At 56.9% G+C, this 57,671-nt stretch carries 49 protein-coding genes and 1 tRNA gene (1 of these 50 running past the window's edge); 25 read left to right on the forward strand and 25 right to left on the reverse strand.

The window, feature by feature from the left end; translation table 11 throughout:
- On the forward strand, positions 1-52 hold the final stretch of the coding sequence (locus EI77_RS08115; protein ID WP_166647120.1) for a DUF1592 domain-containing protein. It extends 2,675 nt beyond the left edge of the window; only the last 52 of its 2,727 coding nucleotides appear in the window; its start codon lies beyond the left edge, outside the window; its stop codon occupies positions 50-52.
- A 77-nt stretch (positions 53-129) separates the two neighbouring features.
- Entirely contained in the window at positions 130-897 is a 768-nt protein-coding gene (locus EI77_RS08120; protein ID WP_133794514.1) for a hypothetical protein, read from the forward strand.
- An 11-nt stretch (positions 898-908) separates the two neighbouring features.
- Here the strand turns inward: EI77_RS08120 and menD are convergent, their stop codons facing one another.
- Both menD and EI77_RS08130 read right to left on the reverse strand, forming a co-directional pair.
- The gene (gene menD / locus EI77_RS08125; protein WP_133794516.1) at positions 909-2,450 is read right to left on the reverse strand and encodes a 2-succinyl-5-enolpyruvyl-6-hydroxy-3-cyclohexene-1-carboxylic-acid synthase; all 1,542 of its coding nucleotides are present in this window, start codon (positions 2,448-2,450) and stop codon (positions 909-911) included.
- 22 nt (positions 2,451-2,472) lie between these two features.
- Complete coding sequence (locus EI77_RS08130; RefSeq protein WP_166647121.1) at positions 2,473-3,492, reverse strand: chorismate-binding protein; 1,020 nt, start codon at positions 3,490-3,492, stop codon at positions 2,473-2,475.
- Between the two features lie 88 nt (positions 3,493-3,580).
- Here EI77_RS08130 and EI77_RS08135 point away from each other — a divergent pair, with 88 nt between their 5' ends.
- Both EI77_RS08135 and EI77_RS08140 read left to right on the forward strand, forming a co-directional pair.
- The gene (locus tag EI77_RS08135) at positions 3,581-4,207 is read left to right on the forward strand and encodes a hypothetical protein (protein WP_133794520.1); all 627 of its coding nucleotides are present in this window, start codon (positions 3,581-3,583) and stop codon (positions 4,205-4,207) included.
- Complete coding sequence (locus EI77_RS08140) at positions 4,207-4,953, forward strand: TlyA family RNA methyltransferase (RefSeq protein ID WP_133794522.1); 747 nt, start codon at positions 4,207-4,209, stop codon at positions 4,951-4,953. Before EI77_RS08135 ends, EI77_RS08140 begins: the two co-directional genes overlap by 1 nt.
- Here the strand turns inward: EI77_RS08140 and EI77_RS08145 are convergent.
- The gene (locus tag EI77_RS08145; protein WP_133794524.1) at positions 4,942-5,376 is read right to left on the reverse strand and encodes a hypothetical protein; all 435 of its coding nucleotides are present in this window, start codon (positions 5,374-5,376) and stop codon (positions 4,942-4,944) included. The genes EI77_RS08140 and EI77_RS08145 overlap by 12 nt on opposite strands.
- A 323-nt stretch (positions 5,377-5,699) precedes the next feature.
- Between EI77_RS08145 and EI77_RS08150 the strand changes: the two genes are divergently transcribed.
- Both EI77_RS08150 and queD read left to right on the forward strand, forming a co-directional pair.
- Positions 5,700-7,703: a sulfatase gene (locus EI77_RS08150; protein WP_133794526.1), complete on the forward strand. Its 2,004-nt coding sequence runs from the start codon at positions 5,700-5,702 to the stop codon at positions 7,701-7,703.
- Between the two features lie 41 nt (positions 7,704-7,744).
- Positions 7,745-8,110 (forward strand): 6-carboxytetrahydropterin synthase QueD, encoded by a 366-nt coding sequence (gene queD / locus EI77_RS08155; RefSeq protein ID WP_133794528.1) that lies wholly within the window; start codon positions 7,745-7,747, stop codon positions 8,108-8,110.
- A 438-nt stretch (positions 8,111-8,548) separates the two neighbouring features.
- Here the strand turns inward: queD and EI77_RS08160 are convergent, their stop codons facing one another.
- Both EI77_RS08160 and EI77_RS08165 read right to left on the reverse strand, forming a co-directional pair.
- The gene (locus EI77_RS08160) at positions 8,549-9,037 is read right to left on the reverse strand and encodes a hypothetical protein (protein ID WP_133794530.1); all 489 of its coding nucleotides are present in this window, start codon (positions 9,035-9,037) and stop codon (positions 8,549-8,551) included.
- A gap of 147 nt (positions 9,038-9,184) precedes the next feature.
- Positions 9,185-9,958: a ParA family protein gene (locus EI77_RS08165; protein ID WP_133794532.1), complete on the reverse strand. Its 774-nt coding sequence runs from the start codon at positions 9,956-9,958 to the stop codon at positions 9,185-9,187.
- Positions 9,959-10,012: 54 nt separating this feature from the next.
- Between EI77_RS08165 and EI77_RS08170 the strand changes: the two genes are divergently transcribed.
- On the forward strand, positions 10,013-13,147 hold the full coding sequence (locus tag EI77_RS08170; RefSeq protein WP_133794534.1) for a DEAD/DEAH box helicase: 3,135 nt from the start codon (positions 10,013-10,015) through the stop codon (positions 13,145-13,147).
- A gap of 97 nt (positions 13,148-13,244) precedes the next feature.
- Here the strand turns inward: EI77_RS08170 and EI77_RS08175 are convergent, their stop codons facing one another.
- Positions 13,245-15,332 carry an alpha/beta hydrolase family protein gene (locus EI77_RS08175; RefSeq protein ID WP_133794536.1) on the reverse strand — a complete coding sequence of 696 codons (2,088 nt, stop codon included), beginning with the start codon at positions 15,330-15,332 and terminating at the stop codon, positions 13,245-13,247.
- 74 nt (positions 15,333-15,406) lie between these two features.
- Positions 15,407-16,225, reverse strand: coding sequence for an AraC family transcriptional regulator (locus EI77_RS08180; RefSeq protein WP_133794537.1), 819 nt, complete (start codon positions 16,223-16,225; stop codon positions 15,407-15,409).
- 101 nt (positions 16,226-16,326) lie between these two features.
- On the opposite strand from EI77_RS08180, the gene EI77_RS08185 reads away from it, so the two are divergent.
- Positions 16,327-17,289, forward strand: a complete 963-nt coding sequence (locus tag EI77_RS08185; protein WP_133794539.1) for a 3-hydroxy-5-phosphonooxypentane-2,4-dione thiolase — start codon at positions 16,327-16,329, stop codon at positions 17,287-17,289.
- 12 nt (positions 17,290-17,301) lie between these two features.
- Positions 17,302-17,931, forward strand: coding sequence for a dihydroxyacetone kinase subunit DhaL (dhaL, locus tag EI77_RS08190; RefSeq protein WP_133794541.1), 630 nt, complete (start codon positions 17,302-17,304; stop codon positions 17,929-17,931).
- Positions 17,932-18,015: 84 nt separating this feature from the next.
- Here the strand turns inward: dhaL and EI77_RS08195 are convergent, their stop codons facing one another.
- A complete protein-coding gene (locus EI77_RS08195) occupies positions 18,016-18,861 on the reverse strand; it encodes an SAM-dependent methyltransferase (RefSeq protein WP_133794543.1) in 846 nt (281 codons plus the stop codon).
- A gap of 506 nt (positions 18,862-19,367) precedes the next feature.
- Positions 19,368-20,219: an MBL fold metallo-hydrolase gene (locus EI77_RS08200; RefSeq protein ID WP_133794545.1), complete on the reverse strand. Its 852-nt coding sequence runs from the start codon at positions 20,217-20,219 to the stop codon at positions 19,368-19,370.
- Positions 20,220-20,469: 250 nt separating this feature from the next.
- On the opposite strand from EI77_RS08200, the gene typA reads away from it, so the two are divergent.
- Entirely contained in the window at positions 20,470-22,314 is a 1,845-nt protein-coding gene (gene typA / locus EI77_RS08205) for a translational GTPase TypA (RefSeq protein WP_133794547.1), read from the forward strand.
- A gap of 79 nt (positions 22,315-22,393) precedes the next feature.
- Positions 22,394-23,521, forward strand: coding sequence for a sugar ABC transporter permease (locus tag EI77_RS08210; RefSeq protein ID WP_133794549.1), 1,128 nt, complete (start codon positions 22,394-22,396; stop codon positions 23,519-23,521).
- Here EI77_RS08210 and EI77_RS08215 read toward each other — a convergent pair.
- A complete protein-coding gene (locus EI77_RS08215) occupies positions 23,515-23,886 on the reverse strand; it encodes a group I truncated hemoglobin (protein WP_166647122.1) in 372 nt (123 codons plus the stop codon). The genes EI77_RS08210 and EI77_RS08215 overlap by 7 nt on opposite strands.
- A 217-nt stretch (positions 23,887-24,103) precedes the next feature.
- Between EI77_RS08215 and EI77_RS08220 the strand changes: the two genes are divergently transcribed.
- The 7 genes from EI77_RS08220 to EI77_RS08250 all read left to right on the forward strand — a co-directional run bounded on the left by EI77_RS08220 (position 24,104) and on the right by EI77_RS08250 (position 33,571).
- Entirely contained in the window at positions 24,104-25,252 is a 1,149-nt protein-coding gene (locus EI77_RS08220) for a c-type cytochrome domain-containing protein (RefSeq protein ID WP_133794553.1), read from the forward strand.
- 47 nt (positions 25,253-25,299) lie between these two features.
- Positions 25,300-27,579, forward strand: coding sequence for a c-type cytochrome domain-containing protein (locus EI77_RS08225; protein WP_133794555.1), 2,280 nt, complete (start codon positions 25,300-25,302; stop codon positions 27,577-27,579).
- Between the two features lie 194 nt (positions 27,580-27,773).
- A complete protein-coding gene (locus EI77_RS08230; RefSeq protein WP_133794557.1) occupies positions 27,774-28,301 on the forward strand; it encodes a hypothetical protein in 528 nt (175 codons plus the stop codon).
- Positions 28,302-28,333: 32 nt separating this feature from the next.
- The gene (locus EI77_RS08235) at positions 28,334-29,506 is read left to right on the forward strand and encodes a cytochrome c biogenesis ResB family protein (protein WP_133794559.1); all 1,173 of its coding nucleotides are present in this window, start codon (positions 28,334-28,336) and stop codon (positions 29,504-29,506) included.
- Between the two features lie 13 nt (positions 29,507-29,519).
- Positions 29,520-31,619, forward strand: coding sequence for a cytochrome c biogenesis protein (locus EI77_RS08240; RefSeq protein WP_133794561.1), 2,100 nt, complete (start codon positions 29,520-29,522; stop codon positions 31,617-31,619).
- An 81-nt stretch (positions 31,620-31,700) separates the two neighbouring features.
- Positions 31,701-32,510 carry an MBL fold metallo-hydrolase gene (locus EI77_RS08245; protein ID WP_133794563.1) on the forward strand — a complete coding sequence of 270 codons (810 nt, stop codon included), beginning with the start codon at positions 31,701-31,703 and terminating at the stop codon, positions 32,508-32,510.
- Between the two features lie 194 nt (positions 32,511-32,704).
- Complete coding sequence (locus tag EI77_RS08250; protein ID WP_133794565.1) at positions 32,705-33,571, forward strand: ThuA domain-containing protein; 867 nt, start codon at positions 32,705-32,707, stop codon at positions 33,569-33,571.
- Positions 33,572-33,636: 65 nt separating this feature from the next.
- On the opposite strand, the gene EI77_RS08255 is transcribed toward EI77_RS08250, so the two are convergent.
- Genes EI77_RS08255 through EI77_RS08265 form a run of 3 tightly spaced genes read right to left on the reverse strand, consistent with a single transcriptional unit; the run spans position 33,637 to position 37,098 of the window.
- Entirely contained in the window at positions 33,637-35,226 is a 1,590-nt protein-coding gene (locus EI77_RS08255) for an aldehyde dehydrogenase (NADP(+)) (protein WP_133794567.1), read from the reverse strand.
- Positions 35,227-35,285: 59 nt separating this feature from the next.
- Positions 35,286-36,113 (reverse strand): fumarylacetoacetate hydrolase family protein, encoded by an 828-nt coding sequence (locus tag EI77_RS08260; protein ID WP_133794569.1) that lies wholly within the window; start codon positions 36,111-36,113, stop codon positions 35,286-35,288.
- A 43-nt stretch (positions 36,114-36,156) separates the two neighbouring features.
- Complete coding sequence (locus tag EI77_RS08265; protein ID WP_133794571.1) at positions 36,157-37,098, reverse strand: MerR family transcriptional regulator; 942 nt, start codon at positions 37,096-37,098, stop codon at positions 36,157-36,159.
- 42 nt (positions 37,099-37,140) lie between these two features.
- Between EI77_RS08265 and EI77_RS08270 the strand changes: the two genes are divergently transcribed.
- Positions 37,141-38,628 (forward strand): nucleoside recognition domain-containing protein, encoded by a 1,488-nt coding sequence (locus EI77_RS08270; protein ID WP_133794573.1) that lies wholly within the window; start codon positions 37,141-37,143, stop codon positions 38,626-38,628.
- Between the two features lie 24 nt (positions 38,629-38,652).
- On the opposite strand, the gene EI77_RS08275 is transcribed toward EI77_RS08270, so the two are convergent.
- From EI77_RS08275 to EI77_RS08305, 7 genes are all read right to left on the reverse strand, one after another.
- A complete protein-coding gene (locus tag EI77_RS08275; RefSeq protein WP_133794575.1) occupies positions 38,653-41,421 on the reverse strand; it encodes an ATP-binding protein in 2,769 nt (922 codons plus the stop codon).
- The gene (locus EI77_RS08280; protein WP_133794577.1) at positions 41,418-41,855 is read right to left on the reverse strand and encodes a response regulator; all 438 of its coding nucleotides are present in this window, start codon (positions 41,853-41,855) and stop codon (positions 41,418-41,420) included. Before EI77_RS08280 ends, EI77_RS08275 begins: the two co-directional genes overlap by 4 nt.
- 24 nt (positions 41,856-41,879) lie before the next feature.
- Complete coding sequence (locus EI77_RS08285; protein ID WP_133794579.1) at positions 41,880-44,045, reverse strand: GspE/PulE family protein; 2,166 nt, start codon at positions 44,043-44,045, stop codon at positions 41,880-41,882.
- A 14-nt stretch (positions 44,046-44,059) separates the two neighbouring features.
- Positions 44,060-44,593: a type II secretion system protein gene (locus tag EI77_RS08290; RefSeq protein ID WP_133794581.1), complete on the reverse strand. Its 534-nt coding sequence runs from the start codon at positions 44,591-44,593 to the stop codon at positions 44,060-44,062.
- Between the two features lie 10 nt (positions 44,594-44,603).
- Positions 44,604-45,026, reverse strand: a complete 423-nt coding sequence (locus tag EI77_RS08295; protein WP_166647123.1) for a pilus assembly FimT family protein — start codon at positions 45,024-45,026, stop codon at positions 44,604-44,606.
- 34 nt (positions 45,027-45,060) lie between these two features.
- Positions 45,061-45,630, reverse strand: coding sequence for a type II secretion system protein (locus EI77_RS08300; protein ID WP_133794585.1), 570 nt, complete (start codon positions 45,628-45,630; stop codon positions 45,061-45,063).
- Positions 45,631-45,698: 68 nt separating this feature from the next.
- On the reverse strand, positions 45,699-46,118 hold the full coding sequence (locus EI77_RS08305) for a prepilin-type N-terminal cleavage/methylation domain-containing protein (RefSeq protein WP_133794587.1): 420 nt from the start codon (positions 46,116-46,118) through the stop codon (positions 45,699-45,701).
- Positions 46,119-46,426: 308 nt separating this feature from the next.
- On the opposite strand from EI77_RS08305, the gene EI77_RS08310 reads away from it, so the two are divergent.
- The 6 genes from EI77_RS08310 to EI77_RS08335 all read left to right on the forward strand — a co-directional run bounded on the left by EI77_RS08310 (position 46,427) and on the right by EI77_RS08335 (position 52,366).
- On the forward strand, positions 46,427-47,710 hold the full coding sequence (locus tag EI77_RS08310) for a Gfo/Idh/MocA family protein (protein ID WP_133794589.1): 1,284 nt from the start codon (positions 46,427-46,429) through the stop codon (positions 47,708-47,710).
- Between the two features lie 149 nt (positions 47,711-47,859).
- Positions 47,860-50,046: a TonB-dependent receptor plug domain-containing protein gene (locus EI77_RS08315; protein WP_133794592.1), complete on the forward strand. Its 2,187-nt coding sequence runs from the start codon at positions 47,860-47,862 to the stop codon at positions 50,044-50,046.
- 182 nt (positions 50,047-50,228) lie between these two features.
- Entirely contained in the window at positions 50,229-50,585 is a 357-nt protein-coding gene (locus EI77_RS08320; RefSeq protein WP_133794594.1) for a hypothetical protein, read from the forward strand.
- 20 nt (positions 50,586-50,605) lie between these two features.
- On the forward strand, positions 50,606-51,481 hold the full coding sequence (locus tag EI77_RS08325) for a ferredoxin family protein (protein ID WP_133794596.1): 876 nt from the start codon (positions 50,606-50,608) through the stop codon (positions 51,479-51,481).
- Positions 51,482-51,535: 54 nt separating this feature from the next.
- Positions 51,536-52,177: an SET domain-containing protein gene (locus EI77_RS08330; RefSeq protein ID WP_133794598.1), complete on the forward strand. Its 642-nt coding sequence runs from the start codon at positions 51,536-51,538 to the stop codon at positions 52,175-52,177.
- A 99-nt stretch (positions 52,178-52,276) separates the two neighbouring features.
- Positions 52,277-52,366 (forward strand) — tRNA-Ser (locus EI77_RS08335).
- 206 nt (positions 52,367-52,572) lie between these two features.
- Here the strand turns inward: EI77_RS08335 and EI77_RS08340 are convergent.
- The 5 genes from EI77_RS08340 to EI77_RS08360 all read right to left on the reverse strand — a co-directional run bounded on the left by EI77_RS08340 (position 52,573) and on the right by EI77_RS08360 (position 57,497).
- Positions 52,573-54,366, reverse strand: a complete 1,794-nt coding sequence (locus EI77_RS08340) for a recombinase family protein (protein ID WP_133794600.1) — start codon at positions 54,364-54,366, stop codon at positions 52,573-52,575.
- A complete protein-coding gene (locus EI77_RS08345) occupies positions 54,359-54,808 on the reverse strand; it encodes a DUF2924 domain-containing protein (RefSeq protein WP_133794602.1) in 450 nt (149 codons plus the stop codon). The genes EI77_RS08340 and EI77_RS08345 overlap by 8 nt, the downstream gene beginning before the upstream one ends.
- A gap of 34 nt (positions 54,809-54,842) precedes the next feature.
- Positions 54,843-55,697 carry a hypothetical protein gene (locus EI77_RS08350; protein ID WP_166647124.1) on the reverse strand — a complete coding sequence of 285 codons (855 nt, stop codon included), beginning with the start codon at positions 55,695-55,697 and terminating at the stop codon, positions 54,843-54,845.
- Positions 55,698-55,804: 107 nt separating this feature from the next.
- Positions 55,805-56,233 carry a DUF5681 domain-containing protein gene (locus EI77_RS08355; RefSeq protein WP_133794605.1) on the reverse strand — a complete coding sequence of 143 codons (429 nt, stop codon included), beginning with the start codon at positions 56,231-56,233 and terminating at the stop codon, positions 55,805-55,807.
- A complete protein-coding gene (locus tag EI77_RS08360; protein WP_208300302.1) occupies positions 56,190-57,497 on the reverse strand; it encodes a site-specific DNA-methyltransferase in 1,308 nt (435 codons plus the stop codon). Before EI77_RS08360 ends, EI77_RS08355 begins: the two co-directional genes overlap by 44 nt.
- Between the last annotated feature and the right edge of the window lie 174 nt (positions 57,498-57,671).

Below are 57,671 nucleotides of genomic sequence, written 5' to 3' on the forward strand. Positions count from 1 at the left end.
CATCGAGAGCGTGCCTTTCCAAAAAATGCGTGTCGGTGGTGAGGCGGAGTGACCCATTGCATCGCAGGCCACCCTCCTTTATTCCTTCAGCTCGGCGGGCAGCCTGCTTCCTGAGCTTTCCTCTTTGAAATGTCTGATACTCTTACCTCCCCCTCCCAAGGCCGCTGGATCCGCGCCGCGCTCGTCATTTTCCCCGCAGGTACCATCGTCCTCGGCATCGCTTCCTTCGGCTTTTGGTGGGTCAAAAAAGTAAAGGTGGAGGAGCGTGGTTATAAATACGCCCTCGCCCTCCGTCGCGATCTCAACGAAGCCGGCCTCCAGCGTCACATCGATATCCTGCGCGATGTCATGAGCCAGCCAAATGCCCAAAAAATACCCGCTGTGGCCGCTTACCTGGATTCCAGCATGGGGGCCGAAAACATGGGCTATCAGGTGCGCCGTACCCGCTTTCAACAAGGCGATATCGAGCTGGCCAATGTGGATGTCGAACTCACCGGCAAGCAGCGGCCTCGGGAGATTGTACTCCTCCTCGCCACCTATGGAGACCCAGCGCGGACAGAGGCGGAAGGCCGCTCCATCGCCATGCTCATGTCCCTCGCCCATGCCATCACTGGAGAGGCAGGTACCAGCACCCTTCGCCTAGCCGTTGTCCCCTTCGGATTTGATCCAGATTCAATGGATCGTTTCATCACCGTCGCCCGCAGCCGGGACGAGCGTTTTATGCAGGTCCTCGTTGCAGGCGGAGTGTCAGAAGACACGCTGGCTGCTCTGAAAAAAGCCTTCCGTGTGGAGGAAACCGGCACCCTTATCACCTCCTTGCCAGAGACGCCGGACACTGCCTCTACCCTCGCAGCCGCGCAGGCTCTGAAGGCCCGTCTTTTGAAAGCTGTGGAGTAAGCCTACTCACCTCACTTCATCATCGCATAAAACGCATCCGTCTGCTCTGCATCCGGCACCACCTCGATCAGCAGCGGCCCATCCGGCAGATCCTTGAGTTCGTCCGAATGCGCGATTTTTAGATAGGCCAGCCCCCACATCTCCGCCCATGGGGCAAAGGTTACCCGGTGCCGGTTTTCGATCACATGCTTGGCCTGCCTGGACAGATGCTTGAGCGAAGCCACCCGTGAGAAAATCTTCCCGCCGCCGTTGTTGATCACTACCAGCCGCCGGTTCCCCTGCGGGAGCTGGGGCATGATCCAGGGCGCGGCCAGATCATACATCGCGCTTAGGTCTCCCACCACCAGCCAGCTTTCTCGCACGATCGCACTGACTCCCAACCAGGTGGAAACGATGCCGTCGATGCCATTCGCTCCCCGGTTCGCATAAAACTCCACCTCAGGCTGCATCGCGCTGACCACCAGATTGAATTCGCGGATAGGAAGACTGTTCCCCAGAAAGACCCGTGCTCCTGCCGGTATATGCTTAGCCAGCTCATAAATCCATCCTGGCTCAGATAGCGGATGGCTGCTCAGGCTTTCGTGCATATCCGGCACCGTGTCGGCCACCTGCGCAGGGGGGAGCTGGTACTTGCTCAAGTTCGCCAGGCTGGCCCATGGCTGCATCTGCACATTTTCAGTCCGTGCGAGCCCGGGGAAGGGCAGGCGGGAAATATTGGTCACATGGATGTCCGGTCGCGTTTCCAGATCCCGCCACCACCGCGCCGTCGGCACTCCGCCGATGCGGATGATCTGCTGCGCATTCAGTGCCTGGAAATGGGATTCTGCCGCCTCATGCAGCAGTGCATTTAGTGGGGGCCGGTTCGGCCATTGTCCCCATAGGTTGGAAGTCGCCTCAGCCATCACCGGCAGTCCCAGTTTGGCCAAAACTGGGGCCACGGTATCCGCTTCCGCACGGCTCAGGCCGGAGGCGATGACGGCGGTCGCTTTCCCGGTGAGGCCAAAGGGCGGCGGGGCAGGGGATTTAGGGGCGGCGGGGCCGTGATGCGCCAGGAAATCGATCCCGCTCAGGTTTGTATCTAGCGGTTCATCCAGGCAGATATTGATGTGAAATGGCCGGGGGCCGATGCGCGTCGGCCAGGAAAGGCTCACACCCACTTCCACATCCAGACAGGCGGAGACATAAGGCCCAAAAAGATCCTTCTGCTCGATCGCCTGCGGCGCTCCCGTACCCCGGAAACGCCGGGGCCGGTCTGCGGTGATGATCACCAGGGGCAGCCCCTGATAATGCGCCTCAATGGCCGCAGGTAGCACCTCCGCCGCAGCCGTGCCGGAGGTCGTCAGCACCGCCACGGGAGCCCGGTCTGCCAGGATACGTCCGATGGCAAAAAAACCAGCACTGCGTTCCTCAAAGAAATTCCACAGCTTCACCCCCTCACTCTCGATCAGCGCGGCGATGATCGGGGCATTGCGTGCCCCGGCCGCTACGCAGACTTCAGCCACTCCCATACGGGCCAGTGCTGTCAGGAGCGAGCGGATGATGAGATTGTTCATGCCAGAAAGCGGAGCGGGTGTTTTACAGGCCCAGCATTGAAACCACCGCTTCACGCTTCAGTCGCAATTCACGCCATTCGTGATCAAAAGCACTGCCTCCCACAATACCACAGCCGGATGGCAACTGCGCCTCATGTCCCTTCCAGCTCAGTCCACGAATGGCCACCACCATGTGGCAGGCCAGGGATTCTCCCGGCTCGATGAATCCAAATGGAGCACCAAAGAATCCTGGCACCTCCAGTTGCTCACGGTATTCACGCAGGCGCGCCAGCCAGTGCTCCTCCCTCGGCAGGCAGCCCACAGCCGGCGTCGGGTGCACCTCACGCACCAGGGCACCAGGCTCAATGGGCTTGTCCAGCGTCACACTCAGATTGCTTTGGAAATGCAGCAGTTTCGCCGCTTGGCAAAGCCCCCTCGGCTCCCGCTCTACCACTCCCAGAGTCCCCAGCCGTTCCGTCAGATAACGCACCACGATCTCGTGCTCTTCGATCTCCTTCACATCGGTTAAAAACGCAGTCTGGTCCCCCGGCTTCGCCGTTCCCGCCAGGGCCATCGTTTCCACCCGGTTCCCCTTTGCTCGGAAGAGCAGTTCCGGCGTCGCGCCCAGGTATCCTTTACCCTGCTGGATCCAGCCATAGCCCCAGGTATTCGGGGGCGCGGTCATCACGCGTTCCAGCAGTCTCACCGGGTCCCCCTCAGTAATGGTCCCCCGTTCCGTCAGCACCGGCACCATTTTTTCCAGCCGCTTGGACAGTACTTCCCGCCGGATCCTCCTAAAGGCCATCTTAAACCACTCCGTCGCCGGTTTTGCCCATTGGATATGTGGCAATTGCGCCCCATTCCACCCCGCCCCCTGGGCCAGGGTATCCGCTTGGATCTCCATAAGCTGCGCCGGTTTTTTCCACGGCTGCGGATCACTCAGGTCAAAATCATTGATGTAGAACACACCTCCGCCTTCCGGGGCCTCCGAAAAAGATTCAAAGGGCCCCTGGCCGATCCACGCCCGTCCGTCGGGCAACCTGAAAAGTGCGATATCCATCATGTGCATTCTATAGTGAAACGCATGAGCCACCGTGCAAGGGGCGAGGATTTCGCTTTTCCGTTTTCTCATTCCGCGTTTACATGCACCCATGCGATTGACACACTTTGCCCAGGCTCTCACCCTTATCCTACTTTGCGTCACCGGCTACCTGGCCTGGGAAGGCCAGCAGGAGATCAAAGGTCTCAAGAAAGAGCGCGACTTTGAGCGGCAGCAACGCTTGGCAGAGCAGACCGCCAGCCCAGCCCAGGAATCTCTCATCCCGCTCCCCACCGCCGCCACTTCCATCACCCCACCGCCTACCCCGGGGACCATCGCCTCTCCAGAACCCCGGCCGGAGGAGCTCATGGCTGGTGCCAGCACCCTCCCTGGCGGCGGCCTGACTGTTCCCAAATCCGTCATGGAGGCGGAGGCCCAGGGCATCTCCACCAATACCCTCACCCCGCTGCAAAAAATGGTCCTCGCCGCCCAGCCCGTGGCGAAGATTAAGACCGTCGTTCGCGAACAGGGCTTCATCATCATTGATGCCGGCTCCGCCCAAGGCATCGCCAAAGGTCAGAAATATGAAATTCGTCGCGCCAATGCCGTCCTTGGCAAAGTTACTGTTACCGATTCTGTCGAGGCAACCGAAGCTGTCGCAGATCTGGATTTCGCTTCCATCCCCTCGGGCGTGACTCTGGAGCCAGGGGATGAACTCATTGCCCCCGTGGCACGCTGATGGCCCGCATTCGCATTGATCTCGCCCTGGTTCAGCGCGGCCTTGTTCCCTCACGGGAGCAGGCCAAGCGCCTCATCATGGCTGGAGAAGTCCTGCTGGCGGAGGAAGTCATCACCAAACCCGGCTGGCTCATCCGTCAGGATGCTGTCCTGCGGGTGAAGGAGCCCCCGCGTTTCGTCAGCCGTGGCGGCTTTAAACTGGAAGGGGCGTTGGATCATTTCGGCATCGTCGTTGATGGCCTCGTCGCCATGGATGTCGGAGCTTCCACGGGCGGTTTCACCGATTGCCTCCTGCAGCGCGGGGCGGTGAAGGTTTATGCTTTCGATGTGGGGACGAATCAGATGGTCTGGAAACTCCGCAGTGATCCCCGCGTTATTTGCCGGGAGAATTTTAACGTCCGTCATCTCGTCCCGGCGGATGTACCTGAGGCCGTGGATTTCATCGTGGCGGATGTATCCTTCATCTCTCTCACTCTCGTTCTTCCAGGCGCTCTTTCGGCTCTTAAACCTGGAGGTCAGGCCCTCGTTCTGGTAAAGCCCCAGTTTGAACTCAGCCGCGAGGAAGTCGGTAAAGGCGGCATCGTTCGCGAGCCTGAACTTCACACCAAAGCCTGTACGCGCATCCAGACCTTTGTAGAAACCCTGCCTGATCTCGAATGGCGTGGCCTTGTGGAATCCTCCATCCAGGGCACCGATGGCAATCGCGAATACCTCGCCTGGTTCGTCAAAAAGCCCTTACCACAGTGAAAAGCCCACGGTCACGGCCCGTCGGACTTTGCGGTTGATCATCAAGCACACTCCGGCCACTGCATACATCAGGTTCATGGTGCCCATCCACAGCGGCAGCAGGCTGGCTGGAAGCAGCGCCTGATCCAGATCTCTCAGCGTCGGCACTACCCAGGTCAGGTAGTACCCACCGGTGATGCCATAAAGCAGAAACATCCCGCCTAAAAGGTGCCGACAGCGGTTATCCGCAGCCATCATGCCCTTCATTGGCAGAATGGTGAGCAGATACCACAATACGGTGCTGATCCCCCACTGGTACACCCCATGGGCCACCATCAGCCCTGCTACGGAAACTCCCACCAGCAGATGGCCGATCAAAATCCTCCGGGTGAAGTGAACTTCATCCCGGAGATTGCCTGCACGGTATCGTTGGGCATCTAGCATAAAGCTTATCTCGTAAGCGAAAATCTAGCATCGTCAACGTTTTGTATGCCTACATAGTGCTAAAGGAAATATTAGATAAAGAGGCATCCTTTTTGCACATTCTCTTAGCGAATGATGAATCCACGACACTCATAAATGATTCCTGGCGGAAGGGCTAAATTCATTTCATTTAGAATCGATTCACGAGTTCTTTTTGCCCCTGCCTCTTTTGCCAATTCCGTGAATCCCCTGCTACTCAGTAGCACCATCCATTCCCATATTGCAAAAAATCCGGTTCATCCGCTTCGGTTGCATGCACTCATGGAGATGCTCCAGTGCAGACAATGTTCGCCCCTGGTCGCTTTCTTCTTTTCAGCCTCTGTTTCATCCCGCTCGCATCGCCTGCGGCGGCCAAAGTGAAAACACGCAGTGCTGCCGGCAAGCCTAACGTACTGTTCATCATCGCTGATGATCTTCGGGATTACGTAGGCTGGATGGGAGGTCATCCGCAGACCGTTACGCCTAACATGGATCGGCTGGCCAAAATGGGCATGCGCTTCACCAATGCGCACTGCAATTTCGCCTTGTGCAATCCTTCCCGCACCAGCCTGCTCACCGGCATGCTGCCTTCCTCCAGCGGCGTCTTTGGCAATGAGCAGGACTGGCGTCGCAGCGTGCAGCTCACTGACCGCGCCACCCTGCCTGAGCATTTTAAGAACATGGGCTTTGCCACAGCCGCCGGTGGAAAGATCTTCCATGCCAATCATGGCGGACCGGATGGCCTTCTGACCGGCTGGCATGGTGGCCGACGCGGTTTTGAGCAGGATGCCGCCTGGGAGACCCGCTTTCCTGAGCCGGGCATTCAGATCCCGGACATGCCCATACACACAGGGCAGAATTTTAACGGACTCAATATCTGGCATTGGGACTGGGGCCAGATCAATGTCCCGGATGAACTCACTGATGACGGTGCCGTCACCACCTGGGCGGCTGGTTTTCTACGGCAAAAATCACGCAAGCCATTCTTCTTGTCGGTCGGCCTGTATCGTCCGCATTCTCCCTGGTATGTGCCACAGAAATACTATGACATGTTTCCCCTGGAAATCATTCGGCTGCCTGAAGTGAAGGCGGATGATCTGGAGGATGTGCCAGCCTTTGCCAAGACGCACGACAAGCCAGGTGGTCATCATGAATTGATCCTCAAAAACGCCAAGTGGAAGGAGGCCGTGCGCGGCTACTTGGCCAGCGTCGCGTTTTGTGATGCCATGCTCGGCCAGTTGCTGGATGCCCTGGCCTCCGGCCCAAATGCTAAAAACACCATCGTCGTCTTCACCTCAGATCATGGCTGGTATCTTGGGGAAAAGAAGATGTGGCATAAAGGCAGGTTATGGGAGGAGGCCACCCGCATTCCTCTCACCATTTACGCACCGGGAATCACCAAAGAAGACACCGTCAGTGATCAGCCAGTTTCTCTCATTGATCTTTATCCCACACTTTGTGACCTCGTTAAAGTGACCCGCCCGGAGCACTTGGATGGACAGAGCCTTCTGCCCCTGCTTCGTGATCCCTCCGCCAAAAGCCCACGCCCGGCCGTCACCACCATGGGCGGCGGAGATCGTGCCAGTTACGCCGCACGCAGTGATCGTTGGCGCTACATCCGTTATGCCGATGGGAGCGAGGAACTCTACGACCATCAAAACGATCCTCATGAATGGACGAATGTGGCTTCGGAGATCACGCATGAAGCAGTGAAGAAAGACCTCGCCGCTTTTTTCCCCAAGGAGTTCAAACAAGCCTCCCGCACAGCCGAGCAGATCGGTGTGAAACCCAGCGATGACGGCAGTCTTCACCTCAAGCTCCAAATCGGTGATGAACTCCCCCCGCAATCATCCCCACAGATTCAAGGTCGCGGTCTGTTCATTGATACCGTGTTTGATTATAACCCGCTCGTGGATGCCAACAGCACCCTCGTTTCACAAGGTAGTGGGCAAATGGGATGGGCGCTTCATCTCGTCGCAGGTAAACCCACACTCAGCATTTTTGTAGATGGCAAAACCACCTCCATCACGGGTGACGGGCTGCTGCCCGGTTCTTGCAATGTCCGCGCCATGATTGATGCGGACGGGCTCATGTCCATGGCCGTCCCCGGTCGCAGTGAGGTGCTGGCTCCCACTCCTTTTGCCAACGGCTTTCCCTCACAACCGCAGCAGGGAATGGCGGCAGGGCTTAGTTTTGGTCCGCTCAGCCGGGAAGCGTTTCCCAACAGCACTCCATGGGATGGCAAAGTGCAGCGCCTGCGCATCACCATCATGCCCCCCAAAGAGACAGTAGCTCAGCCGGGCAATTGACCTGAGCTCATAAGCGGGTTAAAGCCTCGTTTACCAAAACCATGCGCTGCCGCATCATCAAAGACTTTCGCTTCGAGGCCGCTCAAACGCTGCCCAATCTTCCCGGCCACCACAAGTGCACCCAAATGCACGGACACAGTTTCAAAGTGGAGATCGCCATCGAGGGGGAGGTGGACCCTCACATCGGCTGGGTTTACGACCATGCTGAAATCAGCAAGGCGATGAAACCCCTGCTGGACCGCATGGACCACGCCTACCTCAATGAGATCGAAGGCCTGGAAAACCCCACCATTGAAAACATGGCTGCCTGGCTCTGGAGAAAACTATCCCCCCAGCTCCCCGGTCTGTGTGAAATCGTCATCTACGAAACTCCCACCGCTCGCTGCGTCTTCCGTGGTGAGTTCTAACATCCGACCTAGTTACAACCAAAGCAATCCAGCCTAAAAACGGGAATTGAAAAGTTGTCGGAGCACACGGGATCGGTTGGATGGTAGAGGGTAGCCAAAACGCTGCTTTGACAGGAGCGTTTCCCCCGCTCCCGGAGGGAGCATGGAAAATAGCCGGTAGTGGAGGTCGCGCAGCGGCCGGGAACCACCGGAGAGACGACCCCGATGTGCAAATCCCCAGGGCGTCCCGGAGGGACGCTGAAGGCCTATGCCTGACACCAGACGTGCCTCATTCACACCACGATTCCGGCGCGCGTTGGACCCTACCAGGTTCCAAGCACCAGATCGTTTTACCAAGTCCCGGTGCCTGCGACTTCCATTGGCTCCTTGAAAGCAGCCTGAGGTGAAAATCACGACAGATCAATAACCTCTGGAGCTTCTTACCAGGGGCTGACTACATTAGCGAAATACCGGAGAGAGCAAAAACGGACTCGATTTGCGCACACCTGAATTTGTTACCTTCTGCGTCTTGAAATGAGTGCGCTTGCCGCGCACGTTTTCCACTCTGGCGGCAGAGTTTCTGAATCCGCCCGAGACTTTGCGTGAAGTCACACGGTTAAACGTGAAATCCATTTTCCGCAGACTCTGAACAAGCAGAACGATCAAAGCGGAGTTCACAATGCTAGCCAGGAAGAGTAGAATGTATTTCCCGGCGACGCTAGCCATGGCAGGCAGCCAGACGGTCATCTCGGTTAAAAACTTAAGGGCTGCGCTGTCACGACCGTGACTATACGCAGAAGCCAGTTCCAGCATGAAGAAGCACCCACCCACAATAGTGAGGGCAGTGGTCATAATAAATGCAAAATCAAAACCAGACACGGAAGTCCGGACTGTGGAGCGGCCATTTGCTTCCGCCAAGTGGGCAATCGGGAGAGCGGGACGAATCATAATAATTAATGTCGATTATAGTCTCCATACGATAAGTGCCAACTAAATATTTAGCAGGCTTAACATTTTTTTACTAAGATGTTCTTTAGAACACCTAAATGCATTTAGACTGCCTAAGTTAGCCTTGGAGACTCCCTTTCAGTCCAGCTACTTAGCCGCTCGTCTGGCCAGGAACTCTTCAGCCAGGGCATTATAAGCCTGGGCCCCGCGCCCTGCTGGCTCGTATTCAATGATGGACTTGCCATAGCTGGGGGCCTCACCCAATCTCACCGTGCGTGGGATGATGGTATTATAGATAACCTCAGCAAAGTAGTTTTTCACATCATTGACCACCTGGTTGGACAGATTGGCGCGCTGATCGTACATGGTCATCACGATACCTTCCAGAAGCAGGTTCGGATTCACCCCACAGTCGCGGATTTGCTGCACGACCTGAACGATGCTAGAGAGACCTTCCAGTCCGAAGTATTCGCACTGGATCGGGACCAGCATTTCATCCGCTGCTGCTAGGGCTGAGGTCATCAGCACGCCCAGGGAAGGGGGGCAGTCCAGGAAGGCGTAGTCGAAATGGTTGGAATGGCGCAGAATGTCCAGTACCTCCCGCAGGCGGGTCAGGTGATTGCCACGCTGGGCCAGTTCGATCTCGCAACCAGCCAGTTCCTGATGGCTGCGAATGATGGAAAGGTTGGGCAGCCGGGTGCTGCGGATGACGTCGTGCGGGTCACTGCCTTCCACGAGGGCGGAGTAAATGCTGCCGCCTTCTTCTTTAGCCAAGCCAAGGCCGCTGGTCGCGTTGCCCTGGGAGTCCAGGTCGATGAGCAGACAGCGCACACCTCGCTGCGCGAGACATGCAGACAGGTTGATAGCGGTGGTTGTTTTTCCCACTCCGCCCTTTTGATTGGTGATCGCGACTATCCGCATAAGTTGCCTTGACGGACGACATTGAACGGGAACCATGCCCCGCGCCAGAAAGAAATGGAATTCACGGAGAAATGGTTGGGAGAAATCGGTGGCTGGCAGGCCATGAAGGCCGCTCGCGGCCTCGTTGATGCCGGTCTTGTGGAACTGCAAACTGCAGAGGCCACCCTCGTGCGTGGCCTAGCAGGCAGCGGTAAAATGAAGTTTTCCTGCGGCCTGCGCATTAAAACCCGCAGTGATGTGGACAATCTCTGCACCTGTCCGGCAGCCCGTCGCGGCATGATTTGTGAGCATTCAATCGCCGTTGCCCTGATGCATATTAGTCCTGCGTCACGATCCGCCACTCCATCGCGGACGCGGGATGACCCACGAAAACCATCCCAAGCTCCGGCCCCGGCTCCTGTCGTAGCGCCTTCTCCAGCCAGCCGCCGTCCGCTGCGTGTCCCCGGCCGCTATACCCTTTTCCTGCCGGATACCCTCTTCCAGGGAATCGTCCGCGAACCCATCGGAGCCTATGCCAAGTTCGAGCCAGGAGGCGATGCGGAAGAATCTCTTTTGGCCGCTTGGTTGGCAGAGCAGGGGGTCAAAGGGCAAAGCGTCCCCATGTCCCTGAATGCCAAAGCTTTGGCCGAATTGCTGCCTTTGCTGGCGGGGCACCCGCGCATCATTGCTGGCAAGCCTTCCGGCGGCGGTACCCCTGTGGGAGTTGCGTCAGATCCTGTGCGCATGGCCCTTCTCGTCGAGGCAGAGGGTGACCAAGTAAAGCTCAGCCTGGAAGGTTCGAGTCAGGGGCCTTTATTCAAAAACCAGCCTGCTGGGTGGTGGACCTGCCGGGATACGGGCAGTCTTTTCCCGCTGCCTCCTATCCAAGGTGAAGTGGCCACTATCTTGGCCGGACTGCCTGCCCGCCGCCCTCTTCCCTGGCTGGTCGCCCAGCGGGATGCGCTGGCGGATGTCTTCCAGGTGGAGACGCGCGGCGCAGCTCTGGAGCGCTTCCATGTGGCCCCGGTGCCCTGCACTTTTATACTGAACCTGGATGGCTCCTTCCAGGCGGCGGATGTGACCCTTTCCGCTGAATACCAAAGCTTGCGCTGGAACATCACTTCCAAAGGTACCTCTGCTGCTACGGAGAAGCTCTTTCCCATTCAGGACCCTGCTGCCCCTGGCACTTTTTACGTTTCCAACAGACATGGAGAATCCCGCCTTTTGGCCCGTCTCCAATACCTGGGTTTCAAATCCGCAGGCCTGAAGCTGGGTACGGCGGATACCGAAGTTTTCCGGCTCAGTGGCCAGGATAACGTCATGCGTTTTTATGCCTCAGAGCTGCCCCGTCTCCGCCATGAATTGCGGATCGTGGAAGGGGAAAAATGGCGCGCCGCCACCCGCAGCGTGGGCCGCATCCAGCCTCAGGTTCGTCAAATCCCGGCGGATGGCAGCGGGAGTGCCGGTTCGGACTGGCTGGCCATGGAATTCGGATACGAGTCACCCGATGGTTTCCGCCTGCCGCGTGCGGAAGTCCTCCGTCTGGTCCGCTCCGGCCAGAGATCTGTTCAGGGGAAAAACGGCAAACGCTATTTGCTGGATCTCCAGGAAGTGGAGGAATTTGAAGATACCCTCAAAGACGTCCCTCTCCAGATCACCCCCGATGGTGCCCGCATTAGCGCCCTCCATGCGGATTATTTCCTGCCAGGTTCTGAGGCCTCCGCTCCCTTACCCGAAGAGAAAGACACCCTCAGCCTTTTGGGTGATCTGGGGGCACGCCTGCGCCCTTATCAACTTCTGGGTGTACGCTGGATGACCTCCCTCGCTCACGCCGGGCGGGGTGGTCTGCTGGGGGATGAAATGGGTCTCGGTAAGACCGTCCAGAGCATCGCACTGGTTGCTAGTTTGTTACTGAAACGCGAGAAACAGGTGAAACACGAACCTGTTCTCATCGTCTGCCCCAAGTCTCTTTGTGGGAACTGGCTGTCTGAGTTCCAGCGCTTCGCCCATCACCTTAAAGTCACCATTTCACAGGGCAATAAGCGCGACGAGGTGCTAAATCAGCTGCACGTTTTCGACGTGATAATTACCACGTATCAGTTAATAGTCAGGGACTCTGAAGTAATTAAGAAGCAAATGTGGAGCCTTATCCTTTTGGATGAAGCCAGCTACATCCGCAACCCTGATACGGACGCCGCCAAAGCCCTTCGGGGCCTCCGTGCCCACTCCCGTATTGCCCTCACCGGCACCCCGGTGGAGAACAGCACCCGCGACCTTTGGTCCATCTACCAGTTCCTTCTTCCCGGATACCTTGGCAGTCGGGAAAACTTCAAAGAGCGCTTCGACCAGCCCATCCAGACTGCCCTCGGCACCCCGGCAGGACAAGCAGCTAGCGAGCGCCTCAAGAAGCTCATTCGCCCCTACTTCCTCCGCCGCACCAAGCGCGAAGTCCTGCGTGACCTGCCGGACAAGATCGAGCAGGTCCTCTGGTGTGACCCCAGCCCCGCCCAGGGCGAGGTCTATCGTCGCCTGCTGGAAGAGGGCCGCGAGGAGATCAAGGCTGCCCGCAAGCGTTCCGGCCAGGGCGGGGCCAAGATGACGATGTTCACCGTCCTGCTGCGTCTGCGTCAGGCTTGTTGTGACCTGCGTCTGACTGGCCTTCAAAATGATACCATCGGCAAGCTCGACAGGGATGATCTGTCAGGTAAGTGGCCGATGCTCAAGCAGCGGCTGGAGTCCATCATTGATGGAGGTGGAAAGGTGCTCATCTTCAGTCAGTTCGTGCAATATTTACGCCTGGTGCGTGATTATTTAGGCGAGGAAAAGATCCCCTATGCCTACCTGGACGGCAGCAGTCAAGACCGCGATGCGCAGGTGAAAACCTTCCAGACGGACCCGGCTTGCCGTGTCTTCCTGATCAGCCTCAAAGCGGGTGGCTATGGGCTCAACTTGACGGCAGCAGACCATGTCATCCTGATGGATCCCTGGTGGAACCCGGCAGTCGAATCCCAGGCCATTGACCGTGCCCACCGTATCGGCCAGCAGCGCGTCGTCACCGCCTACCGCCTCGCCCTGAGGGGTACGGTGGAGGAGCGTATCCTGGCTCTCCAGGCCAAAAAGCGCGGCCTCGTCGAAGCCGCTATTGATGATCAGTCCCCCCTCATGGCGGGCCTTCTCGAAAGTGACCTCGAAGACCTCATTGCCGGGTAAGCACAGTATTCCTCACTCTCCGAGTGAGGGGCTTGGGTTCGGGTATTGATAGAACGGGCGGACTTTATTCTGGATCGCCTCACTCGGAGAGTGAGGATTATTGTACTGGTTTGCGAATGCTCCACTGCTTCTCGGGCCACCCGAGATTCTTGGCGGTATTCGTCGGGTATTCCCAGGCGGTGGAGTCTCCCGTATATATAATGACCCGCGTCTTCTCTGCGGCCATGGCGGCGGCCTGGGGGATATCGAGGAACTTGAGGACATTCAGATAAGCTGGTCCCTGTTGGTGACTGGCCGGCAGTTCATGGAGGTCCAGCCGTGTAATCCCTTCCTCGAATAGAGAGGCGTAAAGGGCATTCGCCGCCATGTCTCGATGGGCTTGCAGCCATAGAGGTGTCTTCTCGAAACCGGGTATTCCCTTCAGGCCTTCCACGGCGCGGCGAATGTCCCAGATGCGCATGGAGTCCAACGTCTGGCCGACCAGGTAGAACCGGCGCTGTCTTTGGGTTTGGGCTTTTTCACTGCCTGTCCATTCGGTCGGTCCGATGCCGCGCGGGCACAGATAGGCCATGCCCCACTTGAAGGTCTCAAACATCTTCTTCTCGCTCTCAAATGACTTTTCATCCTTTTCTGTGACCGGGAAGCTTTCGATGAGCTTGGAGAACCGGGACTCATAGGTGTTGCAAAAATCCTGCCAGCCCTGGCCATCAAGGACATTCAAGGCGACCAGGTCCAGGTCTTCTAGCCTGAGGCCTTTACGATGGGCGATGTAGAGGCGGAGCCGGAAGGCGTGGTCGGTTTCAAAGTCATAGGCGGTCATGCGGATGCCGTCGCGCTCAATGCTATTCTCCTTGGCCATGGTCAGGGCAGGGGCTTCTTTTGGCCAGTTGACGAAGACCTTGTCCTTGAGCGCTGTCATCCATGCATCGCGTTGTTTGTCCCAGTCTGCCTTGGCTATGGGAGGAGAAGGCGGTGTTGCCTTCGGGACGAAGGTTTCGTCGATGGCCGTGTTTTTCTGATCTTGGGGAATCTCTTTCAAGACTTTGAGGACCTCAGGCTCCAGGGATTTTTTTGCGCCTTCATCCAGCACAGCCATGGCATTGGCGCCTTTGAGGTGGCGTTCGAACCAGTGGAAGGCTCCATTGTTGAGAGGTTGCAGATCCAGGTGGCCTCCCTCGGCTACTTGCAGGCCGATGTTCTTTTCCTGCCCTAACAACGTATAGATGCGGCGGACGTTCTGATAGATGCTGAAGACGCCATCAATGGGGAAGATGGTATCCTTGTCCGTGTTGCAGATGAGCAGTGGCCGCGGAGCTACCAGGGCAACGAGACGGTCATAGTCCCAACGATACGTATTCACATAAAACATGCAGTCGCAGTGGCCTTCGATGCAGCCGTCCACGACATGGTTGCGCATGTTCGTGACACCTGCGGTCGGGGCGGCCGCCTTGATTCGGTCGTCCAGCGCAGCCACCCACCAGGAATAGGCACCGCCGCCGCTGCGTCCGGTGACGCCAAAGCGTGTCTTGTCCACCTCCGGCCGGGTTTCCAAGTAATCGAGTCCGCGTATGCTTGCCCAGGCTTCCAGCCCGGCCGGGGTATAGCCGCGTGAAAACCACCACCAACGGCCTTTGCTAAATGTGCCATGATGCTCACCGCGAATCTCACCCAACTGTGCGGTATCAATGATGAGGCAGACATAACCATGGCGGGCAAACCAGATGCCGTGATGATGATAACCTGTCTTGTTACCCAGGCTGACGCCATCCTTCATCACATTCGAATGACCGCAAACGTATAGAATGGTGGGCAGCGGTTTCTCAACCTTTTCGGGCAGGTATAGATTGGCGGTCACATACAGCCCCGGCACGGCCTGGTAGTGCATGTTTTCGATGACGTATCCGTCGCCCTTGACCTCGCCGGTCTTGGTCGGCATCAGGGCGGTCCGTTCAGGCATTGGATCCAGGCCCAGCATTTCAGCGAGTTGACGGCGGTATTCAGGGGCTTTGGCCTGCCAGTCCTCGGCTGTCTGGATGTCTTTGAGCCCGCCTTTTTCCTCAATGTCGGTTGTCTGCTGCTGCATGTAGCCATCCAGCATTCGGGCGCCGGGGGAATCCGGCGTCTTTTCAGGAAAACGTGCCGCATGGAGGGACAGTGGCAGCAGGAGCAGGAGAAGGGACTTCATGGTGTTATAAAATACTCTGCCCGGAATGGTGATCTTGTGGCCTCAGTTGATACTGCGCTGATCCTCGGCCGTGTTTAAAGCATCTCATTGCGATAGGCCGCAGGGGAGGTGTTTCTATACTGCCGCATCATGCGGCTGAGATAGTGACGGTTGATGAGACCGCACTGCTCGGCGATCTCGTCGATGCTGGTATCCCCATGCCGGAGCAGACGGCAGGCTTCGTCCAGCCGATAGTCCAGCAGCACACGCATGGGGGCCTGCTGGAGTTCCTGCTGAAACAGGTGGTTCAAATTTCGCACGCTCAGCCCGGCGTATTTGGCGATCTGCTCCGCCGTCAGCTTGAGACTCAAGTGGGTGTTCATGAACTCCATCGCCGTAAGGACACGGGCATCCAGGCGCTGCTGCTCCCAGACCTTGGCTGGCAGACACTGCACAGCCTCCAGCACCCAAAGAATGGATAGCCAGGGGAAGCGGATCTTTTCACTGGCCGGGAGTGTCAGCTTCTGCATCAGCAGGCGCATCTCCGGCGTGATGGGATAGTTATAGATGCCGGGTGCCGCGCGATCCGCCAGGGGGCCGAGGTTGAAATGGGCATACCATTTGGCAAAGGGCTGGCTGGTCCGGGTGCTGAAGGTGGTATGCGGGGGAATCAGGTAAACGCTGCCAGGTATAAGCGCTGTTTCATGACCGTCGATTTCGACTATACCTCCCGCGACCAAGGGCCAGTATAATCGCCAGTAGGGGTCATGGAAACGGCGCAGTTCCCATTGCTCCAGCTCAATCTTGCGGGTCGTCAGTATGTCCACGGTCACGCCGGGGAGGGCGACGGCCCGGTTGCCAACCACACGATGGGCGGCACCAGGGGGAACAAGACTGAGAACGGGTTTTTCCATTGCAGATTGCGGAATTCGACACAAGTCTAGCCAACGGTGGTATGGATGACAAGACCCGTCTGGTTAGCATATCCGCCCTTAATTCCAACCCGACCCAAACTATGGCCGATATCAGCACCAGCGCAGCAGACAAGAAAGAGAAGGAATACTTCACCAGCATCCCACAGGAAGCCCCTGGCTTTTTCCTGAAGGGCTCCCACCAGTATGACTGGGGTCTCAAGAACCGCCTGAGCAAGGTCTTCAATCCGAAGGACGGCCGTACGGTGATGCTTGCCTTTGACCATGGTTATTTCCAGGGCCCTACGACTGGCCTGGAGCGTGTGGACCAGACCATCCTCCCGCTTGAGCCTTATGCTGACTGCCTCATGCTCACCCGTGGCATCCAGCGCAGCGTCATCCCGGCTTCTACTCAGAAAGCCATCGCACTGCGTGCCTCCGGCGGTACTTCCATGGTCAGCCCGTTTGAAGAGTGGGAAGGCGAACTGGACGGTAAGAAGGTGAAGTTTGGCCGCCCGGGCTTTGAGCCTCTTTCGAACGAAAGCACCGCGCTGAACATTGAAGAAGCCATCCGCCTCAACGCCAGCGTGCTGGCCGTACAGGTCTTCATCGGCAGCGCTTACGAGCGCCAGTCCCTGAAGAACCTGACCGACCTGGTGGATGCTGCCAGCCGTTACGGCATCGCCGTGATGGGTGTGACCGCCGTGGGCCGTGCGATGGCTCGCACTGCACAGTATTTCCGCTTGGCCACCCGCATCATGGCGGAACTGGGAGCCAACGTGGTCAAGTGCTACTACACGGAAGAAGACTTCGAAACAGTAACGAGCTGCTGCCCCGTGCCGATCGTGATTGCCGGCGGCAAGAAGCTGCCTGAATTGGAAGCGCTGAGCATGTGCTACAACGCGATCCAGCAGGGCGCGAACGGAGTGGACATGGGCCGCAACATCTTCCAGAGCGATGCGCCGATCAGCATGATGCAGGCCGTCCGTGGCGTGGTGCATGAAGGACTGACCCCTGAACAGGGTTTCCAGATGTACAACGACCTCAAGACCAAGGGCACGAAGTAAGGAGTGACCATTATGGAACTGACACCCAATCAAGTGCGGCTCATGATGCTGCAGGTGGCGGATGCCATCATTGAGGCTGAACCGATGTTGTCTCAGGCTGACCGTGACCTCGGTGACGGGGACCATGGCCTGGGCATGAAGCGCGGTATGGAGGAGGTGAAGGCGAAGCTGGAACCTCTGGATGCCGCCAGTGTGGAGCAGGTCTTTGTGACGACGGGATCGGCGATGATGAGCAGCATGGGAGGGGCCTCCGGTGCCCTCTTTGGTACGGTTTATCGCGCGGGTGGTAAGGCTGTGACAGGCCGCGAATCCCTGGATGCCGAGGGGCTGTCCCTTTTCCTGCAAGCCGCGCTGGAAGGCGTGATGAAGCGGGGCGGTGCCAAGCCGGGTGACAAGACCATGATTGACGCCCTGGCTCCTGCCGCCGACAAGGCCAAGGAAGTCGCCAGCCAGCCTCTGCCCGAAGCCCTCACGGCCATCGTGGCCGCGGCGGAAGCGGGTGTGGAAGCCAGCAAAGCAATGATCGCCCAGTTTGGCCGTGCCAAGACCCTGGGTGAAGCCTGCCTCGGTTTCCCAGATGCCGGTGCTCTTTCCGTGACCATCATGCTGAAGACCATGCTGGCCTTTGTGAAAGCTGACTAACCTTAAGTGCATCCTTAAAATTGAAGCGTGGAGCCGGGAGACCGGCTCCACGTTTTTTTGGGCGGCGATGGATAATCCCTTTCTTCAGCTTTTAGTGGCTGAAAAGATCACGTAGCGCATGGCGCCGGTGTGGTAGGCGAGCCAGAGGCGGAGCATGGTGAGGGCGAAGATGCGGTTGTCGTTTTTGGGGTCGAGGAGGAAGCGGATATAGCTGGGGCGACGGAGGGTGCGGAGGATGAAACGCCAGGCGCAGATGGGCCAGGTGCGGGAGACTTGGGGGCTAACGTCTTGGACGTCTTCGACTTGGAACCCGGCACTGGTCATCCAACTGGTGTACTCGGTCTGTGTGCCGAGGCCGGGCATGCGGCCTTCCCGGCAGATGGGCTCGATCAGATGACGGTGTTGCCAGGGCTTGAGCGTTTCATTGGCCAGCCAGGCACAGATGACCATGCGGCCACCGGGTTTCAGTACCCGGGCAGCCTCGCTGAAGACACGGGCCTTGTCGGCCATGTGCTCGGTACTTTCGATGGCGATGAGGGCATCGAAGGCGGCGGTGGGGCGTTCGTTGTGGAGCCAGTCTTCGACGAGAAATGTTGCGGGGAGATCTGGCGGGGTGGCGCTGACGGCGTAACGCTGCTGCGCGGGAGAGACGGTGAGTCCTGTGACTTTCACTAGCTGCTCGGTGGCGATGATTCGAGAGGTGTGACCGTAGCCGCAGCCAACATCGCAGAGTTCCATGCCGGGAGAGAGACGGGCTTTGGCGACGACGGCGTCCATTAGATTACGAGTGGCTTCTTCACTGGTTTCGCGCCCGGTGATCCAGAGACCGTGGTGGACGTGATCGCCCCAGATCTCGCGGTAGAAGCGGTCGAGCTGGTCGTAATGACGGGCGACATCGTCACGGGTGGCTGGTTGGGTGGAGGAGATCATGAGGGCGATGAAGTGGCGGTTGTGGGTCTATTTTAAAAACGTTAAGGGGTAGGTGTTTGAGGGTGGAAATGTGGTTTGGTAGCGCCACGGGAGATATGGTTTTTATGGGCGGGCGGAAGGGGGAATGAGCTGGATGGGGAATGGGGATGTCGTTTTATTTTTTCCCCATGTGGGGATTTTCTGATGCAAGGCGTTGGTTATCAAATGGCTGGCGATGGGGATTTCATGGGGAAACATATCCCCATCGGGGACGGGGGGGGATCCGTGGCGGCGAGTGATGCCGGATATTTCATAATATTCATAATGAGAAAGTATGAATGGCAGTGTTTAATGATGTCTGAAAAAGGAGGATGAGAAGGGATTGTGATATGATGTATAATAATGTTTAGTATCATCCTATTTATAAGCGCTGGCAAGCAGGCAGGTTGCATGGCGATACAGACACCAGCAGGAAGAGATGGTTGTCAGACCTGTGATGGGAGGTCTCGGTGAGCTGAAGCTCAGAATTACTTTGCCTTAAGGGTAATCTTTTCGCCGCATTGGAGGATGCGGTGGGGCTGGTGGAGGCGGGTGCAGGCTTGGATGAATTCTTCGGGGGTTTCAGTGTTGAATTCGAACATGTCGTAATGACAGGGGACGACGAGCCTAGCCCCGCAGGCGCGGGCGAGGGTGGCGGCTTCGGTGCCGTTGAGGTTGCCAGCGACGCGGCGTTCGGACTTGTTGCCGTTGATGGGCAGCAGCATGAGGTCATACTGAAATTCACGCAGGCTCTGGATGAGGCGCGGATGCAGCAGGGTATCGCCGCTGTGGTAGAGAGTAAATGGACCGCAGCGGAAGATGAAACCGATGTAATAATGGCGGCCCTGGTCATCGGTCTTCAGGTCATTGTGGGCGGAGGCGACGCCGGTGATGGACCAGCCTTGGGCTTCGTTTTGGTACTGGTCGGCTTCATTCAGCTCTAAATAAGTGAGCGGGGCATCGCCAAGTCTGGCCTGGGCTTCGGGGATGATGGGGCCGGGAAGGAAGAGGGACAGGCCGGGATTCGACTGGGCCAGGGGGATGAGAGTTTCTGCATCCAGGTGGTCGGTATGGAGATGGCTGGCGGTGACGAAGGTGAGATCTGTGAGCCGGGCAGGGGAAAGGCAGAGTTCCGTCATGCGGACATGGGGTTTGTCCGTGGCGGCGTATTTATGGGTGAGGGAATCGGAAAGGTAGGGATCGAATAAAAAGGAGTGGCCATTCCATTTCACGAGGAAGCCGCTCTGGCCGAGCCACCAGAGGTCGAGGCGGTCTTCGCTGGCGGGAACGCTGGTGATATCTGCCAGGAGGGCATCGTCTTGCTGGAGGGGGCGGATCATGGGGACAGGGGGGGCAGTGCTCAGTGCTCAGTGCTCAGTTTGAGATTTGAGATTTGAGATTTGAGATTTGAGGTCGCGATTTGAGATGGTGAGAGGGTAAAAAGATTTGGGGTAGAAAGATTTTTTTAAGGCTCTGGAGGGTGTTGGGGTGGGGAATCGGGGATCTCTGGGGAGATTGAAACAAAACGCTCATTTGCCAAAGGCGTGAAACCTGCTAGTCTCCGCGCCCCTTCCCCCATACGCCCTTCTAATGACCCCTCCTTCAAAGATCCGGAACATCGCCATCATCGCTCACGTTGACCACGGCAAAACTACGCTTGTGGATTCTCTGCTTCGCGCCAGCGGCAACTTCCGTGAAAATCAGGCCATCGCCGAGCGTGCGATGGACAGCATGGACCTTGAAAAGGAGAAGGGGATCACCATCAAGGCGAAGAACACTTCCGTTCACTGGGGTGAAAACATCATCAACATTGTGGACACACCGGGACATGCCGACTTCGGCGGCGAAGTGGAACGTGTGATGAAGATGGTGGACGGGGTGATGCTCGTGGTGGACGCCTATGAAGGCCCCCAGGCGCAGACGCGTTTCGTTTTGAAGAAGGCGATGCAGCAGGGCATTAAGCCGATCGTGTTCATCAACAAGATGGACCGTCCGCACATCAAGCCTGATGAAGTGCATGATAAAGTGCTGGAACTGCTGATGGAACTGGAAGCTACGGAAGAGCAGTTCAATGCGCCTTTCGTTTACGGCAGTGCCCGCGCCCTGTGGGTGAGCGACACGGCTGAAGGCGAGCAGAAGGACATGACTTTCCTCCTGGAAAAAATCGTGGAGCATATCCCGGCACCGAAGGCTGAACTGGAAGGCAGCTTTGAAATGCTGGTCTCCAACATTGACTGGGACAACTTCGTGGGTCGTGTGGCCATCGGCAAAGTGACCCGTGGCACGGTGAAGATGGGTGACAAAGTTTTCCTCCAGGGCAAAAACCCGGGCGACAAGCCGACGCCAATCAAAGTGACCAAAGTTTTCCAATACACGACTCTGACCACCAGCGACTCCGTGGAAGGCGGCGCTGGCGACATCGTCGGTATTTCCGGATTTGAAGATGTGGACATCGGCCAGACAGTGACGGGTGCAGCGGATGCTCCTGTGCTGCCATTCGTGGCGATCGACCCTCCGACCATCGTGATGCAATTCGCGGTGAACGACGGCCCTCTGGCCGGCCGTGAAGGTGACCACGTGACCTCCCGTAAAATCAAGGACCGCCTGGAGCGCGAGCAGAAGATGAACGTGACCCTGTCTGTGAATGACACGGATACGGCTGGTATCTTTGACGTGAGCGCTCGTGGTGCGATGCAGATTGCCGTCCTGGTGGAGCAAATGCGCCGTGAAGGTTTCGAAGTGCTGGTTTCCCGCCCAATGGTGATCACGAAGCGCATTGACGACGTGATCTGCGAGCCGTTTGAAACTCTTTACATCGACGTGCCGGATGACTACCTCGGCGGTGTGATGAAGACGATCTCCGAGCGCAAAGGCCGCATCGAAGACATGAACGCCCAGAACGGTCGCACGACCCTTCAGGCTTACATCCCGACCCGTGGTCTGATCGGCTTCGAGTTCGAACTGATGAACTTGACGAGTGGTCATGGTATTCACAGCCACCTTTTCCGCGAATACGCACCGCACGCCGGTCACATGCAGACTCGCAGCACGGGCACGCTGGTGAGCACCGAAGCTGGTGAAGCCACTTCTTATGCTCTGGATACCATCCAGGAGCGCGGCAAGCTGTTCGTCACGGCTGGTGATCTGGTCTATGACGGCATGATCATTGGTGAAAACCCACGCACGGATGACCTCCCAGTCAACCCATGCCGCAGCAAGCAGCTCACGAACTTCCGCGCAGCCGGTGGTGATAAGGGTATCCAGCTCACTCCTCCGGTGAAGTTTGGCCTGGAGCGCGCTATCGAATACATCGCTCCGGATGAACTGGTGGAAGCAACGCCGAAGAACATCCGCCTGCGCAAGCGCACGCTGGACTCTGCTCAGCGTCAGCGCGAGCGTAAGCGCACCGAAGCTGAGATCTCCTCCGCAGGCTGATCTGTGGCGTAAGTGGATGGATGTTTGTCTTGGAGTGCGCCGAAGAAACGGGTAGAAAATCCGTTTCCTGACGCTCTCCATGACCCGCACCGCCTCCATACGTGACTTTTCGATAGCCCTGGCATTGCTGGGGATCTGTGGATTTTTTGCGGTGGCGGAGCCTAATTTCTTAGGCTCTCGCAACCTGTCATTGCTGATGACGGAGCTATCCATCACGGCAACGCTGGCGATGGGCATGCTTTTGGTTATACTGCCGGGTCACATTGACCTGTCTGTGGGTAGCGGTCTGGCCCTACTCAGTGGGATTGCAACGGTTTTAACAACGAAGGTCGGCTTGCCTGCACCTGTGGCGCTGGGCATCGGACTGGTGGCCGGTCTGGTTATCTGGTGGGGTAAGGGGGTGCTGATCGTGAAGGAGCGCATCCCGGCTTTCATTGTGACGCTGGCGGGTTTGCTGGTTTTTCGCGGGCTGTTTTGGCTGGTCATTCAGAACCAGACGGTGCCGGTGGTGGCCGGGGGCCAAACGAATCTGTATTCCCTGATCAGCACGTATTATCTGCCGCCGCTGGCGGGCTATGCGCTCGGCGTGGGTGTGATCGCCGCTGTGGTGGTGGCGACAGTCCTGGGGCGGAGGCAGAGAAAGGCGAGCGGATTTGAAACGGAAAGCGGGGAGGCTGCTTTTATGAAGGTCTTTATCGCGGCGCAGGCCGTGATGCTTTTTGTGATCGTAACGAACCAGTTTCGCGGGATCCCACTGCCGGCGATCCTTTTTGGGCTAGTGGCGCTGGGTGTGTATCTGCTAACGCAGCACACGGCGTTTGGGCGTTATTTGTACGCCATCGGGGGCAATCCGGAGGCGGCGCTGGTCTCTGGGGTGCCGGTGGGGCGGGTGGTCATCGGAGCCTTTGCAATCATGGGTGCAATTGTGGCGGTGACGGGCTTTATGCTCACGTCTTACACGGGCAATTCGACGACGGACATCGGGGAATGGATGGAGCTGGATGCGGTGGCTGCGTGTGTGATCGGCGGGGTGAGCTTGCGTGGTGGCAGGGGGACGGTGATGGGTGTGCTGGCCGGGGCTCTGATCATGGCGACGCTGCTAAACGGGATGACGCTGATGTCTGTCTCCCCCGAGTATAAGCTGGTGGTGAGGGGGAGTGTGCTGCTGGCGGCGGTGTGGATGGATGTGCGGCTGGGGCGTCAGTAAGAGGTGCCGGTGATCTCGTTGGCGAAGGTATTGATGTGCTTGATGACTTCGTCGGTTTCCTTGTCCTCACAGCCGTAGTCTTTGAGGGTCTCCAGGAGGTGGCCGACGAAGAGGGCGAAATGATGACGGGTGATGCCGCGGCCATGGTGGACGTGGGCGAGGGGTCTGCCTGAATAGACGACGGGGCCTCCGAGGGCGCGATTGAAGAATTCGGTCTGCATTTTCCGCAGGCGGTCCAGGGAGCTATCGCGAAAGAAAGGGGCGAGTTCCTGGTCTGCGAGTACGCGGATATAAAAGGCCTCGACAAGGTTTTCGACCCCGGCTGCTCCTCCCAGCCGGTCATAGAGAGAAGAGGGTGTGTCCATGGTCCCTATCATGGTGCCGGGGCGGCGATGGTGCGACCTTCAGTGAGGCGGATCTGTGCGTGAGGATTGTGCCGGGATGTACAAAATTTGCGGCAGGTGCACCAAAGTCTTGATTTGGACATGGAAACTGCACGATGAGGCATGAGTCTGATGAACAATTCTGAGCGATATCAGCGTTGATAAGTTAAGCTAGAGAGCGCATTCATTCCACCCACCCATGTCTTATTCCTCCAATGATTTCGGTACCCCCAAGTCCTACGCTGGCACCTGGGTGGCCACTTTGTTGTTAATCGTCGGTTTTGTGATCGGTCTTCTGGTCTTTCCTCCGCTGTATGAAAAGCCGACTGAAGATGTGGCTGGGAGTGTCCTATTTGTGGGGCGTTTTCATCCGGTGCTGTTGCATTTGCCGGTGGGTGCGCTGATGGTCCTGTGCATGATGGAGCTGGTGTGCCTGACGCGGAAAGGTGAGGAGGCGATGGGACTGGGGGCACTTTTCATCCTGTGGATCGGAGCGGCGGGATCGGTGCTAGCAGTGCTGGCGGGGATCATGCTCTCGCGTGAAGGTGGGTATGAAGGGGGTAATTTCACGCTGCACCAGACGCTGGCGCTGGTGGGAACGGCGGGGGTCTTACTTGCGCTGGTGATCCGCCTGCTGGCAATGGGGCAGGGGAATTTTGATCTCTTGCATGCCTACCGGGCGGTGTTTTTCCTTTCCTTTGGCATCATGGGCCTGGGGGCTCATTTCGGCGGGAACATGTCCCACGGGAGTAAATTCCTGACCCTGCATGCTCCGGAGCCGATAAAGAGCCAGATAGTGGGCATGGAGACTTGGATGCTGAGCTTTGTGGAGAAACCGAAGCCGGTCAAGCCTGCGGCGGTGCCTGATCCGGCTCCTGCGCCATTGCCAAATCCGCCTCCGGGTGAGGTGCCGGTGTCTGAACCGGTGGCCCAACCACCTGCGAAACCGCTTGGTGGACTATCACCTGCTGTGGCAGAGAAACTGGTCTTCCACGATGTGATCCTGCCGATCCTGGCAGCGAAGTGCAATAACTGCCACAATGAGGACAAATCCAAGGGCGACCTTCGGTTGGACACTTTTGAAATGGCTATGCAGGGCGGTGAAAATGGAAGCAACATTGTCCCCGGTAAACCTGCGGAAAGCCTGACGATCCAGCGCATCGACCTACCCGAGGATGATGATGATCATATGCCGCCTACGGGTAAGGACCAACTGACGGCGGAGGAAACCACGCTGCTGCGGTGGTGGGTCCAGCAGGGAGCTTCCAACACGCTCAAGGTCAGTGAGGCGCAATTCCCTGCGGAAACGCAGGTGACGGTCGATGGTCTTTTGAAAGGACAGCCGTAAGTGCAGCGAGACATTCACCGTTTTCTTTAGCCAACCCTTTTTCACGTATGCGATTCCGTTCTTCATTCCTTTGCTTTCTGGCCCTGGCTTCCATCGCCGGTGCTGCCGATTCACCCCCAGCGGCGGATCCGGCGCTCAAAGCTGTCGTGGACAAGGTGAATGCGACGGGCGCATCGCTGATGCCTGTGGCGGCGGATGGGAAGGCTTATCGGTTTACGGCGCTGAACGTGGCCAAGGACTTTGGCGATGACGGTCTGGCTGCACTGGCACCGGCGGCTGATAAGATCACCTCAGTGGATCTGGCCCGTACAAAAGTGACGGATGCGGGGCTGGCTGCCATTGGCCAGATGAAGAACCTGAAGGAACTGCATCTGGAAAACACGGGTATTACGGATGCGGGGCTGGATCACCTGAAGGGATTGGCTTCGCTGGAATACCTCAATTTATACAATACGAAGGTGACGGATGCCGGCGCGCAGAAGCTGGCTGGGCTGACGAAACTGAAGGCACTGTACCTGTGGCAAACAGGAGTGACCAAGGCCGGTGTGGCGCAGCTCAAGGGAAAGCTGCCTGGTGCGCAGATCAATACAGGATGGACGGCGGAAGATGATGCGAAGCCGGTGGCTATCGCCAGTGCACCTGTGGTGGCTGAGGCAGCTGCAGGTGCGGCTGCTACGGAGGCTGCGGCACCGGTTGCGGCTGGCAAACTGGATGCTGCGGTGGCTGCCAAGGCAGTGCTTTATAAGGATGTCATCGCGCCGATTTTGGAAGCGAAGTGTGTGAGCTGCCATGGCGCTGAAAAGAAGAAAGGGAAGCTTCAGCTTCATGACTTTGCTTCCATCATGAAAGGTGGCAGCGAAGGGGATGTGAATGTGGTGCCGGGCAAGCCGGACGACAGCCTGCTGATTTCCCGCATCAAGCTGCCGGAAGATGACGATGACCACATGCCACCAAGTGATGAGCCGCAGGTGACGAAGGAAGAGTTGGCGCTGCTGAAATGGTGGATCGCCAGCGGAGCGTCCGATACGGTGACGGTGGCAGCGGCAAAGCCGACGCCTGAAGTGGAACCGGCGCTGGCTGTGGTGCTGGGCAAAGCTGCACCTGCCGCGAAGCCTGCCCCTGTTGCCGAGGCGGCCCCGGCTCCGGCAGCCGCGCCTGCTGCGGTGACGGGCAAGCTGGATCCTGCAATCGCTGCCAAAGCGGTCATTTATAAGGATGTCATCGCCCCGATCATGGAAGCGAAGTGCACGAGCTGCCACGGTGCGGAGAAGAAGAAAGGGAAGCTTCAGCTTCATGACTTCGCTTCCATCATGAAGGGCGGCAGTGAAGGGGATGTGAATGTGGTGCCGGGCAAGCCGGACGAGAGCCTCCTGCTGGCGCGCATCAAGCTGCCGGAAGATGACGATGACCACATGCCACCGACCGATGAACCGCAGGTGAGCAAAGAAGAGCTGGCACTGCTGAAGTGGTGGATCGAAAGCGGTGCATCTGATACGGCGACGGTGGCCTCTATGAAAACCACGCCGGACGTGGAATCCGCGCTGGCTGCGGTGCTGGGTGGTGGTGCACCCAAGGTGACGGCGAAAGTGACCAAGGAAGAAAAACCGAAGGCCAAACCGCTGACAGATGCTGAAAAGAAGCAGGTGGCTGAAATCACCGCCAAGATCCAGGCGCTGAACGCCTCCCTGATGCCGCTGGCCCAGGATACGGAGCAACTGCGTCTGAGTGTGATCAATGCGACGGACAAGTTCGGTGATGCGGAACTGGCGCTGCTGGAGCCGATTGCGGCGCAGATTGTCTGGGTGGATCTGGCCCGGAGCAAGGTGACGGATAAGGCAGCGGATACTCTGGCCAAAATGACGGCGCTGGAGCGTCTGCACCTGGAAAATACCAAGGTGTCCGACACTGGGCTGGCGAAGCTGGCCGTGCTGCAGAATCTGGAATACCTGAATCTGTACGGGACTAAAACCACGGATGCTGGTATTGCCAAACTGGCGAATGCTAAAGGTCTGAAGAAGCTTTTTGTCTGGCAGACGGGTGTGACCAAGGCTGGTGCGACGGCGTTGGAGGGCCAGCTCCCCGGATTAAAAGTCAATGTGGGACTGAGCGAGGCTGAGATCGCACAGCTCACGGCGCCACCTCCGGCACCACCGCCAGCGCCGGAAATGAAAAAGGAAGAGCCGAAGGCCGATGCCAAGAAGGACAAGCCGAAGGCCGAACCGAAAAAAGAGGCTGCAAAGCCTACAGCCAAGAAACCTGCGGCAGCGGACAAGGCGGACACCCCGCCCGCCGCCAAGCCCAAAGCCCCACCGACCAAAGCCGATTGAGGTCCTTGGACCTCCGGGTCCGTCCTTATCATTTGAACGCCGATCCAGTGCGAACCAAAGCCGGACGGCGTTCGTTCGTTTATCATATACCCACCATGATTGCCTTTATCCCCAGAGCTTGCTACCTTAGGTACACGCTCGCTCTTGCCGCCTGTTCGTTCGCATTCGTTTCTTGTGAACGCGTCACCGAACGGATGGAGATTACGCAAACACGTGAAATCTCCTCTTATGAGGCCAAGCCAAAACTGAATGCTTATTCGCAGGAGCGTTTTGGTGATGAGCGCTTGCAGTGGGAGACACCTGAAGGCTGGTCACGCGCCGAGCGGAGCCAGATGCGGCCGGTAAATCTGACCTTTGGGCCTAACAAAGAAGGTGAATGCTACCTGTCCATGCTTCCAGGCGGAGCGGGGGGTGTGCTGGCAAATGTGAACCGTTGGCGCAAGCAGATGGGGCAGCCGGAGATCGGCGAAGAAGAGCTGGCGACGCTGCCGAAGAAAACTTTGATGGGGATTGAAGGCGTCTATGTAACCGTGGACGGTGCTTATACCAATGTCGGGGCCACTGAAGCCAAACCTGATCACCGCATGTTGGGCATCGTCGCCGCTTTGGGCGATGCCGGCCTGTTTGTGAAAATGGTGGGTCCGAAGGAGCTGGTGGAGGAAAATACGCCCGCCTTTGACCAGTTCGTCAGTTCCCTCAGTCTGCGCATGCCCCAGCAGTAACCGTTCAAGGCATTTGAACTATCCTTTTCTCCATGTCTGAAAAAAACAAAAGTCTCCCCGTACGCCTTTTTGACTTGCTGTCATCTTTTGGTCTGGCGGTCATTATTCTCAGTTTCCTGCTGCTCATCACCTTTTTGGGTACATTGGCCCAGAAAGATATGGGGCTGCTGGACAGCCAGCGCCTTTATTTTGATTCATGGGGGCTGATCCACGACTTTAAGATTTATGGTGTGGTCCTGCCTGTTCCACTGCCAGGTGGCGGGCTGCTGATGGTGCTGCTTTTTTTCAACATGCTCTGTGGGGCAGTCATCCGCATCCGCAAGGGATGGCGCACCGTCGGGGTGCTGATATCCCACTTGGCCATTATGTTCATGCTGGTGGCTGGATTTGTGAGCTTCCTCTACAAGACCGAAGGGGCGATGCCCCTGTTTGAAGGTCAGGCCAGCGACCAGTATCAGAGCTATCATGAGCGCATCATTGAAGTGCGCCGTTTTGATGCGTCAGGTAAAGGCGATGAGACGGCAATGGTTATTCCGATGAATCACTTTGCGGACCTGTCTCCGGGCAAAGCACGTGATTTCTTTGCCAAGGATATGCCTTTTGAAATTCAGGTCACCGGCTATCAGCGCAATGCTAACATCGTGCAGGCTGGTGAAGAAGAATCCGGGGTGATTGATGGCTATAGGATTCAAGCTGTCAAACACGCGAAGGAAGATGAAGCCAACGTTTCCGCTGTGGAAATCCTGGTGAAAAGCCCTGGTGCACCACAGAAGGCCATTCTCTGGGAGGGGGCTTTTGCGCCTTATACAGTGAAGGCAGGAGACAGCCTTTACACCATTGCTCTCGCACGGATGAAATGGAAGCTGCCGTTTGCCATCCGGTTAGAGGATTTCCAGCGTGAACTGCATCCGGGGACGATGAAAGCCAAGAAATATACGAGCCACATTACCAAGATCACCAATGGCAAGGAAGATCCGATGGTGGTGACGATGAACGTGCCTGTGCGTGACCAGGGCTATGTGGTGTATCAGGCCAGCTTTAGCAGTGGCGCCAATGGGGAGCAGTCTGTCTTTACGGTGGCTAGCAATCCTTCAGACCAATGGCCTTTGTGGAGCTGCGTTGCCGTGGCTGCCGGGCTGTTGATCCATTTTGTCATGCATTTCATCCGCTTCCTTAACCGTGCGCTCAAGCCGAAGGCTGCCTAACTCTTTTTTGTTCATGAAATTTTTTCTATTCTTCATCGCACTGATGACCGGGCTTGTGAATGCCCAGCAGCCTGTTGCTGAGTCAGCTCCGGCTCCTGTCGCTACGGTCACTGCAGCACTGCCGAATCCTGCGTTACTGCGAGATAAAGAGGTCGTGGCGTTGTTCCAATCCCTGCCTGTGCAGGAAGGTGGGCGGGTGAAGCCGCTGGATACCTATGCCCGCTTCCTGCTTCTAAGGCTGCACGGCAAACAGAGTATCAAGGTGGATCATCCGCTGCTGCCCGATGTGAAGAAACTGAAGGCTATCGAGTGGCTGCTGCTCAGTTGGTTTCGCCCGGACATTGCCCGGGACTTGCCATTGTTCGTCGTGGACAATTCCCAAGCGGTTGGGGAGATCGGCGTGGATCCGAAGGATCTGCGGGATCGCTATTCCTGGAATGAAATTGTCAAAGGCAAAGAGGAGCTGATCACACGCGCTCAGTCTTACAGCGAGATCGATAGCGCAGACCGCACAGGCGTGCAGCGCAATGTCATCGACCTGGCGCGAAACTTTTTCGACTTTGATGCGGTCAGTGATTTTCTCACGGCTGCGCGCACTGACTGGAAAAAAGAAGTGTCTGGCATTCTGCCAGCGGATGCGGCCCAGGAACTGACTGGGAGCGGCAATATCACCGTTTGGGATCTGGCAGCAAGGTTGGGGCCGATGATTCGAGATCAAAAGCTCCAGGCGCTGGGCCAGGAGACGAGCAATAATATCTTGGAACTCTTCATCAATACCACGCTGCGTCCGGGTAAGACGCTGGCTTTTTTGCCGCCAGATGATGAAAAGAACGATACCTGGATGACGGTGGAACAGACCATCACCATTCTGATGCAGGGCACGCTTTCTGAAGGAGACCTGCGCCGTTCCAGTGCCAAGGACGCCTTGTATAGCGCCAGCCTGAAAGCGGAAACATTCAAGCCAGCGGTTAAGAGCTTTGTGGAAGACGTCCGTGCCCAGGCTGAGAAACGTGGTGAACTGAAGCATGTGGACCGTGAGGTCAGCTATTACAAAACGGATTACTTCACGAACGCGCTTGTTTGGTATCTGCTGGGATTTTTGATCGCCTTTATCGGCTTGGTGGCTCCTCAGACCCAGTTTTCTAAATGGGCAGGCCGGATTGCCTGGGTGACGCTGATCCTGGCCGTAGGGTATAACATCTGGGGGATCACTCAGCGCTGCATCATCAATGAGCGGCCACCCATTGCCACGCTGTATGAGACCATTCTGTTCATCACGGCATCCATTGCCACGGTTGGGCTGATCCTTGAGAGGATCACCAAGCAGGGGATCGGGCTGCTAGTGGCCGGGTTTATTGGGGCTTTAGGGATGTTTTTGTCCAACCGCTTCATGGCCCTGGATGCACAGGATACCATGCCCACGCTAGAGGCGGTGCTGATCACCAATTTCTGGCTGGCCACTCACGTGACTTGTATCAATATTGGTTATGCCGGAGCCATGATGGGCTCCATTCTGTCGATGTTTTATGTGGTGTATCGTGTGGCCTGGGAAGATAAGAAAAACGCAGGGTGGGTGGCCTACTTGCTGGTGCTACCGACGCTGATTTTTGGTATTGCTTATGCTCTTGGGGCAATGGTGGTGGTGTTCGTGATGTTGCAAAAATTTGGAGGCCGTCCTTCAACGGTGGACATCCGGCGGATACTCACTCGCATCACCTATGGCATTGTTTGCTTTGGGCTACTCTTCTCCCTTGTCGGGACAGTATTGGGCGGCATTTGGGCCAATGATAGTTGGGGCCGTTTCTGGGGATGGGACCCCAAGGAAAATGGGGCTCTCATGATCGTGCTCATGGGCTTGATTATTTTGCATGCTCGTATGGGCGGTTATATCCGCGAAGTGGGTCTGCATGCTTGTTCGCTCATTCTCGGTGCCATCACTTTGTTTAGCTGGTTCGGGGTGAACCAACTCAGCATCGGTCTGCACAGCTATGGCTTCACGGACGGCATTACTCTTGCCTTGAACACAGGCTACAGCATCAAGGCTGTGTTTGTCCTGGCTTGCCTCTGCTTCTGGTGGCAGGAGCGCGCTGCCAAAAAAGCCCGAATTGCCTAAAACACCCCGCGTCACCGCCCGGATGGGAATTCCATTCGTATCCTGTCTATTCGCATAGATTTTTTCTTCCTTCCCCCACTCATGAACATTCCACTCGAAGATCTATTCAATGATGTCATCAGCAAGGCTCAGCGCGGTCTGGGGTATAGCAATGAAACGCTGGCAGACCAGGTGGGCGTGAGTGCTGCGGCGGTGGAAGCGACGAAGGAAGGGGCGACGGATGCTTCAATTCTGATGAAGCTGGCTGCGGGACTGGGGCTGCATGGGCCTTCGCTGGCTGAGATGTCGGATCATGCCTGGTATCCTGAGCCGGTGGAAATGGAGGGGCTGGCCCAGTTCAATACACCTTATCATGATATGACGGTGAATGCTTACCTGGTGTGGGATCCGGCAACGAAGGATGCGGCGGTTTTTGATACGGGAGCGAGTGCGAAGCCGATCATGGATCAAATCCAGACTTTGGGTTTAAACCTGCGCTATTTGTTCCTCACCCATACGCATCCTGACCATGTGGCTGACATCGATACTGTTCAGGCTCCGGTGATACTCATCAGCGAGCTGGAGCCGCATCCTGCTGCGGAATCTTTTACCCCTGGTACACAATGGAAACTGGGTGGGCTGACGATCAGCTCCCGTACGACCTGCGGGCATTCCAAAGGGGGGACGACGTATGTTGTGGAAGGTCTGGCCAAACCTGTGGCCATCGTGGGCGATGCTATTTTTGCGAGTTCCATGGGCGGTGGAGCAGTGTCTTTTGCGGATGCTTTGGCGACCAACCGTTCACAGATTTTCACTCTGGCGGATGAAACGGTGATCTGCCCAGGTCATGGTCCGATGACGACGGTGGGCGAGGAGAAGCGGCACAATCCGTTTTATCCTGAATTTAAGTGAGAGGGGGCGGTAGTTTTTTGGAGAGATTATTGGGGAGCGATGTTGAGTTTGAGGGAAACCGATTTTCTGGGCTTCGCATCACTCCGAGAGTGATGAGTACTATATCTGGGCTTCGCATCACTCGGAGAGTGATGAATACTGTACCGCAAGTTTGGTCTCGCCAAGACGTTTCAGTCTGGCTAAACCAATCCACCATGAAGAAACTCATTGTTCCCCTTTTTACACTCGCACTGGCTGCGGGTCTGTTCTTTGCCCAGGCGGCAGATGCTGATGTCAAACCGCTGCGTATCTTGGTCGTCGCCGGTGGGTGCTGCCATGATTATGAGAAGCAGCAGTCTATCCTGAAGGAAGGGATTGAGTCCCGGTTGAATGCCGTGGTGGATGTGGCTTTCAATCCTGACAAGACAACCAAGGCGACTTTTGAAATCTATAAAGCGAAGGATTGGGCGAAGGACTTTGATGTGATCATTCACGATGAATGCTCGGCTGATGTCACCGATCCTGCGTATGTGGCCAACATCCTGGATGCGCATAAGGCGGGCGTGCCAGCGCTGAATCTGCACTGCGCCATGCACAGCTACCGCTGGGGTAATTTCAAGGAGCCTGTCGCCGCCGGTGGTGACAATGCGGGCTGGTATGAATTTATTGGTCTTCAGTCCACGGGCCATGGTCCACAGTCGCCGATTGACATCACATTCACGGATGCGTCCCACCCGATCACGAAGGGCCTGGAAAACTGGACGACGATCAATGAGGAACTGTATAACAATCTCCAAATGCTGGGTGCAAAGCCGCTGGCCAGCGGCCGCCAAATGCAAATGCCCCGTGTGAAGAAGGGTGAGAAAGCTGATCCTAATGCCAAGGCGACGGAAGCGAATGCTGTCGTAGCCTGGACGAATGAATACGGTGAGAAAAAGACGCGTGTTTTTAGCACCACGATCGGCCACAATAACGACACAGTGGCGGATGCTCGTTACATGAGTTTGATCACGCGGGCACTGCTTTGGACGACGGGCAAGCTGGCAGAAGACGGCACCCCGGCTGCCGGTTATGTAAAGTGAGCTGTCAGTCGATAGGCACTCTATCCGGCTGGTCATGAACCAGCCGGACGAAGTGACGAGTAGAATCAGACGGCGTCGCGTGTGTAGCTGCCATCCACCAGACGCAGTGCTTTGGCAGGATTGCCGTTTTGCAGTGCTTCCGGCAGGCAGTCATCAGGGAAGCCTTGATAGCACACGGGGCGGACAAAGCGGTAGATGCTGGCGGTGCCGATGCTGGTGTAGAAGCTATGGCTGGCGGCGGGGTAGGGGCCGCCATGATGCATGGAAGGGCATGGCTCAATGCCTGTGCCGAAGCCGTTGAAGATGATGCGGCCAACTTTACGCTCCAGGATGCGGATGAGCGGGGCGTATTCGCGCAGATCTTCTGCGGTGCCGTGGACGGCTGCGGTGAGCTGGCCTTCCAGGTTGCGGGCAAAGTTCAGCATGTCTTCCAGAGTAGGACACTGGGTGATGATGGAGCAGGGACCGAAGACCTCACGTCGGAGTTCGGAATTGGATTCCAGCACGTCCAGGGTGGTGGTGTAAATTCGGCAGGCTGCCTGGGTGGCATCGCTGTCCGGCTCGGCAGAGGATTGGCCAGCGAGTTGCAATCCGTTGATGGTGGACCAGACGGCGGTACCGGCATCATAACTTTCGCAGATGCCGCGATGCAGCATGGACTGGGGAGGTGCCTTTTGGGCAAACTGGCCAGCGTTTTCCACGAACCCGGTCAGCTCAGGGCTTTGCAGGCCGAGAACAATGGCGGGATTGGTGCAAAACTGGCCGACGCCCATGGTGACGGAGCCGACGTAGGACTCGGCAAGTTTGGCCGGATTGTCCTTCAGGGCACCCGGGAGGACAAAAACGGGATTGATGGAGCCCATTTCACCATAGAAAGGAATAGGATGAGGACGGGCAGCAGCCACATCCATGAGTGCGCGACCACCGCGCAATGAGCCGGTGAAGGCGACAGCCTGGGTGAGGGGATGTTTGACGAGCTCAATACCGATCTCGGTGCTGCGTCCGTGCAGCATGGAGAAGCAGGCATCTGGCAGGCCTGTTTTGCGTAGGGCCTTGATGACTGCGCGGCCGAGGAGCTCGCAGGTGCCTGGATGGGCAGGGTGACCTTTCACGACGACAGGACAGCCTGCAGCAAGTGCACAGATGGTATCCGTGCCGACCACGCCGATAGCGAAGGGGAAATTGCTGGCACCGAAGACCACAACAGGGCCGATAGGAAGGAGCACGCGACGGACATCCGGCTTGGGCACCGGTGCGCGCTCAGGCTGGGCGCGGTCAATGCTGGCCTCGGCCCAGGAACCTTCACGGAGCAAAGCGGCGAACATTTTGCACTGGTTGATGGCGCGTCCACGCTCGCCAGTCAGGCGGGCCATGGGGAGGGCAGTTTCGGCATGGGCGCGATCAAGAAGGGCATCTCCAAGAGCCAGAATTTCTTCGGCCAGATTTTCCAAAAGCTGGGCGCGGGTCTCTGGGGTGGCGGTGCGCAGAGCATCGAAGGCACCATCGGCAGCACGCAGGGCCTCGTCTGCATGGGCAGGCGTGGCTTCGCAGAAAGCGGGCTCCAGGGCCTCATTTGTAGCGGGATTAGTGGCGTGGAAGGGGGCGTGGTCGCAAGGGGCTTCGCGTCCGGCAATGAGTTGGTGGCCTGTGATCATGGGGTAGGGAAGGGGTGTGGTTTTAGCTTAAAAGTTCAGTGAAAAGGGGCGGCGATCTATCAACCCATGGGGTTTACCAGGGTGCCAATGCCATCAATGGTGATGCTGACTACATCGCCACTGTGCAGGGTGAATTCGTCACCGGGGACGGTGCCGGTTCCGGTCATGAGCAGGGCACCCGTGGGGAAGGTATTGTCGCGGTAGAGAAACCCCGCCAGCTCCTGAGGGGTGCGCTTGAGCTGATCCAGTGTGGCACCTCCTTCAAAGGCCACGGCACCGGCGCGCTCAATTTTCACCGCGATGAGGGTGGAGGAGGGCAAGAGATCCGGGGTGACATAGATGCATGGCCCGACGGCAGCGCAGAGCTTGAAACATTTCGCCTGAGGAAGGTAAAGAGGATTTTCGCCTTCGATGTCGCGACAGGAGAGGTCATTGCCGACGGTATAACCAATGATCTCACCTCGATCGTTGATGGCGAGCGTGAGCTCCGGCTCTGGCACCATCCATTTGGAGTCGCTGCGCAGATGCATGGCCTGGCCAGGATGGGCCACTCGCTGAGGGGTGGCTTTGAAAAAGATCTCCGGGCGCTCGGCGGCATACACGCGGTCATAAAAGCTGCCGCCGCCTGTGTCCTTACTTTCCTCCATGCGGGCAGTGCGGCTACGCCAGTAAGTCACCCCGGCGGCCCAGACCTCCTGGGTGCCAATGGGGGCCAGCAGGGTTTCTGGTGCAGGTGCGGGAACGGCCGTGCTGGTGGAGGCGACCTGTTCCAGATAGGCGTGAATATCCTCCACATTGTAAAGCGCGTCCCAATCGATACCCGTGATATGATACCAAAAGGTGGCGGTGTGCAGGTAGATGCCTTGGGTGGTCCGGTAGAGGTGCATGGTCGGGCCGCGAGCGTAGCGGCTGGCCTTCGTGTGTCAAACCTCAGACTGCGGCACTGGAGGAAAGCTGCACCAGCAATTGGTCCAGCGAACCGAGGTCCCTGGCCCAGTGGATCTTTAAATCCGTGAGGCTTTCCGCATAACCTGTGGCGGCGCGGCCACCGACAATGAGTGCCATTTTTTCAGGCATTAGATTGCGGATTTTGCGCAATTTTTCCTGAATGACGGGGCAGCGATCAGGATAGACGACGCTGAGTGCTATTGCGCGAACCTTGCGAGCGCGGGCACAGGCAACGATCTCTTCTGTGGGAAGATTGGGCCCCAGATAGGTGACGCGCCAGCCGAGGTCCCTAGCAGATGAGGCGACGAGTAAGGCCCCGAGTTCATGCACCTCACCAATGGGTGTGGAAATGACCACTTCAGGGGCGGAGGGGGCGACTTGATTCCCCGGCAGGGGTGTCATCAAAATTTCCCGGATCACTGCGGTGGCGATGTGCTCATGGCTAGGCCGGATCTGACCTGCCTGCCAAAATTCGCCGACTTTTTGAATGAGCGGACAGATGACGCTATGGACCATGCAACGCTGGCCGAAGAGGATGCGTGCGCGCTGCAGGAGGCGGCGCAAGCGATCTGAATCATAGGCCATGGTGGCCTCAATGCACTGTTTCACAAAGTGCTCCTCCGTCTCCAGCAGGGCGGTGGCATCCACGCTGAAGCTGGCGGTGGCAGAAAGAGTGCGGGTGAGGCTTTGTTTGAGCATGTGCTCAAGCTGGGCTTTTTCCAGCCGGGCGATGTTGCCAATGCGGTGACCATTTTCCGTCAGTTCCCGCAGGAGTTTTAGGCGCTCGATCTCCTCATCACAATACATGCGGCGGTTGGTGCCGGTGCGGGAAGGTGTGAGCGCTTCATACCGGCGCTCCCAGATGCGGATCACATGCGGGCTCAATCCGCTGCGGATGCTGGCGGCTTGGATGGTGGAAAGCATAATTTGAGGGGGGATACGGTGCAAAAACCGACAGGGTAACAAATGGATACGGTGTTTATCTTTGAAAAGATCCAGGTTGATTGTTACTCCATCAGCATTCTTTTCCAGCGCATGCTGAATTATATCTGGGCCTCCCTTATACTGATAGGACTGCTGGTGGCAGGATTGCTAGGGCGCTTCACTGGCGATAATGGTGTCATTACGGCTGCACTGAACATGTCCAAAATGGCTGTGATGGACATTGCACTGCCATTAGCCGGTATGATGATGTTTTGGCTGGGGGTGATGAGGCTGATGGAAAAGGCGGGGCTTCTGGATTTCGCCGCAAGAGCCCTTTCCCCGATCATGAGAAGGCTGTTTCCCGATGTGCCGCGTGAGCATCCGGCGATGAGTGCCATGATCATGAACCTGGCGGCAAATATGCTGGGGCTGGGGAACAATGCGACGCCGCTGGGGCTGAAGGCGATGACCCACCTGCAGGAGCTGAATCCGCACAAGGATACGGCCAGCAACGCCATGGTGACTTTTTTGGCGATGAATACGGCAGCCTTCACGCTGATTCCCATGACAGTGATCAATTATCTGAGCGCTGCGGGAGTGAAGGGGGCTTATCAAATTATTTTCCCGACGATCCTGGCGACGGCATGCACGACACTAACGGCTATTTTTGCGGCCAAGGCATTGCAAAACCTGCCTGCTTTCCGCATTCGGCCAACACCCGTAAGTGTGGTGTCTGAAGACCCTGAAGGTATAGCCAAGGAGCCTGAGGTTGAGAATCGCTCAATGACCTCCCGGGGGCGGCTTTTTCTGACGGTATTGCTGGTGCTTTTTGCGGGTGGTGTGGTGCTGGAGCTGGCTGCGCCGAGCGTGAGGCAGTCCGTGCTGGATGCGACGGGGCTGACGCAGGTGCTGGAGGCGGCGGATCAACGGGCTGCCGCCGCCAAGGCGACTGCACAAGCGGCAGGCACTGAGGAAGCGGGGACTGCGGCGGGACTCATCCGTAGGCTAATGAATGGGGCCTCGGGGGTGGCCATTCCGCTGCTACTGGTCATCACCATGGGGATCGCGCTGGCACGTGGAGTGAAGGTTTATGAGGAGTTTGTGGATGGTGCCAAAGAGGGCTTTGCAGTGGCTACGCGCATCATGCCTTTCCTAGTGGCGATGCTGGCTGCGCTGGCGATTTTCCGTAGCTCCGGTGCGTTGCTGCTGCTGGAACATGTACTGACACCGATACTGAATCTGGTGTCGTTTCCGGTGGAACTGCTGCCGATGGCGCTGATGCGGCCACTAAGCGGCAGCGGTTCTTTGGGCATTCTCAATGAGCTGCTGGCGCGGACAGACATTCTTGAATATCTGAAATACACCGCAGCCATTATGTTTGGCTCCACGGAGACGACTTTTTATGTGTTGGCCGTTTATTTTGGCTCCATCAGCATCCGCAATACCCGGCATGCGCTGGCGGCAGGGCTGATGGCAGACTTTGTAGGGTTGACGATGTCAGTCGTCCTTGGACGGTTAATGTTCGCGTAAGCGACGGGGGAAATGCAGGGCTTCTCAAAGGAGCATGGGCCTCAAAGCAGCCTCTTTTTCCAGGCAGGGAGGGATGGTTTTGCGGAAGTCGTCCAGACTCACCGGCTTGGTGAGGAAGGCGTTCATGCCAACGTTCGTACACTCTTCTTTGACACCGGTGAGGGCATGGCCAGTCATGGCGATGATGGCCGGCTGGTTTTTGAGATGGAAATTGGAGCGGATGGCCTTGGCTGCTTCGATGCCGCCCATGACCGGCATTTGCAGGTCCATAAACACGAGATCGTAAGTGCTGGCATTCACCATTTCTACGGCTTCCTGCCCATTGTTGGCCACATCCACCTGGGCATAGCCGAGGCGTTGCAACAGCATGGTGGCGATTTTTTGATTGAGAGGCTGATCTTCGACCAGCAGAATCCGGGCGGGATGGATATGCGCAAAGCTGTCACCCTTTGCCGTCGCTGCCACGGCGATGGCACGGTTGGTCTCTGGTGAAATGTGGGCATCATGACCAGCTTGGGCAGCACGCGTTTGTGACGGGAGATCGTCGGCGGACTGGTCAAAAAAGCTGGTGAGAGCCGGTGGCGTGGGCGGGGCCGGCGGTGGTGGGTGCAGCCACGCAGGGTTGGGGTCTGGTTGTGCCATGGCGGGGGCGTATGCGGGTGGTGGCGGGGCACCCCAGGGCGTGGGAGAAGCGAAGGGATGAGTCGGGGGGCGCAGCGCGGGCTGCTGTAGGACAGGGGCCGCTGGTGGGGGAGCGACCTTTGGCATTTGCACAAGCTCAGCCAGACTGCGTAGGAGTTCGCGGCGTTTGGCTGGCTTGCTGAGTTTTACGAACCGGGCATAGCCGACGGGTACAAATTGGTCCCGGAGTTTCCACAATGTGAGAGGCAGTAGGACGAGGAGGCCGGTTCCCTGGCTGGTGGCAGCCTGCATGATGGCCGTGGCTGTAGCAGGCGTATGCTCACTGGCATCCAGGATGAAGACGGCGGAATCGTCCAGTTCACGTGCCAGGTCTGCCGGTGAACTGGGGAGTGTGGGTAAAGGGATGGCGGAGACGGCCCATTGCTGGAGGGTCTGCTGGAGAATCTGCTGAGTGGTCGTGTGCGGGCTGTGATAGATGATGCGCTGGTTTTTAATGCAGGCCATCCAGCCGATTTCCTCTTCACGCCCAGCATCGTCCTGGGCAATGCGGAGAGGAAGTTCGAAAAAGAAATCCGAACCCTGGCCTTCTTCGCTAATGACGCTGATCTCTCCGCCCATGAGGCGGCAGAGTTTTCGGCAAATGGCCAGGCCGAGGCCGGTTCCGCCATATTTGCGGGTGGTGGAACTGTCCGCCTGAGTAAAGGCCTGAAACAGGCTGCCGATCTTGTCCGGCGGGATGCCGATGCCTGTATCCCGAACGGAGAAGTGGAGGTGAGCGACGTCACCCTTCGGCGTTTTGCGGTTCACCTGGCGGGCCAGGATGAGGATCTCACCATTCTCAGTAAACTTGATGGCATTTCCAACTAGGTTTACCAGCACCTGCTTGATACGCTGGAAATCACCCCGGAACATGCGCGGCAGGGCAGGATCCATGTGGAAATTGATTTCGATTTTTTTCTCGGCTGCGCGGTAGGAAAAGACATCCGCCACCTCAGCCAGCAGTTTTTCCATTTCCACAGGCAGGTCCTCGACCTCCATTTTTGAAGATTCGATTTTGGAGAAATCCAGGATGTCATTGATGAGGTGGAGCAGCGATTCACCACTGCTGCGGATCATGCGCACCAGTTCCTCCTGCTCATGGTCCAGACCCATCTCGATGAGGAGGGAGGTCGTGCCAATGATGCCGTTCATTGGGGTGCGAATCTCATGGCTCATGTTGGCCAGGAAATCACCTTTGGCGGCGGTGGCTACCTCCGCCTGTTTGCGGGCAGCTTGAAACTCACCGACCATTTGCTGGCGGCGGGATTCCTCCTGCTGAAAGCCTGAGATGGCGGAATTGAACTGGGCTTGCAGAGCATCCAGGTCATCCATGCCTTGGGCGGGCAATCGGTAGTTAAGGTGGCCCTGGCGCAGCGCATCGAAACCTTCTTTCAGTGAAGCTGTCTTCCGGCTTATGCTGCGGCCGACGAGATAAAAGCCAAGGATGGCAGGCAGCATGCCGATACTGGCCCCAAGAATGGGGACCATGAGACGAGGGAGAGTGACCAAATGGCTGATGTGGACTTGTGGCTGGCGTGCAATGACAACGCCGGCGATGCGGCCTTCAGCATTCATCAACGGGGCACCTGCCAGTAGCCACTCGCGAGGCTGGTCCAAACTGGTTTGGAGGGTCACGGGGGAATCGCCAATAACCACGGAAGAACCGGCCATGACACGGTAAACGATGTCCTGCAATTGCTCGGTATCGGGTTCTGTGGGGAGAAACTCGAGGGGCGTATCATGTACGATGACAAAGGGGGACTTGTGCACCGGCGGCAGGCCAGCCACAGCATTGGGGCCGACGATTTCCATCCGCAGCCCAAGGTCCTGCACCAAGGGTGGGACATCCACCACTTGCAGGCGCATTTTTAAATGGATGATGGAATCCTGCGTCTGCTTCGGAGCACTGATAAGTTCAGCCGGTGAAAGGCCTTGCGCATGCAACTCCGTCTGTGCCGCCTGGACGATGGCACCGATGTATGAACGCTGCACCATGCGCAGGATTTGAAAGTCCTGCCAGATGAACGCGGCGGCAGTGACGCAAACGCCAATAAGCACGGCCACGAGGCCGAGCACCATGAAACGGGCGGCTATTGAGAAACGCAAATTCATGCCGGCGTGTCATGAGTCGCCCGATCTTTGGCAAGTCCACGGCGCACGGTGGCCACCAGGTGCTCCAGCGTGTAAGGCTTTTGCAGGACGTCCGTGAATCCGATGGCTTGGCAGAGGTCACGTGCATCTTCCTGGAAGAAGCCGCTGCAGGCGATGACGCACAGGTCAGGGTCCACTTTGTGGAGCTGCTCCATGACTTCAAAACCCGAGAGGCCGCCGGGCATGGTCAGGTCCAGCACCACGACTGAGAAGCGGTCCGGTGTCTGAAGGGACTCCTGAAAAAGCTGGAGAGCCTGGGCACCACAATCCGTGGCGACGACTTCCATGCCGTGAGCGTTGAGGATGGCTTTCGTGACGGCGAGCATCTGGTGCTCGTCATCCACGACCAGGATGCGTCCATGGGTGCGGTGGGGTTGGGAGGATGCAGTTAACATATTCGGGAGAGAATGAGTCGTTGGTTAGGCGGCGGTGTAGGCGAGGCATTTGATCTCATCCAGGCTGGTATGGCCTGCGATCACTTGCAGGAGCCCCTCCTGATACAGTGAAAAGAAACCGTGTTTAAAAGCACAGGCGCGCATGGCGGACATGGGAGCAGCTTCTTCAATAAGGTCCCGCAGCTCAGTGCTGATTTCGTTGAGCTCCATGAGGGCTACCCGTCCTGAATAGCCTGTGCCATGGCATTCCTGGCAGCCGACCGGAGTATAAATGGGCTGGGTGAGTGGCTGTGATATCACATTTTGTTTGGCCATCAGCTCCTGTACGTCCGGCGGCACGGTCATGGGTCGCTTGCAAAAGGTACACAGCCTGCGGACGAGGCGCTGTGCCTGAGAAAGGGCCAGCGAATCTGCCAGCAGATACTTTTCTACCCCCATGCTCATGAGCCGGGATACGGCCCGCAGGCTGTCATTGGCATGCAGAGTGGTCAGCACAAGGTGACCAGTGAGGGCGGCATTCACGGCCGCATTGGCCGTCTCAGCATCACGTGACTCACCGATGAGGATGATGTCCGGGTCAGCACGGAGGAGAGAGCGGAGGCCATTGGCAAAGTCGAGACCTACATGGGGATTGGTCTGTGTCTGGTTGATGCCCTCCACTTCGTACTCAATGGGGTCCTCAATGGTCTGGATGTTGACGCTGTCGTCGTTAACGCTGTTGAGCAAGGCGTAGAGGGTGGTCGTCTTACCCGAGCCCGTGGGACCTGTGACTAGAATGAGTCCCTGGTCCCGCGTCATAGTGCGATTAAGGATGTCAATCTGGCGCTGGCCAAGATTGAAATCTGCCAGCCGCTTGACGCCGTCCTGCTTATCCAAAAAGCGCATGATGACTTTTTGAAATTCAAGGCGGGTCGGCACAGCAGCGACACGGACATCCAGGCGCCTGCGGCCAATGCTGAGACCGAAGCGGCCATCCTGGCATTCCTGCCGGTTCTGGTTCATGCCAGCGTAATTTTTCAGCAGCGCCACAAATCGGTTCAACTGGGATTCTGGAGCCGTCAGGATGGTCTTCATGTTCCCGTCCATGCGGGCACGGAAGCGGGCCAGATTGTAAAATTTCTCCAGATGCAAGTCCGAGGCCCGGCAGCGGATGGCGGTGAACAGTGCCCACTGGACCAACTCTTCAGCCGTATGATTCGGGTTGGCCGGATTGATGCGGGCCATGTCCTCAGCCATGATGTCCACAACGTTCTCGTTGCCCGTGACAGAGGCAGTGAGTGTGGACTTGTCCATCTTCACCACACCGCTCGGGTCAAAGGTGGCGCCTGCGCGGTTGATCGCTTCCCGGATAGCGGCGGGGTCTGCCAGCACCGGGATGATTTTCACGGCGGCATTACCCATGGACAGCCACTCATCCTCAAAGGAGTAACAATCCTCCTGTTCGGTGAGGAGAAAGACGGCATTTTTGCCGATGTAAAGTGGATAGACCGTGTGACGCTCCAGCAGGGCAAGCGGGAAGAAAGTCTGGCGCTGGGCCTCACTCGCGGCAAAACAGAGGCTGCGGCCGCCACTGATCATATATTGGAGCGCGGGTCCGAGATTTCTCTGAACCGAGTTAAAGTGGGATGCCTCCAGGGTTGCCGTTTTTTCCTTCTGGCTTTCGTAAAAGCCGCGCATCTTGGTGACTTCAGCCGGGTCAAAGGGATAATGCTCCAGCAGCCATTCGAAGGTACCGCTCAGGCCAAGGTCAGGAAAGCGGGGCGGCTGCACATTTTCCAGCGCGTTTTGTTGGGCAATGGGCAACTGACCAAAACGCTGGACCAAGTCCTTGCGTGTTTTCTGATATTGCTCTGGCGTGATGAGAATACGCAGAGTGAGAAAAGGGGGGACTCCCCAGGTATCCCCAGCGCGTGGATTGTGATGAGCCATCACCAGCAGCGGTCCCACCATCGTCACCGGCAGCCAGGGATCAGCCACATAAGGTACACGGCCCAACTTTCTGACAATGCGCTCCGCCTCCGGGGAGCAGCTTTCCCGGAGCAAATTGACCGGCAGCATGTTGTTTTGCAGCGCCAGTCCCTCAATAGATATGATGGCCGCCTGCTTGGCGTCAATTGTCCCGCTAGGCAGATTACTTGCTTCTCCAAAGGATTGAGAAGCAAGTGGGGGCGTGAGAAGATGGGCAGACATGGGCGGGGGGGCAGCTAGAAACTGCCGGGTTTATAGTCTTCATCGAATTTCACCGGCTCCGTCATGTCGGAGCCATCAAAGACCATCAACAAGCCGTTTCCGGCCTGCCCTGGACGCAACAATTCGAAGCTGCGGCCATTCCAACGGATGCGGAAGTCTTCGTCGGATGACGAGTCCTTCGGGTTATACTGCGGCGGCATGTAGGGGGAGCCGGTCGTAGCTTTCTTTTCATTGGGGTTCCGATACTGGAGATCGCGGAGGACGATGAGTTCATCCGTCACGCCACCATCGTTAACCGGGAAGTACATCTCTGGATAGGACATGGACCACTGATGCAGGGCCGAATTCAACTTCTCGACTCGTGTGACGGCCAAGGTTTCTTTGCTCGCTGATAATGAGCCGCCTAGAGACATCATCATGATGCCCGCAAGCACTCCCAAAATGGCAATGGAGATGACCATTTCTGTCATAGAAAAACCTGACCGTGAGCGCGAAGTGCGCTGACGGGCAAGCTTGCCGTGATCAGAGATGAGCCGAGGCAGTTTCATAAACTTCCGTTCAATAGAGAATATTGCCTGTCGGGCCGGTCAGCCCTGCCTTGGTCATGCTGGTGATCGATTCTGAAAAAGTGACCGCATAGCCGGAAGGCATGTACTGGCTTAGTGTCGGCTCTGCATAGCTCATGTATTCCCGCAGCAGTTTGTAGCGGCCTTCATGATTTTTGGCGCCGGCCTTGTTCCATTGCTGAGCGGCCTCCGTACGGCCTTTGACCTGGATGAAAGTGGACTGGGCCAGGTTAAGCGCCTCCGCCCGAGTAATGGCCAGGTTGAGCTCTCCGTCGGACCTCATCCGGGTGATGGAGGGAATAGCCATGAAGGCGATGATGCCGATGATGGAAACGCAGGCCATCATCTCTACCAGGGAAAATCCCAGGCAGCGTTTCCAGCCACGGTTCATGAAGATTGAGCGAGCGGAATTCATTTTTTTGTGCGGGCTAACTAAAAGTGTGGAATGATCAGTCATCCAGCAGTTCGACTTTGGGCTCGTCATATTCAGCCCAGTCGGGAAGGGAAAGATATTGCCGGGAGCCTTCCAAAGCTGCGGACTTCAATTTGTCTGTGCCAAGGTCCTTGCTGTATTCTTCAAAGTGCAAGATCGTTGCCTCATCCAGAAAGCCTGCCCGTTTGTTGGGATCGGCGTTTTTGGGGTCGGGCTTTAGCTTGGCAAAACGGGCGGACGTGACTTTAAGGGAATTGTAGGTTTTGCGAATCGTTTCCATGGACTGGACCTGGACACCTTCTTGTCCATTGGCCGCAGAGACTCGCGTCTGCGACATGATCCAGGCATTGAGCGCCTCCTGGACAGCGGCCTGCTGCTGTCTGGCCACCATGCGATACGAGTCACGCGCACCATTTGAAATAGCACTGATTGCAAGCGAAGCCATGATGCCAATAATGGCAATTGTAAATATAGCTTCCACAAGCGTGAAAGCTGGACGGAGACGCTTGATAGGCAGTGCTTTCATATAAGAATCCAAAAAAAATCCGTCGGGGAATGGAACCCCGACGGATGATGAATTGCCCATGTTAAGAGATCTGATGTGAATCACATACGGTCTCTTGAGCAAAACGCCGGGCGATTAAGCGAAGATTACTATTCTTCAGCTTCGACGGCGAGAGCGTCAGCCTGATAATACACGGCGTCATCCTCGGTATTGTAGGTCAGGTAAGCGGCGGCTGCTGCCTGGTCTTCAGCGGAGATATTCGGGACGATGAACTTCTTGCCGCGGAACGGGCCACTCGTTGGTTCAACGCCAGCAACTGCGGCCGCAACGACTTCAGCGCCAGAAGTGTATTCAGGTGTTGGGACGTAGCCAGCAGCTAAAGCAGCGTTCATGATGGAAGCCACGGACTGAGCATTACGCTGAGCAGTGGCCTTCTTGGCGCTGTCGTTGATGGAGCCGATGTTTGGGATGGCGATAGCGGCGATGATGCCGATGATCGCGATCACGACCAGCATTTCCACAAGGGAGAAGCCAGCCTTAAGGGAGGTGGTGAGCTTTACTTTTTTCATAGTGATGTGTTTCGTTATTGGGCTGTTGGTTCTGCTGTCTTCCAACTGGAAAGCCCCAGAGGTGCTTCTTGCTTGGAATATGGTATTTATAGCTTATTCACAAAAAGTCGGCAATATGATTTTTCGTATTTTTCACAAATAAATGACAATTCACTGTAAAATGAACGAATTTTGATATTAATCAGTGAAGCCATATAATAATGGACTGTGAAATATCACGTCTTTAGGGTCATTCGAGGGCTTAACTTGGTCATTTCGATATTGACCTGACTCCTTGCGCAGTCTCTGCCGCTGCTTTGACTTGCTGCATGCAACCAACCATTCAGATTGCCCTCGTCGGTGCCGGTATGTTCGGCGGAGATGTCCACCTTCGTGCGTATGCAGACCTGCAGCGCTTCGGCATTGCTGGGCAATTGGCCCGTGTGGGGCTGGACAAGTATGCGCGTGACCTGGCTCCCGTGAAGTTCGACCTCGTAGCCGTGGCGACCCGTTCAGAGAAGTCTGCGCAGAAGTCCGCCGCTGCTTTTAAAGAGTGGACCGGTCACGAGCCCAAGACCTATTTCGGAGATGCGCCATGGGAGGATATTCTTCGCGATTTTCCAGACCTGGATGTCCTGGCTGTGGCCACGCCGGATCATCTGCATACGCAACCCATCTTGGCCGCTGTGGCCAAAGGAGTACATGTGCTGACTGAAAAGCCCATGTGCCTGAGCATCCAGGAGTCCGATGAAATCATCGCCGCTGCCAAGGCCAAGAACTGCATCGTGGCTGTGGACATGCACAAGCGCTATGACCCTGACCACCTGCGCATACGGGATGACATACAAAACCGTATCGGTGCTCCCCTCTATGGCACCGCTTATCTGGAGGAGCCGTTGGAAGTCAGCACCAGCACTTTTAAGTGGGTGGAGTCTTCCGATCCTTTCAGTTATGTCGGCCCGCATTGGACGGACCTCATCTGGTCTTATTATAAGTCGAAACCGGTCAGCCTCACCGCCGTAGGCCAAAAGAAACGCCTGATCCGCGATGGCATCAATGCCTACGACGCCGTGCAGGTGCGTGTGGACTTTGACAACGGCATGAGCATCAATTTCCACAATAACTGGATCACCCCGGCGGACTTCGAAGGCCCGGTCAATCAGGGGCATGAAATCGTGGGGGCGGATGGCAAAGTGGAGAGTGACCAGCAGTATCGTGGTTTCCGTTGGTGGAACCAAGGCGGCGGCACTAGAACGAGTAACAACCATTTTACCCGTGATGTCGCCCGGCCTGATGGGAGCAAAGGATACATCGGCTACGGTGTGGACAGCCTGACGGTGGGATTGGTAGCCATCAGCCGGGTAAAATTTGCCAAGGAAAGCCGTGATGCTGTGTCGGATCTTTATCCCACGGCAGAAGAGGCCCGCATCACCTGTGCCCTAGTGGATGCTGCGGCCAAGGTGAGGGATCTCAACTTCAAATATCTCAATGAAGGGAAGGGGGCCACCGTGACTGCCCGCTTCGGTGAAGATGGCATCACCATTGTGGACCCGAACCGCATCGCAGAAGGCGCAGATGCGGTGTTTGAAAGGATCTACGACAGGCCTCTGTGAGCCTGACCACATGGCAAGACCGAATGTCTAAAATCAGCTCAGTGGCAATCATGGGTGGCCACATTTTGTTCATGTCGCCTGTTGATGGGATGAAATGACCATGTGGGAGTGACAAACACACCCGCATTTTAGCATTTTGCGGATCTCCCATGCATAAAAAATACATTGCTACCACCCTATTGACCTTGGCCGGTCTTACCGGGATCCATGCTGCCGATCCCGTTCCCCCGCCAGCACCTGCTGAGACTGCTGCGGCCAGTGGAGAAACCCCCGTATCAAAACCGGCTGAATTGCCTGAAGTGGTTGTGACCGCGACGCGCACAGCTACGGAGGCCATCAAGGCCCCTGCGCAGGTCCGCCAGCTCAGCTCCGTGGATTTGCAGGAACGTCAGGTGCGCAGCCTGCCGGAGGCACTGGAGGAACTGCCCGGTGTGAATGTGCAAAAGACGGCTAATGCCCAAGGCTCTCCTTATATTCGCGGTTTTACCGGCTTTCGTAACCTGGCGCTGATTGACGGCATCCGTTTCAACAACTCCACCTTCCGCGATGGGCCTAACCAATATTGGAATACCATTGATTCCTATGCCATTGACCGCATCGAGCTTGTGCCGGGGCAGGGGTCGGTCCTTTACGGTAGCGATGCCATCGGCGGCACGTTGAATCTCTTCACCAAGAGTTCCAATTTCCGCAATGAAGCACCGGGTTTCTTTTTCCATGGCCTGAGCGCGTACCGTGGGTCCACCGCCGAGGAGAGCAACATGGGACGCCAGGAGTTCCAGTTTGGTGAAGGTGGACGCTGGGGCCTGCACTTGGGGGCCAGTCTGAAATCCTTTGGCGATGTCCATGCCGCCGGCCTGGGTGACCAGCCAGAAACTGGCTATGATGAATGGGCCTATGACATCCGTCTTGATGTGGCTCTGGATGCGAACTGGACGCTCACAGCAGTGCATCAACAGCTTCGGCAAAACGACGCGTGGCGCACGCATCAGACTGTGGAAGGCGTTTCCTGGCAGGGAACCAGGGTGGGGACTGACACCAAACGAGCTTACGACCAGGAGCGGTCCCTGTCCTATGTGCGGCTGGAAGGCCAAAACTTAGATAATCTGGCGGGATTCATTGATGCCGCGAGCCTGACGGTATCCCTGCAAAGTGCGAACGAGTATGAGCACCGGATTAGATATGATCAGCCGGGAGTTCCCCCACCCGCAGATCGGGTTGACTATTCACAGGTGGAATTGCGGACCCTGGGCTTAGACCTGCAATTGCAAAGTGACACCTCCATCGGCCGTTTTATTTATGGCGTGGACTATTACCGCGACTCCGTCAGCAGTGGCAGCCAGCGCTACCGTCGAAACGGCACCCTAAACTCCATCGGCATCCAAGGACCCGTGGGCGATGACTCCACCTATGACCTCCTGGGTGCTTACCTGAATTATGAAGTGGACCTTGGCTCCCGTGTCCATCTCTTCCTCGGTGCTCGTGAAACCTACGCGGCGGCAGACATCGGTCGTTATGCTCCATCCGCTGGGGTTGTGGATTCCTACAGTGACAGTTGGACGAATTTCTCCGCCAGTGGCCGGATCGTGGTGGATCTGGATACGAAGGACCAGTTCAAGGTTTTCGCCGGTATTTCCCAGGGCTTTCGTGCGCCGAACTTGTCTGACCTTTCACGTCTGGATACCAACCTGAGCGGTGAGACTGAGCTGCCATCCCCAGGTTTGGACCCGGAGCAATACATCAACTACGAAATCGGTTTCAAAGCGGATACCCGCTACTTCAGCGGCAGCCTGAGCTACTTCTATACGCAGATCGATGACATGATCATCCGTCGTCCTATTGGAGGCAGTTCGGTCATCAAATCCAATGCGGGCGAAGGGTTCATCCATGGCATTGAGCTGGCTGGTGAAGTGCGTTTCAATGACAACTGGTCCGTCTTCGGCCATGTGAGCTGGACGGAGGGCGAGGTGGACCAGTATCCCCGGGCCAATGACCCCACGATCCGCAACGAACCTGCCAGCCGCGTGGTCCCCTGGATGGGCCGTGCCGGCGTCCGCTGGAATAGCACAAACCGCCGCGTCTGGGCGGAGCTCGTCAGCCTGTCCCACTCCCAGTATGATAACCTGACTTCCGCTGATCAGCGCGATAACCAGCGCGTGCCTCCTGACGGCAATCCAAGCTTTAACATCATCACCCTCCGCGGTGGCTGGCAGATCACGGAACACATCGGCGTCACCCTCGCCCTGGAAAACCTGCTGGATGAGGAATATCGCTACGCAGGCTCGGGCTCCAATGAGCCTGGATTCGGCCTCGTGGCCGGTGCCGTCATCAAGTTCTGATTCCTGGCCCCGCCAGCATGAATGGAAGGCAGGAGAACACCCTCTCCTGCCTTCTTTTTTTGATTTTTATATCGCAGCGTACGGTCCGGCTTGGAAAGCTGCGGTTGCGGGTGTTATCGTCAGAAGACAAGATTGACGGTCATATTCTGTCATTTCGTCCGTTATCCTTGTTCCCCCTGACAATGTCTGACACCCCGACCCTCCTTTACTGCCGCTGCGCCTATGCCCAGGTCGTCCCCTCGGGCGTGAAGAATGCTGTGCTGCAGCAGCTTTGTGATTCAGGCGCCAGTTTTGAAACCGTCTCAGACCTGTGTGAAATGACCGCCCATCGGGACCCCCGGCTTCAAGAGCTGGCCCGCTGTGGCAGGCTGCGCATCGCCGCCTGCTATCCACGCGCCGTTACCGGTCTCTTCCAGCAGGCCGGTGCCCCCCTGCCAGAGGGGACGGAGATCCTCAACATGCGCAGCCTCACCGCTGAAGAAATCACCCGCCAGATGCTGCGTACGGAAGACCTGGCCATGACCGCCGAGCCAGCCTGAACCCTCCATAAATTTCCCCCATGATTACTCACACCGCCCGCCCGCTGAAAGTCGTCTTATACGAAGGCAAAGGGGCCATTCCGCTGCCTGCTGAGGCCCGGCTGAAAGTCATGACCGCCCTGCTGGACAAAGGCTATGCCGTCGCCCGCGTGACCACCTCCGGCTCCCAGACCTCCGCCCCCCAGGATGACCATACCCTCCTGCTCCTGGGCTCCTTTCCAGAGCGCCAGGCACCTGCCTTGGAGGACGTCACCGGCCGCATCCAGATCGAAGCCCGCGACATCACGGATCTGGATGCCGAAAGCATCGTCGCCCTCGTGGACAAAACCCGTGGGCAAAAACCCATGAACGAACCCGGCAAATGGAAGCCCTGGTTCCCCGTTATCGACTACAGCCGCTGCACCAACTGCATGCAGTGCCTCAGCTTTTGCCTCTTCGATGTCTATGGCGTCAGCGAGGAAAACAAGATCCAGGTGCAGAATAACGACAACTGCAAGACCAATTGCCCCGCCTGCTCCCGTGTCTGCCCAGAGGTGGCCATCATGTTTCCCAAGTATCAGGCAGGCCCCATCAATGGCGATGAGGTCAGCGCCACGGATCACGGGCGAGAAAAGATGAAAGTGGACATCTCCTCCCTCCTCGGCGGGGATATTTACTCCGCGCTCAAGGACCGCAGTGCCGCCGCCAAAAGCCGTTTTAGCAAAGAGCGCAGCCCAGACAAGGCTCTCGACGAACGCAAAAAATGCCTCACCAAGCTCGTCAGCGATGGCTTCATCCCCATGGATGTCCTCGCCTCCCTGCCCAGCCCGGATGAGATCCTGCGCAAGTCCGAGATCGCCAAAGCTCGCGCCGCAGCCGCCCTGGCCGCCCAGCCTGGAGCCCAGCCAGCAAACTGAGCTGCCCTTGACTTTCCTGGTGGCATCGGCATCACATCCGCTGCACATCGCCCCATGCCCGAAGCCTCCCCTCAAAAATGGTGGATCGTCCGCCGCTCCGCCATTCATCAGCGCGGCATCTTTGCCAGCACCTTCATCCCCAAGGGAGTGCCCATCATCGAATACACCGGTGAAAAAATCACCAAGGCTGAAAGCGAGCGCCGTGGCAATGCCCTCGCCGCCCGGGCCGCCAAGACAGGCGGCGCCGCCGTCTATATCTTCACGCTGAACAAGACCCATGACCTGGACGGCAGCACCGCGCAAAACACCGCCCGCCTGATCAACCACTCCTGCGAGCCCAACTGCGAAGCCTTCATCACCCGGGGCCGGATCTGGATCTATTCCAAGCGCAACATCCCGGAGGGGGAGGAACTCTCCTTCAATTACGGCTTCGGTCTCGATACCTGGGAAGACCACCCCTGCCGTTGCGGCAAGCCCAAGTGCATCGGTTACATCCTGGATCGGCAGTATTGGCCGCAACTCCGGCGCATCCTCAAAACCCGCGCCGAAAAAGCCGCCAAGCTCGCCGCCCTCGAAGCCCGTGCCGCCGAGCTCAAACAGCAGCTTGAGGAGTTGGATGAGCCTGCCCCTCCAGCCACCAAGGTGGCCCAAAGGAAAAAAGCCAAAGCCACCCGAAAAAAAGCCGCCGCCTCCTAGCCCCGCTTTTCCAGCGGGGAACTTCATCAAAACCCAAGTTCCCCCTTTTCAACCCGCCAAGATGCTTTAAAATCCCCCTTCAGTTCCACGAACGCATCAGGAGAGGTGGTCGAGTGGTTTATGGCTCCAGTCTTGAAAACTGGCGTGGGGTAATTCCCACCGTGGGTTCGAATCCCACCCTCTCCGCCACTTTCTGAGAGACAAACCAGAAAGTACACTTTCAGACCCGCGCTTCCCCGCAAACACGCGGCTTCGTGGCTCTCTCAGATTGAGATAATGGATGGAAAACCACCTCCTCTTTCCCATTTCCCTCTCGCGTCTCTCAAACTGATTCAGGTCGTTGTACACTTTCCGGATTTCAGGAATTGTGAGAGGCTTTTTCGAAGGGCACCTGCTCAGGCTGGGTTCTCATTTTCGAACCTGAGGTCACTCAGTTGTTGTTTCCAGTCGAGTGAGCGTGTTGCCAGGAGGTCCTGCACCTGGAGATGGGCTGGTTGCGTGCCCTGGAAAATCGCCCGCTTGATCGCTGGGGCCAGATAGGCCGCGTTCAGAAGTCGTCTCACGTAGGCAGGTTTGATCCCATGTCGCTCGGTGATGTCCTGGAGCGATTTGTCCGGGTGTTCGATGAGTTCGGTTCGCCAAAACTCGGCCTGGGCGATAGTTTGGATCAGAGCCGGATTAGGGGCGGTTCTTCGTGTGGTGATGGGCTTGCCAGTCTCACCATCAATGATCTCGCATTTTCCACGCTGGGGCTTGAAGGACACGGATGCCGTGAGGATCATTTTATTTCCCTCCTGAGTCACCTTGGTGGAAATAGGAGCAGGCAGAGTGTTTAGCTCGGCAACATTTGCGGGAGGGGCTCCAGCCAGTTTTGACAAATAATCGGTGGTGATGTGGATGGTAAGGGATTCTGGGCCAACGATGATCTTAGGGGCAAGTGCTTCGATCCACCGGGCATATTCAACAGGCGTGGTGAGTCCGGCGAGATGCCGCGCTTGCATTGAAAGCCGATGACGGATCTCTTCAACAGTGAGGTCAGCTGATACAGCCAAGTCTGTGAGTCTTGGCAGCGAATGGAAAAGCATGCGGCGAACCACTTCCTCCAGTAGCGTGGCATTCAGCGTCTTGAGGGGAGAAGAATCGTAGCCCTGGCGGATGGCCTGCTGCGAAACGTAGTAGCGATAGCGTTTTCGTGTCTTGGTCCCATCGGCAGCTTTTTCACTTTTGTTGGTATAGGTTGGGGTCAACGCCTGACCGTCCAGGCCGAAGAGAAAGCCCTTCAGCGGATGAATGAGGCGGCTTTTGGCGATGGCGGTTTCATTGCGATGCCCCACGATCTTTCGGTAGTCCGGCTGATGCTCACGCAGCTTGGCTTGGACAGATTGCCAAAGCTCGGTGGAAATGATGGCTTCATGCTCGCCCTGATATTCGTGGCCTTTATGCCGGATCAGCCCTCGATACACGGGATTGGAAATTACCCGGTGCAACTCTTTGGCCACCCAGGCTTTGGATTGCTGAACTCTGCCTTTGCGACTGACGAACGATTTGGTGGCCAAGTTCTGCCGGTTCAGTTCAAGCACTGTCTCAATCAACCCGGTACTCTCAAGATACACCTGAAAGCACTTCCTGACAGTTTCTGCTTCTGCCGGATTGATCACAAGCTTCCGATCCTGGACATCATAACCCAGCGGAGGCACGCCGCCCATCCACATGCCTTTCTGTTTGGAGAGTGCTATCTTGTCGCGAATGCGCTCTCCGGTGACCTCGCGCTCAAACTGGGCAAACGACAGCAGAACATTGAGCGTCAGTCTGCCCATGCTGCTGGAGGTGTTGAACTGTTGGGTGACGGAGACAAAAGAGACTCCGTGTTCGTCGAAGTGCTTCATGAGCTGGGCGAAGTCAGCTAGCGAACGTGAAAGGCGGTCCACCTTGTAAACCACCACGACATCAATCTTTCTTGATCGGATATCAGCCATGAGTTTCTGAAGGCCCGGTCGGTCCATGTGGCCCCCTGAAATCCCACCGTCGTCATAGGTTTCGTTCAGCGCTTTCCAACCCTCATGCTTCTGGGAGCGGATGAAAGCCGAGGCAGCGTCCCGTTGAGCATCCAGAGAGTTGTATTCCTGCTCCAGCCCCTCTTCGGAACTCTTGCGGGTATAAATGGCGCAGCGTTTGATTGATTCAGCCATGATGGTTCTCCGTCAGTCCGAAAAACAAAGGTCCCGACAGATGCTGGCCGCTGATCTTCCGGGCCAGCGCACTCAGGGATTTATAGGGCTCGCCTTCGCAGACAAACTGACGTGGGCCGGTCACCTGGACCGTGATGCGCCTGCCCTCCCAGTCGCGGGTGAGCACCGAGCCTGTTTCCAGCGTGATCTTGGAAACTGGCTTGGGTTCAGGAGCAGTGGTTTTCCGGGTTTGAATTGACTTTTCAAACTCGGTCATATGGCGGCGCAAAGACACGGTGGTGTTTTTGTCGAGCCGCCCAAGCTCCGCCTCCTGCACGCGGTAGGCCAGTTCCCGAAGGAGACGGTCCGTGCGTGCAGGAGGCGGTTGATTGCCGGGCAGTTTGCGCCAGCGGTCCAGCAGTTCGTCTTTCGTTAATGTCTCCAGTTTTTCAATGGATTGCATGTCCAGAGACACACAGCTCCGCTGAAGCCTAACATCAAGTCATACAGAGAGGTTTGTTTTTGGATTGTGCCCGCAGGTCATTCAGAAACTTCATTGTGACCTTGGTCGGGCTGGGTTCGCTGATGCTGATATAAGTCTTGCCATCCTTTTCATGGGTCTCAGTCACCGGGTCGGAAGAGGGTGAATACAGGCCTTGCAGATATTGATAGCTGAACGCTTCCCCACCCATGTCCTTCAGATGACGTTCGAGGTCATTCCAGCCTTCGAGGCTGGGGTGCAGCAGATCACCTGCCTTTTGTTGATGAGGTATTTCCGGCGGGAAAGGCCAGATCCTGTCCTTGAGAGCCACAGCAGGTAACGCGATCTTTGTCCAGGCAGGTTTCCGGGCGAGAAACGCACTCAAGTCATTTTCACCGAGCCGACGGGTAGCCATTACAACCACACCTTCCTTCGGATTTTTCAACAGCCGCTCGATTTCCGCGAATTGTTCCGGGCGGGACCTGTCCAGGCCATGGAGGCTCTGCGGGTTATCAATGATGACGATGTCGCTCTTCTTATGATACGAGGTATATCCCACGCCAGCATGCCGGATGCCTCCGCCGTAATTCAGCTCAACCGCCTTTGAACTGCTCTTGATGGCAGCCCTGGGAAAAGTCGAGCGGTATCGGCTGGAACTCATCAGTTCAGCACATAGTTCCTGGATTTGAAGAGCTGACTCTGGATGCTCAGAAAGGATCAATACTGATTTCTTCGGGTCTCGTCCCAGAAGCCATGCAGGAAACGAAACCGAGCAAACGTGGGTTTTCAGATAGCCGGGAGGCAGGTTGAAGATCAGCCGTCTCTTGTCGTGCCGAGTCTCCTGATAGCTCGTCTGAATGAGCTCCGCCATGAGCGTGATATGCCAGTGGGGAAGGAAACTTTTTCCCGGATTAAGCTCCCGGAATGCAAAGTCGACGAAACTGTCGAGGCGTGTCCTGTAAATCAATTGGGACTCAGTCATAGTTCCTCCTTTCCGCGCTTCGCGAAACGACGTTGTGCATCAAGCAATGCCAATTGGTCATCCAGGTTTTCGTCGAAGTCTTCCAGCTCGACCTCTTCATTTTGGATCATAGATAGGAGCGTGTTGCGCGCACTTGCCTTTCCTTTGATTGCATCATTGAGGATGGAGATGAACAGCGCTTCACGCTTGGTGATGAGCCTGCCGCTCACCGAAATCTTTTCATCGAGCATTTCGTTGAGGATCTCTGTGTTTTTCTTCCTTTTCTTGGGTCGGCCAAGCGGATTGCCTGACTGGCCTTTTTTGAACTGGAACTTCTTTGGCGGTTTGCCATAGCCCACTTCTTCATCGCTGTTGTTTTTGTCTTCCGAGTTCATGGCGGCATCAGAGGAGGTTGCGGTCTTTGTAAGTGATTCCCGTTTCAACATGGACGGCTTTTTTGCCGGTCCATTCCTGCCAGCGTGTGATGGCCACATCCACGTAGCGCGGTGACAGCTCAATCCCGTGGCAGATGCGACCGGTCTTTTCGGCTGCAATGAGCGTGCTGCCGCTGCCCAGAAACGGGTCGAGAACGATTTCCCCGCGACGTGAGCAATCCCTGAGTGCATCCTCAATCATGGCCACAGGCTTGATGGTTGGATGAAGGTTGAGCGCTTCATTGCCACCCTTGTCACCGTCGCTGTCCTTCAAATGCATGACCGAGGGATAATTCCACACGTTCGTGCGATAACGCCCGTGCTGGCCTAGCTCAAAGTGGTTCTGGTGTTTGCCGGTACCGTTCTTGAACACGAAAACGAGCTCATGCTGGCTGCGGTAAAACGTGCCCATGCCTCCGGCATTCTTGGCCCAGACGCACAGGTTTTTCCATTCTGAATACACGGCTTTGCCTGCGGCAACCAGCTCAAAAGCATGCCGCCAGTCCATGCAGATGTAGTGAATGGAACCGTTGGTTGAAAACGATGATAGGTGATCAAAGACCGTTTCGAGAAATGCCTGGAACTCTGCCGCCGTCATCTCTCCCGCACCCATGGCAAAGTCACCATGGTTGGCTTCGCAGACCTTGCCGATGTCCCTGGCGGAGAGATTATAGGGAGGGTCGGTGAAGATGATGGAGGCTTTCTCGGAGCCGGTGAACAGGGTTTTATAAGACCCATGGTCAAGGCTGTTGTCACATAGAATGCGGTGTTCGCCAAGTTGCCAAACATCTCCAAGTCGGGTGATGGAAGGAAGCGAATCTGCATTTGGAACCGGAGGCTCTTCCGATGAACCATCCTCGTCCAGTGAGAGGAGATTTTCGATTTCACCATACTCGAACCCGGTGACTTCAAGTTCAAAATCCAGATTGAGATCAGAGAGGAACTTGAAGTTCTCTGCCAGCAAGGTGTTGTCCCATTCGGCGTTTTCCGTCAGCCGGTTGTCAGCAATCATGAAAGCGCGGATCTTGCTGTCATCCAAGTCATCAGCTCGGATTGCAGGGACTTGGTCGATGCCTAACAATTTGCAGGCGGCAACCCGGCCATGGCCGCAGATCAAGCGGCTGTTCGCGTCCACCAGGACAGGCGCTTTGAAACCGAAGGTCTGGATGCTGTCGGCGATCTGGCGGATCTGCTTCTTGCTGTGTTTGCGAGGGTTGTGCTGATGGGCAGTTAATTGGGCGACAGGGATGGTTTCAATGGAGAGATGGGAATACATAATAATTTGGCGTTGGCATGAGGGCATGGACTTCCACGGGGGATTTCCATGGCGTGAGGGTGTGGATCTATGCGCACGGCATCGCGTGCGTTTTTTTTGTTAGATCTCAGCTTTCAATCAGCCTTTATGAACTCTTCCGGTCTCACATTTCGGGTCTCTCTCCCGACAGAGGGG

It is taken from the genome of Prosthecobacter fusiformis, from assembly GCF_004364345.1.
Taxonomy (GTDB): domain Bacteria; phylum Verrucomicrobiota; class Verrucomicrobiia; order Verrucomicrobiales; family Verrucomicrobiaceae; genus Prosthecobacter; species Prosthecobacter fusiformis.

What these genes read in the sequence shown, in the direction of transcription:
- EI77_RS08170 (WP_133794534.1), top strand. Translation starts at nt 10,013, where the DNA reads ATGGAATTCACGGAGAAATGGTTGGGAGAAATCGGTGGCTGGCAGGCC.
- EI77_RS08300 (WP_133794585.1), bottom strand. Translation starts at nt 45,630, where the DNA reads ATGGGCAATTCATCATCCGTCGGGGTTCCATTCCCCGACGGATTTTTT.
- dhaL (WP_133794541.1), top strand. Translation starts at nt 17,302, where the DNA reads ATGGAACTGACACCCAATCAAGTGCGGCTCATGATGCTGCAGGTGGCG.
- EI77_RS08310 (WP_133794589.1), top strand. Translation starts at nt 46,427, where the DNA reads ATGCAACCAACCATTCAGATTGCCCTCGTCGGTGCCGGTATGTTCGGC.
- EI77_RS08350 (WP_166647124.1), bottom strand. Translation starts at nt 55,697, where the DNA reads ATGGCGGAGCTCATTCAGACGAGCTATCAGGAGACTCGGCACGACAAG.
- EI77_RS08175 (WP_133794536.1), bottom strand. Translation starts at nt 15,332, where the DNA reads ATGAAGTCCCTTCTCCTGCTCCTGCTGCCACTGTCCCTCCATGCGGCA.
- EI77_RS08230 (WP_133794557.1), top strand. Translation starts at nt 27,774, where the DNA reads ATGGAGATTACGCAAACACGTGAAATCTCCTCTTATGAGGCCAAGCCA.
- EI77_RS08225 (WP_133794555.1), top strand. Translation starts at nt 25,300, where the DNA reads ATGCGATTCCGTTCTTCATTCCTTTGCTTTCTGGCCCTGGCTTCCATC.
- EI77_RS08320 (WP_133794594.1), top strand. Translation starts at nt 50,229, where the DNA reads ATGTCTGACACCCCGACCCTCCTTTACTGCCGCTGCGCCTATGCCCAG.
- EI77_RS08255 (WP_133794567.1), bottom strand. Translation starts at nt 35,226, where the DNA reads ATGATCACAGGCCACCAACTCATTGCCGGACGCGAAGCCCCTTGCGAC.
- EI77_RS08265 (WP_133794571.1), bottom strand. Translation starts at nt 37,098, where the DNA reads ATGCTTTCCACCATCCAAGCCGCCAGCATCCGCAGCGGATTGAGCCCG.
- queD (WP_133794528.1), top strand. Translation starts at nt 7,745, where the DNA reads ATGCGCTGCCGCATCATCAAAGACTTTCGCTTCGAGGCCGCTCAAACG.
- EI77_RS08315 (WP_133794592.1), top strand. Translation starts at nt 47,860, where the DNA reads ATGCATAAAAAATACATTGCTACCACCCTATTGACCTTGGCCGGTCTT.
- EI77_RS08345 (WP_133794602.1), bottom strand. Translation starts at nt 54,808, where the DNA reads ATGCAATCCATTGAAAAACTGGAGACATTAACGAAAGACGAACTGCTG.
- EI77_RS08180 (WP_133794537.1), bottom strand. Translation starts at nt 16,225, where the DNA reads ATGGAAAAACCCGTTCTCAGTCTTGTTCCCCCTGGTGCCGCCCATCGT.
- EI77_RS08165 (WP_133794532.1), bottom strand. Translation starts at nt 9,958, where the DNA reads ATGCGGATAGTCGCGATCACCAATCAAAAGGGCGGAGTGGGAAAAACA.
- EI77_RS08130 (WP_166647121.1), bottom strand. Translation starts at nt 3,492, where the DNA reads ATGATGGATATCGCACTTTTCAGGTTGCCCGACGGACGGGCGTGGATC.
- EI77_RS08145 (WP_133794524.1), bottom strand. Translation starts at nt 5,376, where the DNA reads ATGCTAGATGCCCAACGATACCGTGCAGGCAATCTCCGGGATGAAGTT.
- EI77_RS08260 (WP_133794569.1), bottom strand. Translation starts at nt 36,113, where the DNA reads ATGCACCTCTACCGGACCACCCAAGGCATCTACCTGCACACCGCCACC.
- EI77_RS08325 (WP_133794596.1), top strand. Translation starts at nt 50,606, where the DNA reads ATGATTACTCACACCGCCCGCCCGCTGAAAGTCGTCTTATACGAAGGC.
- EI77_RS08290 (WP_133794581.1), bottom strand. Translation starts at nt 44,593, where the DNA reads ATGAAACTGCCTCGGCTCATCTCTGATCACGGCAAGCTTGCCCGTCAG.
- typA (WP_133794547.1), top strand. Translation starts at nt 20,470, where the DNA reads ATGACCCCTCCTTCAAAGATCCGGAACATCGCCATCATCGCTCACGTT.
- EI77_RS08210 (WP_133794549.1), top strand. Translation starts at nt 22,394, where the DNA reads ATGACCCGCACCGCCTCCATACGTGACTTTTCGATAGCCCTGGCATTG.
- EI77_RS08285 (WP_133794579.1), bottom strand. Translation starts at nt 44,045, where the DNA reads ATGTCTGCCCATCTTCTCACGCCCCCACTTGCTTCTCAATCCTTTGGA.
- EI77_RS08140 (WP_133794522.1), top strand. Translation starts at nt 4,207, where the DNA reads ATGGCCCGCATTCGCATTGATCTCGCCCTGGTTCAGCGCGGCCTTGTT.
- EI77_RS08355 (WP_133794605.1), bottom strand. Translation starts at nt 56,233, where the DNA reads ATGTTGAAACGGGAATCACTTACAAAGACCGCAACCTCCTCTGATGCC.
- EI77_RS08305 (WP_133794587.1), bottom strand. Translation starts at nt 46,118, where the DNA reads ATGAAAAAAGTAAAGCTCACCACCTCCCTTAAGGCTGGCTTCTCCCTT.
- EI77_RS08135 (WP_133794520.1), top strand. Translation starts at nt 3,581, where the DNA reads ATGCGATTGACACACTTTGCCCAGGCTCTCACCCTTATCCTACTTTGC.
- EI77_RS08120 (WP_133794514.1), top strand. Translation starts at nt 130, where the DNA reads ATGTCTGATACTCTTACCTCCCCCTCCCAAGGCCGCTGGATCCGCGCC.
- EI77_RS08220 (WP_133794553.1), top strand. Translation starts at nt 24,104, where the DNA reads ATGTCTTATTCCTCCAATGATTTCGGTACCCCCAAGTCCTACGCTGGC.
- EI77_RS08235 (WP_133794559.1), top strand. Translation starts at nt 28,334, where the DNA reads ATGTCTGAAAAAAACAAAAGTCTCCCCGTACGCCTTTTTGACTTGCTG.
- EI77_RS08295 (WP_166647123.1), bottom strand. Translation starts at nt 45,026, where the DNA reads ATGAATTCCGCTCGCTCAATCTTCATGAACCGTGGCTGGAAACGCTGC.
- EI77_RS08275 (WP_133794575.1), bottom strand. Translation starts at nt 41,421, where the DNA reads ATGAATTTGCGTTTCTCAATAGCCGCCCGTTTCATGGTGCTCGGCCTC.
- EI77_RS08270 (WP_133794573.1), top strand. Translation starts at nt 37,141, where the DNA reads ATGGATACGGTGTTTATCTTTGAAAAGATCCAGGTTGATTGTTACTCC.
- EI77_RS08200 (WP_133794545.1), bottom strand. Translation starts at nt 20,219, where the DNA reads ATGATCCGCCCCCTCCAGCAAGACGATGCCCTCCTGGCAGATATCACC.
- menD (WP_133794516.1), bottom strand. Translation starts at nt 2,450, where the DNA reads ATGAACAATCTCATCATCCGCTCGCTCCTGACAGCACTGGCCCGTATG.
- EI77_RS08240 (WP_133794561.1), top strand. Translation starts at nt 29,520, where the DNA reads ATGAAATTTTTTCTATTCTTCATCGCACTGATGACCGGGCTTGTGAAT.
- EI77_RS08340 (WP_133794600.1), bottom strand. Translation starts at nt 54,366, where the DNA reads ATGGCTGAATCAATCAAACGCTGCGCCATTTATACCCGCAAGAGTTCC.
- EI77_RS08245 (WP_133794563.1), top strand. Translation starts at nt 31,701, where the DNA reads ATGAACATTCCACTCGAAGATCTATTCAATGATGTCATCAGCAAGGCT.
- EI77_RS08280 (WP_133794577.1), bottom strand. Translation starts at nt 41,855, where the DNA reads ATGTTAACTGCATCCTCCCAACCCCACCGCACCCATGGACGCATCCTG.
- EI77_RS08160 (WP_133794530.1), bottom strand. Translation starts at nt 9,037, where the DNA reads ATGATTCGTCCCGCTCTCCCGATTGCCCACTTGGCGGAAGCAAATGGC.
- EI77_RS08150 (WP_133794526.1), top strand. Translation starts at nt 5,700, where the DNA reads ATGTTCGCCCCTGGTCGCTTTCTTCTTTTCAGCCTCTGTTTCATCCCG.
- EI77_RS08195 (WP_133794543.1), bottom strand. Translation starts at nt 18,861, where the DNA reads ATGATCTCCTCCACCCAACCAGCCACCCGTGACGATGTCGCCCGTCAT.
- EI77_RS08185 (WP_133794539.1), top strand. Translation starts at nt 16,327, where the DNA reads ATGGCCGATATCAGCACCAGCGCAGCAGACAAGAAAGAGAAGGAATAC.
- EI77_RS08250 (WP_133794565.1), top strand. Translation starts at nt 32,705, where the DNA reads ATGAAGAAACTCATTGTTCCCCTTTTTACACTCGCACTGGCTGCGGGT.
- EI77_RS08330 (WP_133794598.1), top strand. Translation starts at nt 51,536, where the DNA reads ATGCCCGAAGCCTCCCCTCAAAAATGGTGGATCGTCCGCCGCTCCGCC.
- EI77_RS08215 (WP_166647122.1), bottom strand. Translation starts at nt 23,886, where the DNA reads ATGGACACACCCTCTTCTCTCTATGACCGGCTGGGAGGAGCAGCCGGG.
- EI77_RS08360 (WP_208300302.1), bottom strand. Translation starts at nt 57,497, where the DNA reads ATGTATTCCCATCTCTCCATTGAAACCATCCCTGTCGCCCAATTAACT.